General features: G+C 43.9%; 47 protein-coding genes and 1 pseudogene (2 of these 48 cut by a window edge). 7 read left to right on the top strand and 41 right to left on the bottom strand.

All coding sequences use genetic code 11. From position 1 onward, the window contains the following. The 3 genes from nifD to nifB all read right to left on the bottom strand — a co-directional run. Window positions 1-258: the start of a nitrogenase molybdenum-iron protein alpha chain gene (gene nifD / locus MHI15_RS08370; RefSeq protein WP_076129186.1), read on the bottom strand. Its footprint begins 1206 nt before the window's first position; only the first 258 of its 1464 coding nucleotides appear in the window; the start codon lies at window positions 256-258; the stop codon falls past the left edge of the window. Between the two features lie 75 nt (window positions 259-333). Then, window positions 334-1203, bottom strand: coding sequence for a nitrogenase iron protein (gene nifH / locus MHI15_RS08375; RefSeq protein ID WP_235219430.1), 870 nt, complete (start codon window positions 1201-1203; stop codon window positions 334-336). Between the two features lie 3 nt (window positions 1204-1206). Continuing rightward, entirely contained in the window at window positions 1207-2583 is a 1377-nt protein-coding gene (nifB, locus tag MHI15_RS08380) for a nitrogenase cofactor biosynthesis protein NifB (protein WP_341164323.1), read from the bottom strand. Between the two features lie 662 nt (window positions 2584-3245). Here nifB and MHI15_RS08385 point away from each other — a divergent pair. Next, on the top strand, window positions 3246-4073 hold the full coding sequence (locus MHI15_RS08385; protein ID WP_036679597.1) for a TerC family protein: 828 nt from the start codon (window positions 3246-3248) through the stop codon (window positions 4071-4073). A gap of 77 nt (window positions 4074-4150) precedes the next feature. On the opposite strand, the gene MHI15_RS08390 is transcribed toward MHI15_RS08385, so the two are convergent. The 6 genes from MHI15_RS08390 to MHI15_RS08415 all read right to left on the bottom strand — a co-directional run bounded on the left by MHI15_RS08390 (window position 4151) and on the right by MHI15_RS08415 (window position 14454). Beyond that, window positions 4151-5812, bottom strand: coding sequence for a response regulator transcription factor (locus tag MHI15_RS08390; protein WP_076281909.1), 1662 nt, complete (start codon window positions 5810-5812; stop codon window positions 4151-4153). Next, window positions 5790-7553, bottom strand: a complete 1764-nt coding sequence (locus tag MHI15_RS08395) for a sensor histidine kinase (protein WP_076186373.1) — start codon at window positions 7551-7553, stop codon at window positions 5790-5792. Before MHI15_RS08395 ends, MHI15_RS08390 begins: the two co-directional genes overlap by 23 nt. A gap of 83 nt (window positions 7554-7636) precedes the next feature. Further along, window positions 7637-8524 carry a carbohydrate ABC transporter permease gene (locus MHI15_RS08400; protein WP_038573097.1) on the bottom strand — a complete coding sequence of 296 codons (888 nt, stop codon included), beginning with the start codon at window positions 8522-8524 and terminating at the stop codon, window positions 7637-7639. 19 nt (window positions 8525-8543) lie between these two features. Next, on the bottom strand, window positions 8544-9449 hold the full coding sequence (locus tag MHI15_RS08405; protein WP_036679607.1) for an ABC transporter permease: 906 nt from the start codon (window positions 9447-9449) through the stop codon (window positions 8544-8546). A gap of 183 nt (window positions 9450-9632) precedes the next feature. Further along, entirely contained in the window at window positions 9633-11285 is a 1653-nt protein-coding gene (locus MHI15_RS08410; protein ID WP_076194604.1) for an extracellular solute-binding protein, read from the bottom strand. A gap of 796 nt (window positions 11286-12081) precedes the next feature. Next, window positions 12082-14454: a YcdB/YcdC domain-containing protein gene (locus MHI15_RS08415; protein WP_341164324.1), complete on the bottom strand. Its 2373-nt coding sequence runs from the start codon at window positions 14452-14454 to the stop codon at window positions 12082-12084. A 113-nt stretch (window positions 14455-14567) separates the two neighbouring features. On the opposite strand from MHI15_RS08415, the gene MHI15_RS08420 reads away from it, so the two are divergent. Next, a complete protein-coding gene (locus MHI15_RS08420; RefSeq protein ID WP_341164325.1) occupies window positions 14568-15563 on the top strand; it encodes a serine hydrolase domain-containing protein in 996 nt (331 codons plus the stop codon). Window positions 15564-15711: 148 nt separating this feature from the next. Here the strand turns inward: MHI15_RS08420 and MHI15_RS08425 are convergent. From MHI15_RS08425 to MHI15_RS08540, 24 genes and pseudogenes are all read right to left on the bottom strand, one after another. Further along, window positions 15712-16008 (bottom strand): annotated as a pseudogene (locus MHI15_RS08425) (HAD-IIB family hydrolase); the annotation flags it as partial. A 197-nt stretch (window positions 16009-16205) separates the two neighbouring features. Next, complete coding sequence (locus tag MHI15_RS08430; protein ID WP_076194632.1) at window positions 16206-17294, bottom strand: low temperature requirement protein A; 1089 nt, start codon at window positions 17292-17294, stop codon at window positions 16206-16208. Window positions 17295-17493: 199 nt separating this feature from the next. Next, window positions 17494-18486, bottom strand: a complete 993-nt coding sequence (locus tag MHI15_RS08435) for a carbohydrate ABC transporter permease (RefSeq protein WP_051491074.1) — start codon at window positions 18484-18486, stop codon at window positions 17494-17496. Between the two features lie 3 nt (window positions 18487-18489). After that, the gene (locus tag MHI15_RS08440; RefSeq protein ID WP_081382489.1) at window positions 18490-19365 is read right to left on the bottom strand and encodes a carbohydrate ABC transporter permease; all 876 of its coding nucleotides are present in this window, start codon (window positions 19363-19365) and stop codon (window positions 18490-18492) included. 4 nt (window positions 19366-19369) lie between these two features. After that, the gene (locus tag MHI15_RS08445; RefSeq protein ID WP_341164326.1) at window positions 19370-21742 is read right to left on the bottom strand and encodes a DUF5696 domain-containing protein; all 2373 of its coding nucleotides are present in this window, start codon (window positions 21740-21742) and stop codon (window positions 19370-19372) included. Window positions 21743-21760: 18 nt separating this feature from the next. Further along, window positions 21761-22375: a YIP1 family protein gene (locus MHI15_RS08450; RefSeq protein ID WP_076129177.1), complete on the bottom strand. Its 615-nt coding sequence runs from the start codon at window positions 22373-22375 to the stop codon at window positions 21761-21763. Beyond that, entirely contained in the window at window positions 22372-23862 is a 1491-nt protein-coding gene (locus MHI15_RS08455; protein ID WP_076218763.1) for an NHL repeat-containing protein, read from the bottom strand. Before MHI15_RS08455 ends, MHI15_RS08450 begins: the two co-directional genes overlap by 4 nt. A gap of 11 nt (window positions 23863-23873) precedes the next feature. Next, a complete protein-coding gene (locus MHI15_RS08460) occupies window positions 23874-24734 on the bottom strand; it encodes a carbohydrate ABC transporter permease (protein WP_036679629.1) in 861 nt (286 codons plus the stop codon). A 1-nt stretch (window position 24735) separates the two neighbouring features. Then, the gene (locus MHI15_RS08465) at window positions 24736-25701 is read right to left on the bottom strand and encodes a carbohydrate ABC transporter permease (RefSeq protein ID WP_076129175.1); all 966 of its coding nucleotides are present in this window, start codon (window positions 25699-25701) and stop codon (window positions 24736-24738) included. Further along, window positions 25698-28628, bottom strand: coding sequence for an extracellular solute-binding protein (locus MHI15_RS08470; protein ID WP_076194598.1), 2931 nt, complete (start codon window positions 28626-28628; stop codon window positions 25698-25700). The genes MHI15_RS08465 and MHI15_RS08470 overlap by 4 nt, the downstream gene beginning before the upstream one ends. A 167-nt stretch (window positions 28629-28795) precedes the next feature. Beyond that, entirely contained in the window at window positions 28796-30232 is a 1437-nt protein-coding gene (locus tag MHI15_RS08475) for an ABC transporter substrate-binding protein (protein ID WP_076129173.1), read from the bottom strand. A gap of 75 nt (window positions 30233-30307) precedes the next feature. Beyond that, a complete protein-coding gene (locus MHI15_RS08480; RefSeq protein ID WP_175620011.1) occupies window positions 30308-32881 on the bottom strand; it encodes an alpha-L-arabinofuranosidase C-terminal domain-containing protein in 2574 nt (857 codons plus the stop codon). Between the two features lie 470 nt (window positions 32882-33351). Beyond that, a complete protein-coding gene (locus MHI15_RS08485; RefSeq protein WP_341164327.1) occupies window positions 33352-34104 on the bottom strand; it encodes an ABC transporter permease in 753 nt (250 codons plus the stop codon). Then, window positions 34098-34874, bottom strand: a complete 777-nt coding sequence (locus tag MHI15_RS08490) for an ABC transporter ATP-binding protein (RefSeq protein ID WP_341164328.1) — start codon at window positions 34872-34874, stop codon at window positions 34098-34100. Before MHI15_RS08490 ends, MHI15_RS08485 begins: the two co-directional genes overlap by 7 nt. After that, on the bottom strand, window positions 34855-35847 hold the full coding sequence (locus tag MHI15_RS08495; RefSeq protein WP_139329957.1) for an ABC transporter substrate-binding protein: 993 nt from the start codon (window positions 35845-35847) through the stop codon (window positions 34855-34857). Before MHI15_RS08495 ends, MHI15_RS08490 begins: the two co-directional genes overlap by 20 nt. A 236-nt stretch (window positions 35848-36083) precedes the next feature. Beyond that, on the bottom strand, window positions 36084-36557 hold the full coding sequence (locus MHI15_RS08500) for a YhcH/YjgK/YiaL family protein (RefSeq protein ID WP_076281915.1): 474 nt from the start codon (window positions 36555-36557) through the stop codon (window positions 36084-36086). Between the two features lie 30 nt (window positions 36558-36587). Beyond that, complete coding sequence (locus tag MHI15_RS08505) at window positions 36588-37442, bottom strand: MurR/RpiR family transcriptional regulator (RefSeq protein WP_051491079.1); 855 nt, start codon at window positions 37440-37442, stop codon at window positions 36588-36590. A 23-nt stretch (window positions 37443-37465) separates the two neighbouring features. Beyond that, complete coding sequence (locus tag MHI15_RS08510; protein WP_076281916.1) at window positions 37466-38344, bottom strand: ROK family protein; 879 nt, start codon at window positions 38342-38344, stop codon at window positions 37466-37468. A 23-nt stretch (window positions 38345-38367) separates the two neighbouring features. After that, entirely contained in the window at window positions 38368-39057 is a 690-nt protein-coding gene (locus tag MHI15_RS08515; RefSeq protein WP_036679646.1) for an N-acetylmannosamine-6-phosphate 2-epimerase, read from the bottom strand. Between the two features lie 24 nt (window positions 39058-39081). After that, window positions 39082-39924, bottom strand: a complete 843-nt coding sequence (locus tag MHI15_RS08520) for a carbohydrate ABC transporter permease (RefSeq protein WP_081382492.1) — start codon at window positions 39922-39924, stop codon at window positions 39082-39084. A 13-nt stretch (window positions 39925-39937) separates the two neighbouring features. Then, complete coding sequence (locus MHI15_RS08525) at window positions 39938-40813, bottom strand: carbohydrate ABC transporter permease (protein ID WP_076129168.1); 876 nt, start codon at window positions 40811-40813, stop codon at window positions 39938-39940. Window positions 40814-40897: 84 nt separating this feature from the next. Further along, a complete protein-coding gene (locus tag MHI15_RS08530; RefSeq protein WP_076129167.1) occupies window positions 40898-42304 on the bottom strand; it encodes an ABC transporter substrate-binding protein in 1407 nt (468 codons plus the stop codon). A 148-nt stretch (window positions 42305-42452) separates the two neighbouring features. Further along, on the bottom strand, window positions 42453-43094 hold the full coding sequence (locus MHI15_RS08535; protein ID WP_076129213.1) for an SGNH/GDSL hydrolase family protein: 642 nt from the start codon (window positions 43092-43094) through the stop codon (window positions 42453-42455). 5 nt (window positions 43095-43099) lie between these two features. After that, on the bottom strand, window positions 43100-44011 hold the full coding sequence (locus MHI15_RS08540; RefSeq protein ID WP_076129166.1) for a dihydrodipicolinate synthase family protein: 912 nt from the start codon (window positions 44009-44011) through the stop codon (window positions 43100-43102). Between the two features lie 507 nt (window positions 44012-44518). Between MHI15_RS08540 and MHI15_RS08545 the strand changes: the two genes are divergently transcribed. Continuing rightward, complete coding sequence (locus MHI15_RS08545; protein WP_036679656.1) at window positions 44519-44704, top strand: hypothetical protein; 186 nt, start codon at window positions 44519-44521, stop codon at window positions 44702-44704. Between the two features lie 199 nt (window positions 44705-44903). Here the strand turns inward: MHI15_RS08545 and MHI15_RS08550 are convergent, their stop codons facing one another. Beyond that, window positions 44904-45833 carry an aminoglycoside phosphotransferase family protein gene (locus MHI15_RS08550; RefSeq protein ID WP_341164517.1) on the bottom strand — a complete coding sequence of 310 codons (930 nt, stop codon included), beginning with the start codon at window positions 45831-45833 and terminating at the stop codon, window positions 44904-44906. A 248-nt stretch (window positions 45834-46081) separates the two neighbouring features. On the opposite strand from MHI15_RS08550, the gene MHI15_RS08555 reads away from it, so the two are divergent. The 4 genes from MHI15_RS08555 (at window position 46082) to MHI15_RS08570 (ending at window position 49869) form a co-directional block, all read left to right on the top strand. Next, window positions 46082-47293, top strand: a complete 1212-nt coding sequence (locus MHI15_RS08555; protein ID WP_052097297.1) for a sugar efflux transporter — start codon at window positions 46082-46084, stop codon at window positions 47291-47293. Window positions 47294-47380: 87 nt separating this feature from the next. Next, complete coding sequence (locus tag MHI15_RS08560) at window positions 47381-47929, top strand: hypothetical protein (protein ID WP_076129164.1); 549 nt, start codon at window positions 47381-47383, stop codon at window positions 47927-47929. Window positions 47930-48179: 250 nt separating this feature from the next. Next, window positions 48180-48713 carry an RNA polymerase sigma factor gene (locus MHI15_RS08565; protein ID WP_341164329.1) on the top strand — a complete coding sequence of 178 codons (534 nt, stop codon included), beginning with the start codon at window positions 48180-48182 and terminating at the stop codon, window positions 48711-48713. Next, entirely contained in the window at window positions 48700-49869 is a 1170-nt protein-coding gene (locus MHI15_RS08570) for a DUF4179 domain-containing protein (RefSeq protein ID WP_076194583.1), read from the top strand. Before MHI15_RS08565 ends, MHI15_RS08570 begins: the two co-directional genes overlap by 14 nt. Before the next feature lie 98 nt (window positions 49870-49967). Here the strand turns inward: MHI15_RS08570 and MHI15_RS08575 are convergent, their stop codons facing one another. The 7 genes from MHI15_RS08575 to MHI15_RS08605 all read right to left on the bottom strand — a co-directional run. After that, window positions 49968-50120: a hypothetical protein gene (locus tag MHI15_RS08575; protein WP_175619009.1), complete on the bottom strand. Its 153-nt coding sequence runs from the start codon at window positions 50118-50120 to the stop codon at window positions 49968-49970. A 570-nt stretch (window positions 50121-50690) separates the two neighbouring features. Next, a complete protein-coding gene (locus MHI15_RS08580) occupies window positions 50691-51155 on the bottom strand; it encodes a phage tail protein (RefSeq protein ID WP_341164330.1) in 465 nt (154 codons plus the stop codon). A gap of 92 nt (window positions 51156-51247) precedes the next feature. Further along, window positions 51248-52147 (bottom strand): hypothetical protein, encoded by a 900-nt coding sequence (locus tag MHI15_RS08585; protein ID WP_341164331.1) that lies wholly within the window; start codon window positions 52145-52147, stop codon window positions 51248-51250. 621 nt (window positions 52148-52768) lie between these two features. Then, the gene (locus MHI15_RS08590; RefSeq protein WP_081387279.1) at window positions 52769-53185 is read right to left on the bottom strand and encodes a hypothetical protein; all 417 of its coding nucleotides are present in this window, start codon (window positions 53183-53185) and stop codon (window positions 52769-52771) included. Between the two features lie 32 nt (window positions 53186-53217). Further along, window positions 53218-54957 (bottom strand): ABC transporter ATP-binding protein, encoded by a 1740-nt coding sequence (locus tag MHI15_RS08595; protein ID WP_076194572.1) that lies wholly within the window; start codon window positions 54955-54957, stop codon window positions 53218-53220. Next, on the bottom strand, window positions 54954-56735 hold the full coding sequence (locus MHI15_RS08600; protein ID WP_076279983.1) for an ABC transporter ATP-binding protein: 1782 nt from the start codon (window positions 56733-56735) through the stop codon (window positions 54954-54956). Before MHI15_RS08600 ends, MHI15_RS08595 begins: the two co-directional genes overlap by 4 nt. Before the next feature lie 171 nt (window positions 56736-56906). After that, a protein-coding gene (locus MHI15_RS08605; RefSeq protein ID WP_341164332.1) for a helix-turn-helix transcriptional regulator crosses the window boundary here: on the bottom strand, window positions 56907-57671 show its 3' portion. Its footprint extends 255 nt past the window's final position; only the last 765 of its 1020 coding nucleotides appear in the window; its start codon lies off the right edge, out of view; its stop codon occupies window positions 56907-56909.

The following is a 57671-nucleotide window of genomic DNA, read 5'->3' on the forward strand; positions in this document are numbered from 1 at the left end:
TACAGGACCATGGCTGATATGCACCATATCCTTGATCGGGCCCCAGACCACGCCTTTCGAGCCGGCATAAGCACATCCTCTTTGGGTCATAACCCCCGGACGGGACTTCATATTCGATTTGATGGCGCATTTGCCACAGTTTATTAACTCTTCATTATTGATTTCAAAATGCTTCTGACGATCCTTCCGTGCCTTTTCCGGGTAAGCCTCAAGAATCTCTTCGAGCATCTTTTGGTTATCTTCGATATTAAGCCCCATTCTGAACCCTCCTCATCCCTCAGAGTGATCCGGTGAACAGCCGTCTCTCCACTTCTGTTCACCGGACGAACCTAATTATTGGCCAGATGCCTTCAGCTTTTTCAGCGCCGTCTCTTCATCCTCAATCACACCAAATTCCATGAGTAAATCCTCCAGCTCTTCCATAGAAATCGGGGTCGGGATTGTCATCATATTGTTATTCAGAATCTTTTCTGCCAAAATCTCATATTCTCTCGCTTGCTGATGATGAGGATTATATTGGGCTACGGTCATTCTTCGCAGCTCTGCATGCTGAACCACATTATTCCGCGGGACAAAATGGATCATTTGTGTATTCAAACGGCGTGCCAGCTCCATAATGAGCTCATCCTCACGGTCCGTATTACGACTGTTGCAGATCAGACCGCCCAATCTTACGCCACCGCTGTTGGCATACTTTAGAATTCCACGCGCAATGTTATTGGCCGCATACATAGCCATCATTTCCCCGGAGCATACGATATAAATTTCCTGTGCTTTATTCTCACGGATCGGCATTGCAAATCCACCACATACCACATCACCAAGTACGTCATAGGATACAAAATCCAATCCTTCATAAGCCCCTTGCTGCTCCAAAAAATTAATAGCTGTAATAATCCCGCGGCCGGCACAACCCACACCCGGTTCAGGTCCACCACACTCCACATTAAGAATGTCGCCATATCCCAACTGAACTACATCCTCAAGCTCCAAATCCTCAACCGTTCCTCTTTCTGCTGCCAATTGGAGCACTGAATTCTGAGCTTTAGTGTTCAAAATCAGCCGTGTGGAGTCCGCTTTAGGATCACAGCCTACGATCATTGTTTTTTGACCAAATTTAGTGGCGAGCTGCGCCAAAGTGTTCTGCGAAGTTGTGGATTTACCGATACCGCCCTTACCGTAAAAAGCTATTTGTCTCATCATTCATCATCCCTTCGAAATCGATATATTTTCAAAATAAGAGCTGAATTTCACACTTTCTAGAATCGCATCCTGTATTTCACCTTTACGCACCAGAGGCAATACTCCGGCTTTATTTAAGCTGGCGCGAGGGACATCGCCAATACCAGAACAGAGCAATATTTGACAGTCCTGTAATATAGAAATAATTTCTTGTAGCGCGGCATTCTTATCCCCATTACAATCCGCTTTACCGTGGCAATAGGCCTGAATCTTTCTGATACCTAGCAGTTTCACGTTTATTCCATCCGTTTCATAAACCATGAACTCTGTCGCGTGGCCAAAATGTTGATTGACCTTATCCCCACCACGTGTAGCAACAGCGACTTTGGTGGTGTGCTGCCCTTGCTGGAAAGAGTTCTGCCTTAGCTCTTTGGCTTTGACACACTGACGGATTTTGGCATCGAGTTCACGTTGAAAGAGCGCTCTAGCTTGCTCATTAATAACTGGATTTTCATCCATCTTTTCTAATATAAAATCCTGATTACAATCCTGACCTAGCAGCCCAATGGCATCAGCACGGCATTGCCGACAATGGCGCATGACCTTCATCCCTTCGCGCCCAAGCACTTCCTGCAGGTTGTGCAGTTCTTTAGGACGCGGCGCCTTGCGCCCATCCCGTTCATACTGACTTCCCGGTGCGATAATTAAAGGCGTCACATTATGCAGAGTTGCCCCGAGCGTTTTAATTGTTCGCGATACTTCAGGGAGATGATGATCATTGACCCCTGGAATCATAACGGAATTAACTTTAACAAGAACACCTTGCTGCGCCAGCTGCTCCAAACCTTGAAGCTGGCGGCTGATCAGCAGCTCCGCTGCTTCTTGTCCTTCGTACCGGATCCCTTCGTCAACAACCCATGGATAAATTTCACGGCCCACATTGGGATCAACGGCATTGATGGTGATCGTGACATGACGGATACCTAGCGCTAGTATGGCGTCTACATGCCTGTAAAGGGTCAATCCATTAGTACTCAGGCAAAGGGTAACATCAGGGACCTGCCGCTTGACTCGTTCGAACGTGTCAAAGGTTCGTTCTGGATTCGCCAGCGGATCACCCGGACCTGCAATCCCAACTACCGACAGTTGCATCAGCTGTGCGGCTACACCTTTCACTTTGCGTTCAGCTTGCTCTGGAGTTAGCACTTCACTAACTACACCAGGCCTGCTTTCATTCACACAATCGAATTTTCGGTTGCAGTAATTACATTGGATGTTACAGGCGGGAGCAACCGGGATGTGCATCCTAGCAAAAAAACGATGAGCTTCCTCACTGTAGCAGGGATGGCGGCTGAGCTCCTCCTCTGCTTCAATGGATAACCTCGATGACGCCTGCGGCATTTCCCCACCTCCTAAAAATTTTATGCAGCATGAACTACTAGTACTTCTTCGCAGTAAAACTCACTCTGATAGAACAACTGATGTGATTTTAGTTAACACATTTCTCGCTTGATTGCTTTGATTAGTTTCATCATATTTTCATCAACCTACATCGTCAATCGAGTTTTCCCTTTTTAAGTCCTGTTTTTCCTTATGTTTGCAGTTTCGTCATATTAAATGTTAGTTTATATAACCTATATCTATCATGTTTCCGTTTCCATTTTATTCAATCTCTGTTGATTCTCCGTCATCATGTCATGTTTCTGGCCATTTTAAGGATTCTTAAAAGATAGAATCCATTTATTTCTGCAACTTTTATTGACAATGACTTTCATCTCGTATATGATCTCTTTAGGCAAGAACACATTGAATAATCTTAAAAATTTAATATATCCCGTAAAGGGGAGTAGCTGTTAAATAAAGTCGTCAATACGAGAATATGAGGATATTCTCCGGCTTTATTGGCAATTCACATTGTTAGCGAGACCTTTACCAATCAGGTTAGACCTTTATTCCAAAGGCTAATCTGTTTGGTAAAGGTCTTTTTTATATAAATTTGGTTAAAATGGTAGGGTAGATATCTTTTGGTAGATATTTGCATTCAAAAAGGGAGGACAACAGTAATGGATTGGGGATTATTATTAGAGTACGGTTGGGTATTGCTTGTTCTGGTAGCACTAGAGGGACTACTCGCCGCAGATAACGCATTGGTATTGGCAATTATGGTTAAGCACCTTCCTGATGAGGAAAGAAAAAAAGCGTTGTTTTACGGATTAGCAGGAGCCTTCGTGTTCCGATTCGGTTCGCTATTTGTCATCTCCTATCTGGTCGATATCTGGCAAGTACAAGCCATCGGCGCGATTTATTTATTATTTATCGCGGGTAATCATATTTTCCGAAAACTGTTGTTTAAAAAGCCCGTCACAGATGAAGCTGCTGAAAGCGGCACTGACGGTGCGGTCAATAAAAAGAAATCCAGCTTTTGGTTTACTGTTCTGAAGGTAGAAGTTGCTGACATCGCCTTCGCGGTCGATTCCATCCTAGCCGCAGTTGCACTCGCGGTTGCGCTTCCTGCAAGTGGTCTTCCAAAAATCGGAGGCCTTGATGGTGGACAATTCCTCGTCATCTTTGCCGGTGGATTTATCGGTCTGGTCATTATGCGTTTCGCAGCTTCCTTCTTCGTTAAGCTGTTGCATTCCCGTCCAGGACTTGAAATTGCAGCCTTCTTTATCGTAGGTTGGGTGGGTGTTAAGCTGTCAGTCATTACATTGGCGCACCCTTCACTTGGTGTTCTGTCCGAAGATTTCGCTCATAGTACCTGGTGGAAAGCCACCTTCTACGTTGTGCTCGTACTCATCGCTGTAATCGGCTGGTTTATGAGTAGCCACAAGGTTGAAGAGAATGTTGGCGAGAATCCGGTTCGAGAAGTAGACAAACAACTCGGTAAATAATCGTTAAAATACAGCCACAAACCATACCCCGAAAGATGCACCTTCTGAACAGGTGTCCGTCTTTCGGGGTATGCTATTTATCCTCGTTTTTGCTCTCGATATTCCTGCGGCGTACAGCCAACGGTTTTTTTGAAGAATCGAAAAAAATAGTGCTGATCACTAAACCCGAGCTGGCCGGAGATCTCGTGCATTTTTAGAGCAGTTCCAAGCAGCAGCTCCTTACTCAGCTCCACTTTTTTCTCCAGAATATAATCAGAAATCCCCTTCCCTGTCGTTCTTTTATACCAGCGTGACAGATAGGACGGATTAAGTGAGACTTCCTGCGCAATCCGGGTTAAGGACAAATCATCGGCCAGATGGGATTTAATATATTGGTGGATCATGGACAGGATATTCGATTCATCATGTTTATAGGTAGCGCTTCTGTTCGAGATAATCCATTCAAAAAACGTGTGATAAAAAGAGATGACATCCGACCAGTGTGTATTGATATTAAAATATAACATGCGTGATAAATTCATACCGCTATGTGCTTTTTCCGTTAAACCTAATTCTTGTAAAGTCTGCAGCAGGGTGTTGCTGATCCCAGACATTAATCTTAATCTCAAAAAAGGATCCTCCGGCCCACCTTCCCCCGAGAGCTCCACCCATTTGCGAAAAGATGTGCCCCAATCGAGATCACCTTCAAGCAGCCGTTGTTTTAAATAGTCGAGCAGTAGTTCCGCTGTTGCATTTCGATTATGCATAGAACCTGGACTTGGGCTCACTTCCTTGGTATTTATCCTCAGCAGCTTTTCCATCCCAAGTCCGGGGCTATCAAAAATGGCTAATCGTAAACGGTTCAAGGCATAGTTCAGCTCATGCCAATGCACTTCCTGATCACTGGCGATGATAGACACAGATAGTTGCAGACATTTGCCACAGGCTTGCTGAACGGATTCCATTGTTCCGTGGACGAAGCGCAGCGTTTTTAACCAGAGCTCTTCTTCCTTGATTGAGGATACACTTTCACTTTTAGGCTGAACAAAACAAGCTATCGTCCCCGGATCCAGATCCACAGCCTTAACTTCAACCTTGTCGCTGAGCAGCTCCTCCGCAATATTGGCTACCGCATAACGAATTAAACTCCGGTCTGAAGCCGTTTCATAATTTCGCCAAGCCTCCATCCGCAGAATAATAGGCAGGACGGATCCATCCGCTTTGAACGGGAGCTGAATGGCATCGAATTCAACCTGCAAGCTCTGCCGGTCTATCCGTTCGGTGCGTCTTAGAATATCGTGTAATAACTGCTGCTGTAACTGGGGCAGCGCGCGCGGGAGCTTGTCGCGAAGCCACTGGCTTTTATAGAAATAATCCTCTTCTGAAGATATTTTCTCCAAAGTCAGCTCCACAGCGGCACGAATTTTATCCATCCCCTCTGTCTTCAATAAATAGTCAACTACACATGGATTTCGGATCGCCTGATGGGCAAAATCGAATTCATTATGTCCTGTCAGCAGAATTACTTTACAACGTGGCCAGCGGTCGACAATTTCCTGAATTAACGCCATCCCATCCATACCTGGCATACAGATGTCACTAAGCACAATATCTATTTTTACGGTATTAAGCCAGTCTATGGCATGATCCGCTGAATGAACCTTTATGATCTCCAAATCTTTAAAATCTGCCTTTACAAAAAATTCGTACAGCCCATCCAAAATATTAGGCTCATCATCAACTATCATCATTCGTTGCATCCTGCACGTCCCCTTTAAGCGGTAAATTGACTCTTACACAAAGTCCGCCCAAACTGCTTCTCTCTGCCATCAAGCCATAAGGGGAACCAAATTTGATCCTCAATCTCTGATTTACATTTAATAAACCCGTGATCTCCCCCTGAATGGCATTCTGCTCGGAGAACTGGCGCTGCAAGAGATTTAACTTGTCCTCACTAAGTGAGTCACCGTTATCTTCTATTATAATAGTCAGCGTATGCTCAACTTTTTCATAACTCATTTTTAATAGGCCATTGCTGCTTTTTTGCTTAAGCCCATGCTCGAATACATTTTCAATAATGGGCTGCAGGAGAACCCGTGGGACTTTGATGTCCCGGCAATCCGCTGCAATCTCATCTACCTCAGCTCTAATTCTCGCTCCAAAACGAATCCGCTGTATAGCCAGATAGACCAAAGCATGCTCCTGCTCTTGCTGCAAAGTAACCTCCTGGGCGGAATCCCGGGTCATGTACCGAAAATATTGCCCTAAATAATCAGAGAACTCCTTGATCAGCTCTACATTTTCCACCTCAGCCATCTGTTTTATGCTAAATAGACTGTTGTAGAGAAAATGAGGGGTGATCTGCGATTGTAAATGTTTAAGCTCCGCTTCCCCTGTCCGGATACGCTGCACGTAGTTCTCATCGATTAACGTATTCAGATGCTTAAGCATCTCATTGAAACGAGAATATAGATACCCAAACTCATCCCTGCGGGAGTGAGTAATAAAGATCCCCGTCTGCCCCTGCTCCGCTTTCTTAAACCCTCTGATAAGAATAGACATCGGGCGATGAATCATCCTGTACGTCCATAAAGAGAACAAGATAATGATCACTATCGAGACAACGAACAACAGCCACAGCAGCAATGAGTAGACTTGAATCGGCTTCATGAGCACCGTGTTGGGAATATTTGCGGTCAGCCTAAAGTTATTGCTGTGATCGTAGAGCGAATAGTAAAAAGAATTATCAAAACGATACCGCTGCACACTTACAGTCTCTTCACTATTTAGAGGTTTCTCTATGGGAAACAACCTGGGCTTCTGGTCAGAAGTTGATATCACATAATCGTTATTGCCGAAGGCTAACGTAATATCGCTCCCCCCTGATACCGCAAATTCTTTCAAACGCAACTCAAGCTCAGGTGAGGAAAGCTTCACTCCCAGCAAAAAATTAGGTGAAAGATTGCGATCCAGGTTATAAGGATTACTACGCAGTAAATATAAGTCGTCTTCGTATTTAGATAAAGCACCCTTCAGATTACCCATAGTGGCCAGCAGACTTTGCCATTCCTCGTTGGTGACATCCCTAACCCCCACCGCAGCGCTAACCCGCTTATTAATTTCCGGTACATAATACACAACATCACTAATATAAGGACTGGTTTCTTTGATTTGTTTTAGCTTGGTGTATATATTGTTCAGATTAGAATCCACTTCGTACCGGCTCATAATTGGAATACGGGTACTGAAGGTAGCCAGCGTTTCATCCTGAGAGTACTCCGTGACTAAGCCCGTTATCCGTTGCAGCTCAAATTCAAGATGGCTATAGTAAAAATGAACCTTCGATTCGTTCGCCCTCTCCACTTCAGCTTGCATTTGGTTGGAGCTATAGTAGGTAATAGATATACTCAGCGCGCAGAGTGGAAGCATGACCAATAGGAAAGCTCCGATCAGCTTGATCACAATGGAATCGGGGTTCCACCCGATGGAGAATGATTTCATTGGAATGTTCTCCCTCTTCTATCGAATAATAATAAAGAAGGAGCCATGTTCAGGCTCCTTCTTATTTTTAGGTCCAGTCCAGTTTAACCCTTTACACTACCCACGACTAGTCCATGCACAAAATATCTTTGCAGGAACGGATAAATCGCCAGGATCGGAATGATAGACAAGAAGATCTGGGAGGCTTGCGTTGTACGGTCTGAGATTTGGTTTAATAACGCAGCTTGTTCAAAGGTAATATTTTCGGTCTGGATCGATACCTGCTGAAGTATGGATTGTAAATAGGTGGCCAGCGGATAATGTTCCGGGCTTCTCATATAAATCATGCCATCGAACCATGCATTCCAGTGACCCACCAAAGCGAACAACGTAATGGTCGCAATACTTGGCATAGATACCGGCAGATACACACTCCACAACGTACGTAAGTGTCCTGCGCCATCCATCCATGCGGCTTCCTCCAATTCTTTGGGCAAACCTCTGAAGAAATTGAGCATAAGCAGAACATTAAAGATCGGCACCGCGCCCGGTATAACAAGCGACCAGATGCTATCCAGCAGCCCCATTTCTTTTACAATTAAATAGCCAGGAATCAGACCCCCGCTGAAGAGCATCGTGAACACAAAAATCCAGGCATACACGGTCCGTGAGCGGAAGGACTTTGCCTCTTTAGACAGCGGATAAGCTACTAGAATCGTAAACAACAAGTTAACGGATACCCCAAGCACTACCCGGAGCAGACTAGTTCCGAAGGAGTGAATGAACTGGTTGTTCTGAAGGATATATTTATAGGAAGAAAGAGTGAAATCCACAGGCCAGAAGGTTACGCTACCCGCGTTAACAGCTGCGCTGGAGCTGAAAGAGATCGCCAGAATATTCACGATTGGAAAAAGACAAAGCACCGCGAGCAAAGTCAGAAATACATAATTGCAGCGGAGAAACCAACGATAAGCAGTTGAAGTATGGTGCATTTAGTCCACTCCTTTCTCTCTAAAAAATCCGATATTTAGCAAAACGATACGCCAGATAATAACCCAGCCCGATAAATACGAAGGAAACTACCGATTTTATCAATCCTAGTGCGGTCGATACAGAGTACTGAGCATCCTGTAGACCAATTCGGTAAATCATCGTGTCCAAAATATCACCTGATTCATACACTAGCGGATTGTACAGGTTGAACACTTGGTCAAATCCCCCGTTCAGGACGTTGCCAAGGCTGAGTGTAAGCATCAGGATCATAATCGGGCGAATACCCGGAAGCGTAATATGCCAGGTCTGCTTCCATCTTCCGGCACCATCGATTACAGCAGCTTCATAAAGAGAGGAGTCAATGCTGGTTAAAGCCGCCAAATAAATAATCGTCCCGAATCCAAACTCCTTCCATTGATCTGTGATCACTAGTACGTATGGGAACCAGCTATTGTCCGCTAGAAATTGAATAGGCTGCATGCCTAGTGCTTTTAAAAGCATGTTGACAATCCCGCTGCTCGGAGACAGTACATCTACGATAATCCCGCCCAAGATAACCCATGAGAAAAAGTGCGGCATATAAATAATCGTCTGAATCGAACGTTTGAAGCCGTTTACACGAACCTCATTAAGCAATAAAGCCGCTATAACTGGCACGGTCAGGCCAGCAATAATTTTCATGACGGAGATAAATACAGTATTCCATACGACCTGACCAAAACCGGGAAGCTCAAACAAATAACGAAAGTTTTCGAGCCCTGTCCAGTTCATATTCTTAAACCCTGAAATCGGGGAAAAATTCTGGAAGGCAATTACAAGGCCAGCCATTGGAATATAACTAAAAATAATGATCACTATTAAGGCAGGTAAAATCATTAAATGGAGCGGAATATTACGTAGAAATTGCTTAGTATTAAAGTGCATATGCTTTCTCCTCCTTGTATCTCAATTATAGAGCAGCCCCAAATTGCCTTAATAGTGTAGCGTATTGACTTTAAGTATCTTTTGTTGACCTGGCTATCGAACCGAATAGCTGTTCAGCCAAAAAAAGAACTGCCCGTTTGTCATTATCATGACTAGGGGCAGTCCTCTTCTGCGTCGTTTTTACTAGTTTGCTTTTACGATATCATTTACTTCTTTCGTTATTTGATCTCCACCGAGCTTTTTCCAGTTGGCTACGAATTTGTCGAATTCATCGATAGGAAGACTTCCGTAAATGATTTTGACAAAGGTCTCTGCACGCAGTTTATCCAAGGTAGCCGCTTTGCTGTTCATCGTTTTAGTTGGGGCATAAATGAACTCATTCATCAACACCAAGTCATTGTCGCGGTAGTGTTTGATAACCGATTGTGAGCTAAGCGGCCCAAAGATCCGTTCCATATGCCATTTATCAAGATCTCCACCGCGGTAGCTTTGAATATCATCATAGAATAATTTAGCTTCAAGGCCCATGTTTGAGGTATCTCCCGATTCAAGGGCTTTTTCCACTTCATCCTGTGCTTTTACATTTTTGTTCGGTGGCAGGTTGGATACAACCGCATTTTGGAAGCCCAGACCTGTGTCCCCGTTCAAATATTTTGCCCGTTCCGTTTTAGCGGACTCCCCAAACATTTTCTCTGCTTGGAAGTTAAGCAGCTTGATCAATGCCTCCGGATGCTCGTAGCCCTTACGGACCGCGAATACGCCTCCAATCGTAAGATGGTTTTGAGTTTTGGCAGGTTGGTCATCAATAGATTGTACTGGATAAGGCACCCAGTTAACATTTTGATCCTTTTTAATCATGTCCTTTACTTGGAAAGGGGCCCATTGCGGCAAAAATAACATACCGGATTTACCAGCATTCACATCCTCCATCGCTTTGGCAAAGTCTTTTACCCCAAACTCTGGATCAATGACTCCTTCCTTATACAATCTTTGCAGCTCCGCAAGTCCAGCCTTTACCTCCGGTTGAATCGTACCATTCACAACCTCGCCATCGGCGTTTTTGATCCAAGTTTCCAGGTAAGCATGGTACCCGAGTAGAAACGCATTGATTGGCAAGTCCTTGTTCAACGAAATGCCGTAAGTATCCTGTTTGCCATTTCCGTCTGGATCTTTAAATGTAAAGTCTTCTGCAATCTTAATAATATCCTGCATGGATGTTGGCTCTGCCAGATTCAGCTTGTCCATCCAGTCTTTTCGAATCCATATCATATCAGAGGAATCCAGCGAACCCGGGAAGCTTACCATCGCCATCAGTTTTCCATCTTTCGTAACCGGCTTAAGCCCTGCTCCGTCCTCTTCAGCGTAATATTCTTTGACAAGATCCGAAGCATATTTATCAAATACCCCGGTCAAATCCTCCAACATGCCAGCTTCATAAAGCTGCTCGAATTGCACCGTGGACACCTTTAACAAATCAGGTAAATCCCCGCTCGCCAAGGTAACATTCATTTTATCGTTATAGTTAGCATCAGCCACAATCCAGTCATAGGACACTTTAATCCCAAGCTCTTCCTCGTATCCTCTGGTCCAGATGTTATTGGAATGTGTATCGCCCTGCGCCAACGTCTCTTTGCCTGTTTCGTTCATCGTGGAGCGAAGTTTGATCGGCGGATCATATTTGGTTAAAGGGCCGCCTTCCATTTCCGTTTGCGCACTAGTGTTTCCCTCTGCGGTACTACTACTGTTTCCACTATTATTGCTGGAGCAACCACTGAAAACTAATGATAAAACAATGGCCGATGCCATTAAAGGCAAGCCTTTAATCTTTCTTTTCATCTATTGAACCTCCCTTATTTTCTATATCCTAATTGTAAGAAGAAAGCGTTAACACAGCGAGTGTGAACCGTTTACATTCGGTATCTTTTCTTTACCTATTCATGTTCGCCTAACAAAGCTCCGCTTTAGGGTCACTCTGATTATCATAATACTGTGAGTTTGTAAGTGTCTATGTATTGGTAATTAATCACACAAAAAAGAGGCTGATCCTTATGCTATCCCTTAAGAATCTTAGCCATCAAGATTACCTATATAGTGAGCCGGCGGTGCATAGTGTAGGCGGATTGGACTGAGGATTGCGCGGAGGATTACGCTGAGAATTGCGCTGAGGATTACGCTGAGAATTGCGTTGAGAATTGCGTTGAGGATTGCGCTGAGGATTACGCGGAGGATTACGCGGAGGATTACGCGGCATTACGCGGCATTACGCGGCATTACGCGTTTAATTGTATTTAGTACACTTATAATGCATCAAATCACTCGGCCAAAGGATATAAGTGTATTCCGTACACTTATATTCTTGCTTTTCTCGCCAGTAGGTGAATTCTCTAGTTTTTAGTTGCAGAGAATGCAATTAAAGATACACATTCACCTTTTGCATAAGAAATAGCTGTATAGAATGCAGTTATTTTGCGGATTCCAGCAAGAATCGGCGCACAAAAAATGCTGAGAGGATACTGGAAACTGCATCTGCCAGATAGAGATGCTTTATTCAATCCGCCGCGCTGCAAACTAAAAAACCAGGCAGCGATTCTCCAATCGTCGGAGAATCGCTGCCTGGCTGTCTTTTTAACACTTATTGACCTATGATCTGATCGGTCTTTCCTTGCAGCTCCACTAGCTTCATGATCACCGAAGCCGCCAGCGCTTTTGTTACATTCTGCTGCGGATTAAACTTGCCGTTGTCATCCTTTAAGAGTCCCAATTTCACAACAAGAGCCACGGCCCCTTTATTGTTTATAGCTGAGCTATCACTAAACTGACTTACAGTCACATCTTTATCAAGATAAGCTGTGAGTTTATTGTATTTCAAGAAATTAGCCAGATGAACAGCAAGCTGTTCCCGGGTTAACTTACTCTCTACTTGCAGGCTTTCATCCTTATTGATCCATTTACGATCTGCTGCAAAAATAACTGCATCATAATATGAATTCTCTGGCTTCACGCCTGCCACAGTTTTTCGTTCATTATTATTATAATAATTGGTGAAATTTGGACTAGAAGCTTTGGCAAGATAGGATAACCAATCACCGACAGTTATTTCTTGATCCGGGTTCACTTTGCCATCGGCATCCGGTGTAATCACATGGTGGTTTACCAATTCTGATAATTCCCGCTCTGCTGCATGACCTTTGATGTCCGTTGCAGATAGTTGAGCATCCTGCTGACCGAGGTAATCATACACCGCAACCCATTTTCCAGTAGCTGCATCCAAAACCTGATTCAATCCGTTAGATTCATCAAAGGTTGTATCATATACCAGCTTCACCTTCGGTGCGACATAGTTACTATAAGTATTGTATCCACCAACCTGAGTATATTTCAGCTTAGTCTGATATTTAGGCTTATAACTTTCGAGCGCTTCTTTCTTGGAAATTGTTGCATCAGGCGATAATGTGATTCCATCGATACCGCTTATCCGATTCCCCATGTAAGAAGTCAGTCTGCCGTAAAGATCCAAACTTACCGTAATGGTGCTGTCACTCACAGGAATTCCTTGATGATATCTAATAAACTGGTATCCATATCCTGATCCGTCTGAAGTCAAACTCGAATTATCCCCGTATTCTACCAGCTTTAGCTTCTGGCTCGCCTGAGGATATAGACTATTAATTATACTAAGCGCTTTCACCTTCGCTTCAGCCTCACTAAGCTTCTTACCTCCAGCAGGTGCCGGCTCTTCCTTCTTCTTATCCTGAATAGCACCATAAGCTTGAACCTGGTACTGCAATACTTCACCGGTCTTTGCATCGATCTCGGCAGAGGATTGTTCTGGAAAGCCAGCACCAATGTAACGATCATTTCCATTACTGCCCCAGTATAGCTGCCAGATTTTTCGATCTGAATCCTGATAGTCATTTCTCAAGGTTTGCGAGATCAATTTACGATCTGCCGGGATATAAGCAACCTTCTCTACAAGCTGTGCTGCTTCTTTTGCAGAAAGCTCTGTACTAGAACTTCTTGCCTGAAAAACATCCTTGCTCTTCGCTACTTCTGAATACACGACTGAGGTGGATACGGATTCTTTTCCTTCATAATCTATCCGCTTGCCCGTTAATGCATCGATAGGATATAGAGACTGATCTATTGGACGCCAGCCTAGGATCCAGTTGTTAGGTTTTCCGTTCTTATAAATAGGAATGTAAAATAGGCCCACATCAAACTGTTCCGCAAATTGCTTCTGTGCTTGCTCCAAGGTAATCTTGGGCTGTGCAGACGGGTACTCAAGCCCTTGAGAAGACTTAGAGAATTGCGTTACAGTTCCGTTACCATCCACAACTATGTTAATGCTGTCCGATCCAGAAGGAATACCATTTTTCAGAATACTGAAGTTATATCCATATTGAACAGGACCGAATAATGATTCCGAAAAATAACTATAACCAACATTCTCATTTAATTGCAGCTCACTGCTCTTAACCGATGAGGCTGCCTTAGCCACAAAAGTCTTGGCGATCTCCAATGCCTGAGTCTGCGATACTTTCGGTGGATAATAGGATTCGTTCTTCTCCTGGGAGAATGAGAGATAGGTGTTGATGATATCACCATTAATGGCGTCTACCTCACTGCTAAAACCATATCCTATATTCCCTTCTTGAACCTGCCACTGAATATGCCAGATCATTTGATTTGCTGGAGCTGGGTAGCTTTGGTTAGATCCCAGTTGAACATTGTTTACAGTTGCATCTTTTAGAGAAGGGAATAGTTCTTTTAACTTTGCAATGGCTTGCTCCTGCGTGAATTTCACTTTTGCAGGATCAGCCTCAGATTTCGTAGTCGTAGCTGGAGCCGCTGATTGCGTACTAACCTGCGTTACGGAAGTGTTGCTGCTAACAGTTATAGAATCGGCTGCGGCTAAGCCAGGGGGTAAGAGTAACGCGAGTGCAACGGAAGTGATTAATACCGTTTTAGCTGTTTGATGAACAAAAAGAGTACTATTGCTTTTCAAAAGAATTCATCCTCCTCTAACACGTGATTCATATTATTATACAGATATTTTCTTGTATTTTCCATAATTATTTAACGACAGGAAATTACGACATTTTTGTGATGTGAGCTATAATGGTAAACAGTTGCAGCTATAATTCATCTAGAAAGGGGGTCACCGACATTACTGAATGGAACCTTCAGCCGCTTATTGACGGCATTACTAACCTAGACATTCGCAGTTGTCTAATCGTTCAACATGGAGAACCCATACTGGAGCATTACCGCGATCCACAAATCGCTGAAGAGCTTGGCAAAATCAACTCGTGCACCAAAAGCGTACTCTCCGCCTTAGTTTGCATAGCCATAGATAAACAAATGATTCCACCTCCAGACACACCTATTTCTTTATTTTTTCCTTCATTAAAAGAAGATCGTGACCCACGTAAAAGAGAGATCACTATCGAACACTTATTAACGATGACCGGAGGCTTTAACTGGACAGAGTTTGGTGGGCAGAATTCTTTTCCGGCCATGACTAAAACCGCAGACTGGATAAAATTTGTGCTTGCACAGCCATTAGCTCATACACCAGGAACCGTGATGACTTATAACTCAGGCTCCTCTCAGCTCTTGTCCGCAATCCTGCGTAATTGTGCTGGACAGGCGGTTGCAGAATTTGCCGAAGATCAGCTGTTTCAACCACTTGGCATTCAAAGCTATCACTGGGAGAGTGATCCGCAAGGCATACATACCGGTGGGTTCGGACTTCATCTGAAGCCGGAGGATATGCTGAAATTCGGCTTACTTTATTTGCAAGAGGGACGCTGGAAGGATCAGCAGATCCTTTTTTCAGATACAATTCAGCAATCTACTCGCCCTTACGTTGAAGCCAATCATCCGCAAAAAGGATTCTACGGCTGGCATTGGTGGGTATCCCAATTCAATGCAGGTTCAGAGCAACAGCCGAACGAGATCCCTTATTATTTTGCACTCGGCTTTAAAGGGCAGCATATCATTGTAGTTCCTGCTTACGAGCTGGTTGCCGTTATCACCGCGGATAAGTACAAAAAAGGCTCTCCTGCAAATGTTTTCGGCCGATTTATTGTGCCAGCTCTTCTAGGGCAGTAAGAACCAGGAATCACATGCAGTTCTATGTGTGGATACCACACAATCCATAAAGCAGCCGCAGCCATAGACTGATAAAGTCTTGGGCTGTCGCTGTTAGTTTTGTACAAATGATCGCTATTAATTTTTCTTCAACTCGTTTGCTACAAGCTTAAATGACGCCAAATTTCTTTAATGCGTAGGCTATCCCGCCTTCACTTGCTTTTTTTGTAACAAAATCGGCTTTTTGTTTTAACTGTTCCGCACCGTTTCCCATCGCAATGCCCAATCCCACATACTCCAACATGTCGATATCATTCCCACCGTCACCAAACGCGATAGCCTCTGACTTGCAAATATTCAGATAATCCAGCACCTGTTTAATCGCCGTTGATTTAGAAACTTTTGTTTCTTCAAGCACATTCATAACGTATCCGTGAAAACGTTCGAACCATAATTCAGGAAATCTTGGGATACTTCTATCAATTTCACTCACTAGAGTACCGTCCACATCAAAAAATACAATCTTATACATATTATGAAATAAGCCTCCCCGTTCGATCGTAACTAGATAGATTATATTTCATGGGATCTAAAACAAGAAGGAAGCCGATCACACGGATCGGCTTCCTTCTTGTTTTCTTATTCAGCTTCAGCACAACAAGCTTACGTCGTTAATTTTGCATATACCACAAAAAATAACATCATTTCACCAATGATCAGGTAATTAGGTATAAGGAACAACAAATCTACTGCGAAAAAAACACCAAGTAAACCTAATAATAACGTCAAATGGAATATCCCTAACCGTTGCTGTATACGTCTATATTTATGGAAGACCAGTGAGGTAGAGCAGAAGTAGAGCAGGACCGATCCAAAAACAAAACACACCATAAATATATAATTTAATTGATCTAAAAATAACAGTTGGATCGAAGCTGCAATCATACTCAAGGATACATAAATAAATAAATGCCCGTAAATTATGGTTTGCCCGGCAGTCTCTATAGTCTTATCCACTTTCTTTTCAACATTATCAAAATATTGCCACCACATAGCTATAATTAATAGAAAAGTTAATAATGCAAATACAATAGATTGCCATGTCCAGTGGCTAGACTGTAAAACCGCAAGGATACTGACCACTGATTCCCCAAGCAGAATAAGCGTAAACAACGAAAAGCGTTCCAATAAATGATGAGTATTGATCGGACTTTTTACCAAGTATTTCCGGCCTACTAATGGAAGCAGAATGTCTACAGTAATTCCCGCATACAAAACTACATAACGCATCCAAGAGTCAAAGAAAAGTGATAAAGAAGAGATCACTAATCCAATCCAAAATCTGCTTCCCAAATACCGGGCAGTGCCCTTTCTATCAGCCGCTTCATTCTTATTTATCGTAAGATATTGAATGGCTGTCATAGCTCTTAAACCAACATAACCTATTAAGAATGGCATATAATATTGATCAAAGTTAACCGATAGGCTCGCCGTCATTATTAATACAAAAAATAATTGTAGAATCAAGAATATCCGATGTGAAAAGATATCTTGCCCAAACCGATTCACAAAAAGCGATTGCCCTACCCAAGCCCACCAGATCGGAATAAATATTAAGATAAATTTGGATAAGTATTCAAGTGGAATTGTACCCGCCTCTACATGCAATAGGACATGGCTCGCTTTTGAAACTGCTGCTACAAAAAGCAGATCATAAAATAGCTCCAGCCAAGTAACTTTCTTCTCAGCAATGGATACTGTACTGTGCTCAAATCCCGATGTGTGTTTATTCATCGTCTGACTCCCTTGGTTTGGATGTGTATTTCTAATACAGTTTATCGGATACTTATCCATCTTAACCGAATTGATATACTAATTTGAAGACCCTTTACCTAAAAATAAAACCAGCAAGCCTCCACACAGGGAGCTTGCTGGTTTTTAGTAAATAAAGTTATTCCCCGGCAATACCGGAGCGTTCCACACTTTCTACAAAATGACGCTGTACGAACAAATACAGAATCAGAATTGGCAGAATGGTTAGAATACACGCCGCCATAACCTGATTCAGTCCAGTTGGGGCCATCCCAATAGAACCCGAAGTCATTTGCGACATCGTCTCCGCTGCCTGATTATTGGAACCATAAAACATCGCTAATCGCTGCGACAGATTATAGAAATCCGGTGTTGTTAAATACGTATTCGGTTCAAAGCTGTCATTCCAGTGCCATACCACAGAGAACAAGAATACGATCAGCATTGCCGGCTTGGCGATAGGAAACATGATTTTCCAGTACGTTCTGAATGCGCCTGCACCGTCGATACGTGCTGCTTCCTCCAACACTTTAGGCATGCCGCGGTAGAACTGAATAAAGATCAGTACGAATAATGCCCCCTTCAACCCGTGCCCAAACATAGAAGGAACCACAAACGGCAAATGTGTATTAATCCACCCCAAGTCACTAAAGAACAAATACAGTGGCACAACAATCGTCTGCGGTGGAACTAGAAAAGTAAACAGTAGCAGAACGAAACACACTGCGTAGCCTGGAAAACGGTATCTGGCAAAACCATAACCGATTAAGGAACAGCTTAAGATTTGCAGAACCGCACTCCCGAAGGAAATAATCGCACTATTTGCGAACCCGGCCCAGAATTTAAGCGAATCCCATGCCAGAAAATAGTTGCCAAAACTAATCTTTTTCGGAAGCCATTGCACTGTGGCATCGGCCACGTCTGTTACTTGCATCATGGATTTGGATACCATGTATAACAAGGGATATAGGAATACGAACGTTAAGCTGAGAATAACCAAGTAATAAAAAGCGATATTCAGCACCTGAAGCGAACGTTTCACGACCCTGTCCAGCTTGCCGCTTGCTTTTAGACGAGTTGTCAGATGTTCCATGTTCGTTGTCCGAACCTGCTTTACGGATTCCTTCAACATCTTCTACTTCCTCCCTTCGGTGGCACCGAGCGACTTGCTGAATAACAGGAAGACCAAACCCAGAACCAAGAAAATAAACACAAAATAAATCCAGCCCATCGCTGAGCCATATCCAAAATCATTATTCTTAAAGACGACATTCAAAATATGACTCATGATTTGATTATCTGCCTTCGTGAATGAGCTGACGATACTAAACAATGTGTTTACGAGCATCATCGGCATAATCATCGGGAAGGTGATTTTCCAAAAGCTCTCCCACGCGGTTGCTCCATCACATTTGGCCGCTTCATACAGTGAAACAGAAATCGTCTGTAACCCCGCTAGAAAAATCAGAATTTGCACGCCAGAATCCCACATCACCAGCGTTAAAGATTCTGCATATTTCAGCAACGACTTCAAAATGTCGCCGGGGATAAAGTTATGGAGCTTATCATATAAATCCTGGTTATAAAAAATAGGTAAATTTGCGGCACCCTGATCCATCAATTTGCCCAGGATCGCCCCTGAAGCAATGATGACCGGCAAAAAGAATACGCCACGGAAAAAGGTTTTTCCTACGAGTCCGCGATTTAGCAGAATCGCACAAAAGAGCGAAAAGATAAGAATTAACGGAACCTGAGTCACCGTCGACACCATCGTCGATTTAAGCAGAGGCAAGAAATTAACATCTGTAGTAAAAGCGGCGCGATAATGCTCCATCCCAACAAAAGTGGCCAGTAAGCCGCCTTTGCTCACTTGGAGATCCTGAAAGGAATAATACAAGGAACGGCCCAGCGGAACAGCCATAAACACCAGAAATCCGACCAGCCACAGGCCGATGAAGGAATATCCTTCAACGAAATAACGCGCTCGCATCGATAGCTTTGATTTTTTCACTTCATCATCCTCCTGTTACCGCATAGCTGAATGCCTCGACGGTCTGACCAGACACGTCAACGGACTGCTCATTATAGTTGACTATAATGCTCAAACCGTTTGCATAAGTCGTCCGAAAGACCTTACTTTGCAGCTGCTCATGATTCGTCATTTGCTGGTTGCTAATGCTGTCATAGACCTCTTTCAATGTGAGATAATTCTGCACAGAAGGTGCCAGCCAGTTCTCAAGACTAGAGCTGAACAGCCGGTCTGCCATGGTTCTCTGAAGATCGCTAGTCGGAGCATAGGTTAATTCATAACTTGGAAGGGCTCCATATTCCAGCGCCCGTAAGGTTTGGTTACGGGAATCATCGTACAGATTAACCGGGCTTGCTGTATAAGGCACTAAGCCGTGTAACACTAGTTGATAAAAAGGAATCGCCCGATCTGTATAGACAAATTGACTGGAGTCGAGCGGCACCTGATCAATCCGGTTCACATGTCCTAATGTATAGGCAAAACCATAATCTACTGCCGTGTTAAGCTCACCCTTACGGAAGTTATCCAATGCATTAACATAAGTATCTTCTGTAAGCTGGCGGTCCGTATTGGATTTATTATCCTCATCGGAGTATAGCAAGCTTCCAAAGTGTTCAAACTGCACACCCTTCACACCCAGATCCTGAAACTTGCTTAACTCAGCATTACTGCGTTTTGCGATAACACTAGGTTTCATTAAATAAAAATAGTCATCCGTATTCCACCGGGTAGAGAGATAATAGACGTACTGCTTCAAGACTTCACGATTAATACCGCGGACAGCATCTCTGCTTGCCTTCACGCCGTTGCTATCTTGGTAAGGTTTCACGTAGTTAGCTTTCAAATAAAGATTTACGCCCTTGCCTGCGGCATATTCCTGAAGCTCTTTTAGTCCCTTATTGCCTCCCAGCTTCTTCTCAACAGGGAATTGTTCTGGCTGGTTTCCGTATAAACCATTTTTGGACCATCCCTCGATCGTAATCTCTAGCTGAGTAACACCCTCTGCCTGATATTGATCAATCATGTCCTTGATTTGTTTAAACGTAGCTGCTTCTATAAAAGTTGAACCGATGACTTCATCACGTGAAATCCCACCGAGCACTTGAAGATACAATGGCGTGTTCTCAAGAACTACTTCCTTGACCTTTTTCTCCTCCATTAAGTAATTACGGTATTCCTTCGCCATCCCAACGTAGTTGGCTTCCTCACCTTGGAGCAGAACATAACGTACGTTACGATCGGTTTTGATCATCTCACCCTGATAATAAGGAATTTGGCCGGAATTGCCGACAAAAATAACATCATCCTTGCGCAGGGTAAATTCACTTGATGCTCTATAAAGCGAAATAGCGCGAATGCCTGATGGAACACCGTTGATTTTAGCGTCGGTATCTCCCTTAGTAACAATTGCTAAATATCCTGTGTCTCCCTGATAGATCCCAAACACTGGCAAGGCGATAGCTTTTTTAAGAGGTGCCGCCTTTTGCCAAGAGTTATCCGTAATTTCATGATTTTGTTTCACGAAGGTTTCGTCCCCGCCGTAAATGTATTCAGAATAACCTTTCAAATAAGCGGGATGATCTTTCCGAAACTCCAGCAATGCCCCTGAACCATCTGGAAGCATCATTGCCCCCTCTGCATCTTCTCTAGCCGCATGAAAAAATGGCAGCACCTCCAGACTCGTGAATTTCGCATTCCCCTCTTCCTTCAAATACTCCTGTGGAATGGAAGCCTCAAATCCATTAGCAGTCAGTCTGTACTCCAGAGCAAAAGAAAGCTTCAGGCTAATAAAAGCAAACTCCGCGCGGACGACATCTTGCTCAATCGTTACGGTAACCGTGGAGTCTTCATCTTTAAGTGGGTAGACCTGTGTAATGTCAGCCCCCTGTGTGTATCTGGCATAAATTGGCGCGGTCGTATATTTCTTAATATTTGGCATGGCTGTTCGCTCCAGCTGTGGAGATCCAAGCCACTCCTTGTTTGTGATTTTGTCTGTGATGCGAAGATTTCCCGATTTCTCATCTACATATAAAATATAGCGTTCGTTCTCCAATGCTTTTGTTCCAGGCGTGACCGGCTGTAGCTCAACCTTCTGTACAGGTGCTGCTACAGCGGCTGGAGCCTGCTCTTCTGCCGGAGCCGTGGTCTCCTTTTCTTGCACAGCAGTGGCCTGCCCTTCAGCTGGTTCAGTCACCACCGATGTTTGCTCTTGCCCAACCTCTTTGCTTTCTTCAGTCTGAACAGACTGCGCAGCGGTAGACGGATCGGCGGAACTGTGTTCGGGTTGAACATTTATCACTGCGAACAGCATCATCACAACAATACAGAGAATGGCCCGCACTTTAACTTTTTTTCTCATCGTGTTACCTTTCCCTCCTTACGCGCGCAATCTCAATTCTTTGAGCAGATCGACAATAAATGAAACAAATTGATTGGAAATACCAAATAGCAAAATGCCTACAAACCAGATAATGGCGATCCCTATTACACTGATTATGGTGATAAAAATAACCTTGCGAATCTCAAAATCATGCAGGATCTTCACCTTCATTAAAATCAACCAAGCCACCCAAAGAATCACAAACTTGTGCAGCAGATTGAAGGTTGAAGCCTCATCCAGCGAAAGGACCAACGTTAGCAGTGTGACTGGGATGATAAAGAGCATGTATGGAACAAGCGCAAAGGCACTGCCCACAAAAATCTCTTTAAATTTCCCCTCACCATCCATAATCGTACTGACACCCCAGTTCGAGACACACCAGGTCAACCAAGGAACGATAAGCCAAATAAACTCATGAAACATAGAGATTTCATGCGGCTCTCTAGTTTGAAAAGCATACCCTGTAATCAGAATCGAGATCATTCGTGCCACAAAGGTCAGTAGAACGATGGCAATCCCCTGTATCCAGCGGATACGCTGCTTTCCTTGAATATCGTTATAGAACTGATAAGGATGAACTACAACCTGATGAATCATTCGCAAAGTGTTCATCCAATCTCCCCCTTTGCCGGTTCCAAAACTGCCTTGTTTCCTCTATACAGCCAGGCATGGAATCTCCGGTATAATCTCGGCGCACTCCAGAACAGTACTAAGAACAGTCCAATTCCGCCGGCAAAGAAATAAGTAAAGTGCTCCCGGATATACAATTTACGATATTCGCGGAAAGCGGATGAATAGTCAGCTTTGGAATTTGAAAGCTTGAAATAGCTCATAGATTCCTTATATTGCTCTGCTTTATAAAGCGCTTTGCCGATAGCCTGATAAGCCATATCATAATTGGCGTTTAATCGCAGCACCTCTTGCCATAAGGATTGCGCTTCGTCATAGCTGCCATCTACATATAGCAAAGATGCCTGATGAACCAAATCCGCAAACGGCGTGGTCCGGAAGCGATCGATTCTGCCCCGTCCTTTATCCACTACATAGATCAGACCATCAGCGGTTTGATCTACGGCGGAAGGAGTCACGAAGAGTCCATTCTGATCCCCGATCCCGCCGAAGCTGAATAACAAATTCCCCAGCTTGTCATATTGGAAGACTTTACTGGACTGCAAATCCAGCGCGGTTATAAACCCGTTCTTATCAATACTGATGCCCATAAAAGAAGCCATACTGAATGGACCCTCGGAGTAATAATCGCCGTACCAGTGTTTACCAATGTTCAGCGTATCTACGCCTACCGGAGATAACCGTTTGATCTGGTTATACTCTTCGCCCAGGGTCGTGCTGTAGATAAATCCTTCTTCATCCAGATCCACGTTGGAGAACTCAGAAGGTTTAACGGTCGCCAGCTGGTTCTGCTGCTCTTTGGTGGCCACCAGCTTAATTAAGAGTCGTGTCCAGGAGAAGCCTACATGGTTCGCTCCATAGAACCCCTTGAACTTACCGCCCGAGTCAATTTGCAGCAACCCCTGCGTGTTACCATCGCTCACCACATACATATAATCACGCTTATCTACAACTAATTTAGAAGGAGAATAAGAGAAATTAGCACCCAGTAATGGGCTATCCGGTTTTAGAAACTCTTTTACAAACTTGCCATTTTTATCAAAAATAGCAATACGCGCGTTTTTTGTATCTGCTACATATACCGTTCCATCCTCTTTCACGAATACACCCTTCGGCTCCTGCAGCTTGCCGCTGCCTTCCGTATCACCGATCAAATTTAGCAGACGACCGTCCTTATCCATATGAACAATCCGGCTATTGCCCGTGTCTACTACGTAGAGTGAATCGTCATCACTAATAAAGAGAGATTCCGGATTTTTGAAGGACCCCGTATCTGTTCCTGTTGGATCGATAGAAGAATCGTAGAGATAACCATTAATCGAGCGGACCTCATTGCCGGACTGATTCCACGTATACCCCTCATACGGGGCTTCGCCAGCTAGCGCCTGCCCTGGAAGCAGCAGCACTGGCAGTGTCAGCGTCACCAGTAGCCCTGTTAGCAGCATTTTTTTCATATTACGTCCTATCATCATGACTCCCCCTATTCCTTCAGCCCCGAATGGGCCATTGTCTGAAGCACCATCCGCTGCGTTAATATAAAGACAAGAATAGTCGGGAGAATCATCAAGAAGCTTGCTGCTGCCAAAGTGCCTACCCTAGCAACGACTCCGGCTCCACCACTGATGGTTTGGATGGCAAGCGGCAATGTCTTCATTTCCTGAACAGTCGTATAGACCATTGAAGGATACGGATCATTCCAAGCAGAAATGAAGCTAAATAAAGCAAAAGTCGAAATCGCCGGCTTAAGCATTGGCATCACAACCACCCAGAATACCTTCCATTCTGAAGCCCCGTCTATGCGGGCCGCCTCTAATAAAGCATCTGGAAGCTGCCGCAGGAACTGGGTCATAAGAAACATTCCCATTGGTGCAGCCAGATAAGGTAAGATCATTGCAAAATACGAATTCATTAATCCGCTGCGGCTAATCAGCAGATATTGCGGTATTTGCAATACTAGGGGTGAGAACATCAGCGCCGCCACAATCATACTAAAGATAGCGCTTTTAAATGGCATATTGTGCTTGGCAAGCGGATAAGCCGCCATTGCTGAAATTAAGACACCCCCGACCACAATCCCCGATGTAACGACCACGCTATTGAAAATAAACCGTGAGAACGGCACCGCCGAAGTTCCGGTAATTAACAGCAAATCACGAAAGTTCACCAACGTCGGATTCACTACGAAAAACCGCGGTGGGAACAGGAATAGTTCGCTTGTTGGTTTTAAAGCAGTCACTGCCATATAGACAAGTGGCAGCAGCATAATTAGGCCAAACACCGTTAAGAACAGATATAAAAAGATGCCGCCATAGTCAATACGCCGTAAATTTATTTTGTGCATCTTAATCCCTCCCCAGCACTTTGAAGATGAGACGGTTGAGCCCAAGCATCAAAGCGAACAGTAATACAGCAATCGCTGACGCATATCCCATCTCAAAGCGGATAAATGCGTAGTCGAACAGATGCGCCATAATCGTATGGCCTGCATAAAGGGGACTCGGAAATCCAACAAGCCGCATACTGACGTCAAATACGGTAAGCGAACCGACCACCTGCATCACCGCACCGAATAACAGCTGCGGTTTGACGCATGGAATCGTAATGTACCAAAGCTCCTGCCAGCGGTACTTGACCCCATCAATTGAGCCAGCTTCATATAAATCTGTCGGTACATTTTGAAGTCCGGCCAGAAAAGCAAGGAAACCTACCCCCATACTCATCCATAAGGAAACTATGATGATCACCGGTACGATCGAATCTACATTTTGTAGAAATAAATAAGGTTCATTGATAATCCCCAGCTGAATGAGCCAGTGATTGAGCAACCCCTTGCGGTCGCCGGCGAACAAATACAACCAAACCACGGACATTGCTACTGCACTTGTAATCGATGGCACATAGTAGCATAGGGTATAGAAAAAGCGGAACTTCTGCGGAATCTGGCTAATCAGCCAGGCCAGCAAGAAGGCCATAATATAACCTATCGGACCTGTAATAATGGCAAATTTTAGCGTAATCCCAACAGCTTTAAGAAAGATATCATCGTCTACAAACAACAGCTTATAGTTAGAGAAGCCAATGAATCTCGGTGTCTCAATAATGTTGTAATAGCTGAAGCTTAAAACGACGGACATGATAATAGGAACAATAGTAAAAACGGTGAATAGAATCAGGAAAGGGGCCAAGAAATAATAGGAAACTTTATTTTTCTTGATATCCAACCAAAGCTGCGCCCATTTCCCGGGAGTTTTCGTCGGCTGCATCTGTACGGCTTCGTTCTGTGCCGGTGTGATTATTTCACTACTCATTTCTGACCTCCTTCCTCTTTAGCGCTTGAAGTCTGGGAAGTTTCAATTCCAAACTCTTCGCGTTTCTTACTAAGCTCTTTATTGATTTCACGCACACCTTGCTCCATCGCCTCCCGCGGGAATTTACCGTTGAGCACAATTTCATTCCAGATGTTGGCGATATGCCGGGTCGTGTAATATCCTCCAAGCACCACTTCGCGCTCTTTAAACCACTCCCACTGTTCCATAATGGCGTCGATATCATCTTGCTGCCACGGCAGACGTTTGAGCGCTTCAACATTGGCTGTATTCCAACGAGCTTCAACACCCAGCAAAGACTCAAGCTCTGAGCCGAAGTTCTCCTGTGCATCCGCACTGGTCCACCATTTCAAGAACTCCCAAGACTCTTCTTTCATATCCGTATCCTTAAAAATAATTCCTGTCTGTGCAAGCCCGCCTGTAGAACGGTTAATCTGTCCATCGGCTTGTTCAATACCCGGCATTGGTTTCATGCCCCACCAGCCTGTCAATTCAGGTGCGGCAGTAGATAACAGGATGTATGTGGAATAATCAGCAACGCCGATTGGCATCTCTCCAGAACGGAAACGGTTATAGAAATCCGCTTGTTTCTGCAGCTTGTAGTTCGTAAAGAGTCCCGTCCACATTTTCATAGCTGTCAGAGCTTCTGGTGAATCCAGATCAGACAACATCCCATTATTCTTATAGAAATCTCCACCATACTGGAATAAGAACGGCGCAAACTCATTAATGGCTAGACTCGGATTGTTCGGGGCATGTGGATAATAGAAGTCCATCCCGTTTTGTTGCAGCACAGGAATCAGTTCCATAACCTCTTGCCACGTATTCGGAATATCCTTCTCGCTAATGCCCAGCTGTGCCATAATATCTTTCCGGTAAAAGAGCATCGTGAAGTTCTGATTCTCCGGCAATGCGAAGTCTCCGTTATCATACTTATAAGGAATCAGTGCGCCCGCTCTGAAACGTTCAGCAACCTCTTGATAATCCGAGAATTCATTCAGATTCACGAGTGAATTCCGCACCGCGAAGTCAATCGGCACTTCACCCTCAACCCCCAGTGCCACATCGGGAGCAAGTCCGGCAGTATTGGCTAATAACAGAATCTGCTTCTGATCCGCTGCAAGCGTAGGAATAATATTGACGTTCACCTTGATGCCCGTGTTTGGTGTAAAGTCCTCATCCACCATTTGCTTAATGATCTCCGCCCAATCACGTCCACGAGAGATCCAGACATCCAGCACCTTTTCATTTTTGTACGTATTTCCTATGCCGCTGTAATCCTTTGTAAAAGAACTAAAGAAGTCATACGTCATCGTCCCTACACGGGTATACCAAGGAGCCGCGTCTTTAGGCCATGGCTGATCTTCCGACTTCACTTCAATATAGTCCATTACAATACTCTGCTTCATTAATCCGTTGACCCATAAGCCAAGCGATGACTGCAGATCCGTAAATTGCTGAAGACGACCTGGAATACTTGAGGTATCCTTCGCCATTTCCAGGAACCGATCACGTGCTTCATAAAGCGTACTCAGCTCAGAGCTTCCATCCGCAACGCCAAAAGCATACATATCCTGCACGGCATCATCCAACGTCCGCGCCATCAAATGTAAACGTGGCACAAGATTAGGAATGTTCTGCTCCAGCTGCCAATCCCCGTTTGGATCGGGGTTCGTTCCCGTTACCTGCGTGATTTCACGTCCCAAAAGAGACATTTTATGTGTAGTGTTCAGCACAGCTTCAATCATTCCGCCTACACCCGATACTTGAACTTCCATCCGCAACGTATGCTTGCCTTGTTCGAGATAAAAGAAGTATTCTCCGTCCTCATTCCCCAGCTTGTTTACTTGCCATTCCGCTTTGTAAGGGAATTTCAAGGCATTCAGCTCTTGGAACGGTACCTCGCCATCAATCATAATCCGGCGTTCCACCGGTATCCCGTTTAGGAACCACTGGCCGTAACGAATTGCGATATTGTAGAGCCCTGACTCAGGAATCTCGAAATTCCATTCCGCCCATTGTCCACCCGTACGCCACCCGACACCCCCAAAACTATTAAGCACAATAGCATCTTTGTTAAAAGGTTCGGTGAGTGGCTCCCGGTCCTCGATCCGCTTCAGCGTTGGATCTGAACGAAGGGAGGATTCTTCTGCCTGAATTTTGATCACTTGATTCTGAACAGGCTTGTAACCCTTATTCTCATACTCCTGCTTCACTTCCGCATAAGTCGGGAGCGGTTCTGGAGAAAATATTCTCAGTTCACTAAGTGCAGCCGGTTCCCGGATGGCTTCCAGCTTCACCGTATGCTCCCCTTTGGTCAGATAAAAGCGAAAGGGATCCGCAGTTCTGGCCTCGGCATCTCGAAACTCCCGATATTGCCAGCCTGTTACCTCTTCCCGCTTGGGATTAAATTCATTCCCTTGATTGTCCAGCCATGGCTCTGCACTTTCCTTCCACATCCGCTGGAATTCCATTTTTTTTACTTGAGAGAATAAATACTCCCCATCAATCTTTACGCTTCGAATGATCGAGGATCGTTTACCAGGAAGGGCATAATACTCCATCCCCATCTGATATAACCCATCTGCCGGAACCGTAAATGTATATTCCACCCAGCTATCCTCTGCTTTAAGCGCTAGTACCTTGCCGGGTTTTCCACCAAGATCCGTCATTACCTCTGTACCTTCAGCACTAATGGCCGTATAATCCGCCGAAGGAATAGCAAGCGTAAAATCCGATGAGTCCTTTGCTCCATCCTGCTGTTTTTCCTCGTAATAGCTTAAGTAAGAGGCTTCGAGTTTTGAATTCACACTATCGCTTTCTAAAATAGAGCTTTCATCAACATCCGCATAAACGGGGATGCCCTCCATCGCTGAATTATCAAACCCTCGTGATTGATTCCACCACACTAGGGAGACTCCTAAAAGTACCAGTAACAACAAACTAATCTTATATTTTCGCAGTATGCGTAACACGCATCGGTCTCCTCCCATCTTTACGGGCCTCTCGGACTTAAGTGAATACAAGCAGGGCAGCTCTGGCAATTGCAGGCTGCCCCTCCTGTTATTAGATTTCCTTACGGCTGCATTCCCATTGCCTTTTTAAAGGCAGCAATTTCTTTGGAAGCTTGCTTCAAGACATCATCACCAATTTTTTGAATAGCCGTCTTGGAATCTGTGTTCTTAGCCAGTGCATCACCGATCGCCGCTATAAAGATTTCCCAGCCCTTGTTATCTACTGGTGTAAGGTGTTTGACTGGAATATCGTTGCTTAATTGCTCATATAGTTTAAATTCCTCTTGCCCACCCAGATATTCATTTTTAGTGTTTGCGTACCAATCAAGACTGGAAATATCCTTGTAACCCGGCTGAATGGAATGTTTTGTCCAAATTTTCCAAGCATTTTCACTTCTCATGCTCCACTGAATGTAAGCCCATGCCGCTTCTTTATTTTTGCTTTGCGAAGGAATAACAAAGCTTGAGCCGCCCATTCCCACGTTAATTCCTATTGGCAAACGGGTTACCTTCCATTTTCCGGCAAGCTCAGGGAATGTTTCCTGAAGTCCGCGCGCTCCAAATGAACCCGATACGACACCAACTAAATCACCTTTCAGAACTAGCTGTTTACCTTCGTCTGAGCCATAACCGATATGAGGTGCCCAGCCCAGCTGTTGTCCACGTTTTGTAATATCAAGAACTTTCACCATTTTGTCCGTATTACGTGTCCAGTTCATATCCTTATCAAAGTAGCCGACTTCATCTCCTGCCCATACGATCGGGCCATCGCTCCACTCCATGAAATATTTACCGTTAGCTTTCAAAATTTGAGCCAGGTTCAAGAGATTCTCTTCATCTTGCATGTATTCACCAAGCTCAGCAGGATCACTTGGCAATCCAAGCTCTTCAAAAATGTCTGCACGGTAGTAATAAACCCCCGGTGTCATATCCCAAGGCATACCAAGCAGCTGTGAGCTGTCTGGTGTCATCCAACGTTCCCAGTTATATGGAGCAACCAGATCTTTATATTTTCCAGCGTTATAAGGCTCTTCCAAAAGATTCTCCAGCACATTGCCCGCCATATAACGGTTCAACTGGTACATTTCTACTTCAGCTACATCCGGCGCTCCACTACCTGCGGCGATTGTCGTTTGCAGCTTGTCATGCAGGTCGCCAAAGGGCATAACTACCGTCTTCAGCTTGATTCCAGGATATTCAGCCATAAATGCAGCGCCGACTTCCTCGAACACTTTTTCATTAAAGGCCCAAACGGTAACCTCACCTTGAATATCTTTGCTTGGCAGGTCGTTGGCAGGATCTGCTGCTTCCGTGCCCTCAGTAGCTGTTGCATTGGTTGGCTCACTAGCATTATTAGTTTTTTCAGTGTTCGTTTTACCGTTGTTAGCTGCATTTTGATTCGTCGTTGAGCTTCCAGCGCTGCTACAGGCTGACAGAATAAGCACAAAAACCATTACCATACATACGACTAAACTGCTCGTTTTTCTTTGCGAAATCATAACCTAACCTCCCTCTTAAATTGAACAAATAAATGCTTGTTTATAGTGAAGGAGTGAACCTCCCTCCGTGACCGGCTATTTCCCCCCTTCCTTTAGTCTTAACACGGTCACGGAATATTTCGGGAATTCAAACTCCAGACTACCTTTGTCTACACTTACCTTTTGAGTTACAGGTGCCACCTTGTCAGGTTCAGCGAAGCTATTCTCAGCATTTAAATCGTCCGACTGAAGTACGGTAGCTGTTCCTTCCAGACTTGATGTGGCAAGTCCGGCAAAAGAAACATCCGTGCGCTGAGCAGTGTCACCCGCATTAACGACTTTAACGATCAGCTCACCTGTGGCAAGATCACGGCTCGCAGTTTGGAACAGCGGCCCTGCTGGACTTTCATCGTTCACCTCTTGTATAAGCTCATCGTCGAGATAGAGCCGGATATTAGCACCTGATAATTCAATGCGAATATCGTACAATTTCCCAGTCTCAATCCTTACAGGAACCGTTCTTCCGATGACTGCTCTTGTTCCACCTACTGATTTTTCAATCGCGCTCTGCGTATTTCCCCAGCCGCCAAGATTCCACCAATAGAAGTTACCTTCATCTTTAGAGCCGAACATAATGAGCATGCCTTCTGCTCCGCCAGTCTTTTTCGCCTTAAGAGAAAGTGTATAATCACTCCATGAAGTCTCACCGGCAACTGCACGAATATCAATATCATTAGAAGTCTGCTTAAAAGTACCCTTGGATTGTTCCCAGTCCCCATTGTTTAGAGTCCAGGCTCCGGAATCCTTCTTGAAATGATCTTCAAAAAGAACGTCATCACCTTTCGCTACTCGTACATCGCTGTACTCTACCTGGGTGGCCCAAGTCCCCAAACCAATTCCACCTTGAATGGATTGCTTACCGGAGGTTTCTTCTTGACCTAGAGCCACAAGTGAGGTTGGAAGAACTACATCCCCCTTATTGCTTCCGAACATCTGCTGCACATGATAAGAAGGTGTTCCGTAGCTAGTCGATGAATCAAACACAATAGCGTCCGGGTTCCAAGTACGATCCTTCGTATTCACAAACAACGGGGCATAAGAGGACATTTTTACGATATCAGAATTCCGTTCCATGCCCATCATAAAAGCGGCCTCGCCGATTGCAGCGTTCAGATTGCCTTCTCCGGCACCCTTGGTTACCGCATACTCACCAACATAAATCTCAGGACCACTCCGGTCATAAGTATCGTATCTGTTCGAGTTGCTGAGGAACCATTCAGTGGTTTCATAGTAATGCTCATCAACCATCTCGATAGGCTCACCTTCAACTGCCGCATTGGCAATGAGATGAATCTCTGGATACTTCTCTTTAATTGCTTTATAAAACAAGCCATAACGCTTAATATATTCACTCATCTGGAAATTGTTTTCGTTACCAATCTCTACATATTTCATATTAAAAGGCTCCGGATGACCATTAGCGGCTCTTTGTGCCCCCCATTTGCTAGTAACCGGTCCGTTTGCATATTCAATGGCGTCCAGCGCATCTTGTATCCATGGCTGAATTTCACTGACTGGAACGGTATTCTGCTTGGCTATAGGATCTCCGTTATGTGAAATCCCGATATAAGCTACATATAATGGTTCCGCTTTCAGATCTTCGGCCCATTGCAGATATTCGTGGAAGCCCAGCCCATCTGAGGAGCGGTAATCCCAATATCCCTTATGACCGGGACGCGTTTCAATCGGACCAATGGTGTTCTTCCATTGATAAGCATCAGTTGGCGTTTTCCCTTCCACAAAACATCCCCCCGGAAAACGAACGAATGCGGGTTTCATCGCAGCTACCTTTTCAGCCAAATCGATGCGAAGCCCATTCTCCCTGTTGTTCCAAGTCTCAGGAAACAAAGACACCATATCGAGATAAACAGTCCCTACATTGGCAGCAGAGATTACAATTCGTGCGTTTGCTACAGTACCTGTAGAAGTCAGTGTGTATGTATATGGATGCCATCCTTCTTTTAACTTATCAACGGTCTGTTCTGCATATAGCTCATTGCCATCTGGGCTCTCTAACGTTATACGCAGTGGCATATTGTCCCCTGGCTCTGGCCGCGCATAGAAAGACAACTTGTAACTGGCCTCCTTCGTCAAAGCAATCCCCCAGTAACCATTATTCACAGCAGATACCGAACCACCCTCGGCAGCTGATGATACTGTTAAAGCCATTGCCTGGGTCTGAGCATCGTTCAAAAGCTTAGTGCTGGTCAGAGCAAGCTTCCCTTTACTCCCTCCTTTTTCATCCATCCACCAATTGAACAGTGTGACCGAACTATCCTCAAAGGAACGATTGGAAATCAGCTCTGCATATAGCCCTCCATCTCCCGCATGATTAATCTCTTCGAAAAAGGCTCCGTACAACATCGGGCTGATCTTAGCTCCCGGATTCCCCGTATCCACAGTCAACGTATATGCGGTTCCACTACTTGTGTTAGCTGCTGTCGCCGTTGGAAGAGTTTCCTTTCCCGCTTCACCCGTTGCTTCTTTGGCAGACTCCTGAGACAGTGTTGCTGGGTTTTCGCCCTTAGAAGCCCAATAATACGTCAGCCCGCCAATCACAATCACGAAAATCAGCACCGTAAGCCATAGCTTCCGTCCATATTTATTCAAAGATAATTCCCTCCAACCTTTTATTAGCGTTTTCATTTTTATGAAGTGAACAGATCCTTCCATTCGTAAAAACTTAAAATCATTTCACAAAACCTAAATGAATACGTTTCCATTGATAAAATACCATACTAAAATCTGGTTGTAAATAAATTAAACTAAACCTTTTTATACTTTTATGAATATAATTTCCAATAGATTTGCAAGAAATCAAGAGATTTATTAGTTTTTTTAAAACAAATTCCCTCTTTTCATCTCACCATTTTTATATTTTTCTAAAATAAACGGGGGTTTACAGCCCTAAGTAAGTTTAATTTTCATTTTTTTCTTCATTTATTTTACTGTTTTATTTTTCCATTCAAATAATAATGAAACTAAAATTAATTGTATTGCCCCCAAAAAATCATATAAAAAAAGCTCCCCCTTGCCTAAACTCAGGCAAAGGAAAGCTATAGTTCAATCTCCAACTAAATTTAGTTCCGCCACTTCATAAACTTGTAATCAAGAAAATCAACAAGCAAGAAGAGAATAAAACCGACCAAGCTGAACAACATAATTCCAGCATACATCTCCGGATAATCTAATCTTAACCACGCATCCATGATGAAAAAGCCCATACCATGCTCTGTTCCATAGATCTCCGTAAAAAACAGTACAGATATCGCCGTTCCAAGCGAAATACGAATCGTACTCAGAATTACTGACAATGCACCCGGCAGTGTCACATGCCAGAACTTCTGCACAGCGCTGGCACCTATACTAGTTAAGACATCATAGGTATTGTCCGGAATAGCCTTAACCCCATCCCTTACCGAAATGATGATCTGAAACAATAAAATCAGCATGATCATTAGGATTTTGGACGTCTCCCCAAGCCCGAAGAACAGCATCACTACTGGAAGCAGGGCAATTTTGGGAACAGGATAGGTCAAGTAAACCACAGGGTCCAGCAGTTTGTTCCAGGTCAATGAACGTCCCATTAGAAGACCTATAAGCAGTCCAATAATTAACGCCAGTACCACACCTGCAAAAATTCTGAACAAGCTATACCCTACATTTATAGCAATATCCTGCGCCCCTAACTGAAACATCGCCTTATATACAGCAAAGGGACTTGGCAGAATCGAATAGTTCATAAGTAAAAATGCGATATACCAGACTACATTCATACAGACAAATACAAATAGAAGCCTTACTAGATGATGAAGTCGACGTTTGTTTACCATATCTCCTGCATTACCTTTCTAATCCGCTTAGTCTGCTCAAAGAAATCCACACTGTCCCGCTTATCCTCATGCCTCATATGAAACACCAAATGATTATCAATAATTTCAGGCGTAGTTTCTTTGTTGGACGGCATGACGATAATCTTTTGCCCCAGCAGAATCGCTTCTTCCACATCATGAGTGACAAATAACGTAGTCGTTGGGTTAGCCAGCCAGTTCTCTAAAAAGAGGACCTGCAGTGTTTCCCTTGTTATCGCATCGAGTGCAGAGAATGGCTCGTCCAGCAACAGAATAGTAGGCAAAATGGCAAAAGCTCTGGCAATCGCTACTCTTTGCTGCTGGCCTCCACTGAGGGATAAGGGATAACGTTCTGCTAAATCAGAGATCCCCATCGACGAAAGCCACTGCTTAATCTGCGTCTCCCGTTCTTGCTTGGATGAACTTGCCGTATGCGTAATCTTCATCGCTATCTGAATATTATCATGTACAGTCTTCCAAGGAAGAAGCCCGTAGTTCTGCGGCACCAGCCCGATTAACGTTTCTTTCTCATGTACAGATTTCTCATTAAAAAGAATTTGTCCCTGATAGCTAGGCAGCAAGCCCGCAATCGCCCGTAATAAGGTTGATTTCCCGCTGCCAGAGGGTCCGATAATGGTGTAGATCCCATGTTCCGGCAAAGATAAATCCACCTGACCTAAGGCTAATTGTCCGCTCTTATATTCTACTTTCAGATCCTTTATGACGAGTCCTTTATTTCTTGAATTGGACATCAGAAATCACATCTTCAGCCGAGATATTTTTGCTGAGCAAACCTTTTTCCCGTGCCCAAGCAAATGCAGCCTCTACTTCCTTCACATCCACTTGATAAGCTGGTACATAATCCGGTACTTTGATCTCATCTTTTAATGTCTCTGGATATCCTACTTCTTTGATTACAAGATCGATATATTCAGATTGCTCATGGGATTTCATATAAGCTACTGCTTCATCATATGCAGCATACATACTGCGGATAGCTTCTGCTTTGGCATCAATTGCAGTTTGCGGGAAAGCTAATACGAACGGATTTACTCCCGCAGTTAGCGTTGAGCTCAGTACACGCAGGCCTGAGGTTTTGCCCATCGTTACAAAAGGTTCTGGCAAAATTGCCGCATCCGCCTTATTATTCTTAAGCAATTCTAAACGGGTCGGAATCTGTGGAACCTCTGTCACTGTAATATCAGCTTCGGTCAGACCTGCTTGTTTCAGCATCATGGCCACTGTATATTGTGTGGAGGTATTTTTGGACAAAATCACGGTTTTCCCCTTCAAACCCTTCACATCCTGGATCGATTCATTTCCAGTCAGCAAATCAAATTCCCCAAAAGTTGTACTGGTGATCTTCACATCCAGTCCAGCCTCATTGTAAATGGAGATCGCAACCAGGTCAGCACTTAGACCATCCAGCTTGCCTGCTTGAAAAGCTACATCCCGATCTTTGGCGCTTTTAAACGTCTGGATGTCCAGATCCACACCGTGGTTTTTATCGAAACCTTGTTCATGTGCGATGATAAAAGGAATAGCATCAATCGAGGGTAATAAACCGAGCGACAAGGAGGTAACTTCTTTTGCAGCCTCTGGAGCAGCTCCCTCTGACGATTCTGTATTTGTATTATTTTTCGAACCACAACCGACTGCAAGTGCAGCGATGACAACAACCATCATAGATAACAACAACATTCTCTTTAGACCTTTATTCTTCATTTAACTCTCCTGCCTCCATTATTCTTTCTATAGTGTAATTCTCTGTAATATTCTTTGCTCACTCATAAATGTGCATGCAAAAAAATCCTTAAGCTCTACAAAAAAAGCTTTAGGCATGTTAAGTTTACCACCAATCTTTATATTTTGTATATTTATAAATTTAGATATAAGTAAATAGAAGCGACGCAAAAAAAGCTGACAGCGGAATGGTTCCACTACCAGCCTCAATCTCTATGTTATGGAGTTAGTAGATTTGTGTGGATTTTAATGACAGCTTTTTTAATCTGCTGCCCCGGTTGACCCATACCCGGTCTGTGAACATCATGAGGGAAAAAGACCGCGAACATTCCAGGCTTCAAAGATAACAATATTTCATCTGCTGATGGGGGATAAAGCGCATATTCTCCTTCGGCATCGTAAGGCTTAATGGGCTCGATCCCTTCTTGCAGGGGTGCCCAGCCAATCGTTTCTTCACCTTCGATCAGATAATGCACATCAATATAAGTCTCATGCTTCTCTGCGGCTTGTTCCTCCAGCGATTTTGCCTCCAAAGCCATAATCGAAGCATACATTTCGTTCCCGCGGATTTCGATTCGCCCAAGATCAGGATCATGTTGTAAGATTACTTTCAATTCCTCAATAGCCTCAACAATGACAGGATTCTCATACTTGATATGCTCTTCCCAAGATGACAAAGAACCTAAGATCATAACTTCCCATTCCCCTCACATCTTAATGTGCTAAACCAGTTTCTCACTGACTGCTGAAGCTGTAGTTTCTTTATTGATTATGGATTGCTCACTAGTCTTCTTGAAATATTCTACATATAAAATATCAAGCAGATAGAGCTGCGATATCTTTGCAGATAATGAACCCCCTTGCAGCGGTCCTTCATTAGCACCACATAGCAGGGTCAGATCGGAGTACGAGGTTAACGGTGACTTTTCAAACCTGGTAATGGATATTACTTTGGCTCCTCGTTCCTTTGCTTTTCTCGCAACCTCAATGCTATCCTTGGTCGAGCCGGAATAAGAAATCACAACAGCGACATCCCGGTTAGACATCAACGCTGCCGACATCATCTGCAGATGTGAATCCATTAAACATTCCGTTTTGTTCGTAATGCGCATAAATTTAATCTTGGCTTCCATAGCTGTGACTAGAGAAGAGCCCACACCGAAAAACAATACACGTTCTGCATTAATCAAATACTCAATGGCCTCACTGATCTTCTGTATATCAATTAAATTATAGGTCTCGTTGAGTGCACTTACATTCGTGGTCAGCACTTTAGAAGCAACAGCTTCAATCGTATCATCCATCAGAATTTGATCGGTAAGCTGCGGGATCTCATTCTCCACAGTGATGCTATGTGCCAATGCGATCTTGAACTCTTGATACCCTTTATAACTTAAAGATTTGCAAAATCGAAATATACTTGATTCCCCAACATCACATGCATCTGCAAGATCAGTAATCGACATGTAGACTACACTTCTCGTATTCTCCAGTACGTAGTCCGCTACCTTCTTCTCCGTATTCGTCAAATTATTGTATTTAGAATGAATTGAAGAAAAAATACTGATTGTCCGCAAAAAAGCCCCTCCTTTTCAATAAATTAATGTACGAATAAGGAGGAAGCTCCCAGCAGACCTGCCTTATTCCCTAATGAGGCTTTAACAATTCTCACTCCCGCAAAGCTTTCCATAATCAAAGACTTCGTGCGTTCTTCTACCCTTCGAACCAAATCTTCTTGTTCCATTACGCCGCCACCAATAATAATCGCGGATGGATTGAAGATATGTGTGATAGAGGCTAAACCCACAGCCACTTCAGTAATCCATAGATCTAAAATACGTTCAAGCTGCTCATTTCCGCTCTGTATTTTATCAAATAAAGCTTTTCCGTCCGTGCATTCGGGATCTGCCAGCTGAGCCATCTTCACTAAAGCTGTAGTTGAAGCGTATTTCTCATAATACGGCAGTCCTTCTACTCCGGATGGGGCCGACAATGGGTGAGTAAAGATATGGCCAAATTCAGCCGCTACCCCATTAGCCCCTTTATAGATTTGACGATTAATGACGATCGCACCGCCAATGCCTGTGCCAAAGGTTAGACATAAGAAATTGTTAAAGCTCTGAGCAGCTCCATAATAAGCTTCGCCTAATGCTGCTGAATTCACATCGTTCTCTACCATAACAGGTTTATGAAAATGATGGGTGACAATATCCTTAATTTTCATTCCAGTATATCTAGGTATATTTTCGTTAGCATAGACAATAAATCCTTCTTCTGCATTAACTTGGCCCGCGGTGCTTATGGCAATGGCATCAAAATGATCGTATTCTGCAATCTTTTCCAGCATTCTCGAGATTACATGGGGTCCCCCCAAGTAGCTTTCTGTTGTATACTCCTTGAAGTCATGTACATTCCCCTGTTTATCGCATATACACATCTTGGTATTGGTACCGCCAATATCTACGGCTACAATTCTCATTCCCATCTACCCTCTCTGGTGTTCTACTGAATAGCGTTCACAAACCGTTTCGTAATCTCCATCGGTCTCGTGATCGCAGAGCCAACCACTGCTGAATACACACCTAAATCAAACATGGTCTTTAATTCTTCAGGAGTGGAAACCCCACCTTCAGCTATAACGGGAACAGAGAAGTTGTTGACGATTTGCTGAACCAATTCAAAATCTGGCAAGTTGCGGCCTTTAGTGGCCTCGGTATAACCGCTCAAGGTAGTTCCTATCAGATCAAATCCCAGCTCAACAGCCTTCGCAGCTTCCGCAAATGTAGAACAATCCGCCATAAACAGTTGATCTTTATAGGTCTCTTTTAAAAGTGGAAAAAGTTCAGAAATAGTAGATCCGTCCGGGCGAATACGGTCTGTAGCATCCATAGCAATGATATCTACCCCTTCGCGGTACAGCTCATCGACTTCCTTTTGAGTGGGTGTAATAAAGACTTCAGAGCCTTCATACACCTTTTTGATTATCCCAATGATCGGCAGATTCACTTGCTTTTTGATTTCTTGAATATCCGCTACGCTGTTTGCCCGAATTCCAGAAGCCCCGCCTAAGTAAGCAGCATAAGCCATTCTCCCCATAATAAACGGGCTATGCAGCGGTTCTTCTGGTAAGGCTTGACTGGAGACGACTAGTTTATGTTTTATTTTTTTAAGTACATTATTTTCAGTATTCATCAGTAACCCACTCCACATTTTTATTTATTCTTTAACTGCTCCTGCCGTAATCCCATTGGTGAAGAACCGTTGGAATAACATGAACACTAGCAACATCGGAATTGCAGCGATGGTAGCTCCGGCCATTTTATAAGCGAAATTAGGATTCAAATCCTGCATTAAGGTCGCAGTACCAACCATTAATGTTTTCATTTTGTTCTCTTGGCCTATAACCAGCTGCCACAAATAATCATTCCAGACTTGCACGAAATTCAGAATAAATAAGGCTCCAATACCAGGTTTGACAATAGGCAACATGATGCGCGTGAAGATTCTCCATTCATTTGCACCATCTATTCTCCCGGCTTCTCTTAAGGCATTAGGGGTTAAATCGAAGAATCCCTTTAATAGGAACACTCCAAATGCACCCGCCACGTTCGGCCAAATCATACCGTTATAACTATTTACCATTCCAAATTGTTGGGTGATCCGGAATAAGGGTACTATCATAATTTCTTTAGGAATCATCAAACTTGATATAAAGATAATGAAGATTATATTTTTACCTTTAAAATTAATCTTTGAGAACGCATAGGCGGCCATAGAGCCTACAACAATAACCAAAATAGTAGAAATACCAGATACATAAATACTATTAAACGTCCATCTTAAAGCCGGCTGGTTCTGAAATACATCCACATAGTTGGAGAATGTAATCGATTTGGGCCACCAGTCTGGAGGCATCTTCACAACATCCGAGCTGTTTTTAAGTGAACTTGTGAATAACCAATATAGTGGAAAAAGATTAAGGAGTGCGAAGAGGATAATGATCACATTCGATATCACATCAAACTTCTCTCTCTTTTTCTTGTTTTTAATCTTCGACATGTTGTATTCCCCCTCACTTCACCTTAATCATGCTTCGTAGCTGTGGCACAGACAATATCAATGTAATCACGAACATGATAACCCCTACCGCAGAAGCTACACCGAGTTGGTTATATTTAAAGGCATTATTATAAAGGTAGTACATCAGCGTTACGGAGGAATTGTTCGGTCCGCCACCGGTCAATAACTGAATAACTACAAAGATTTTTAATACGGCAATAATATTGATAATCGTAATATAAGTTGTTGTAGGTCCTACCGAAGGAATCAGGATCTTTGTAATCACTTGCCATCTGCTAGCACCATCGATTTCTGCTGCTTCAAAAAGCTCTTTCGAGACACCAATCATCGCAGCTATATACAGAATAATTGCCTGGCCCACGTTAGTTGCGAAGGTTACAAATATCACGACTGGCAGAACCGTCTTTGGATTTCCCAGCAGATTAATCGTCCCTAGTCCCATGTCTTTATATAGATAAGAGATAAGTCCGTTAGCCGGATTCAGCAAAAAGCTCCAGACCATACTCATAACCACCATGGACACCATTACCGGGATATAATAACTTCCTCTAATAAAGGAAACGTACTTAGCATTCTTATCAAATACCGCAGAGGCTACGAACAATGCAAACCCCACTGTAAGTAGAACGATAAATATTACGAACACAACGGTGTTGATGGTAGCCTTAAAAAATACCGGATCATTAAACAATGTGGTGTAATTGGCAAAACCCACAAACTTCTCGCTGTCATAATTAATCTGGTATAGACTCAGCCGCATCCCTTCTAAGATCGGATAGACAAGAAAGGCTAAGAATACTATCATCTGAGGTAAAATAAACAGATAACCTGTAATATTCTCTTTTAGGTAATTACTACGTAGTTTCATATCGTTTACCTTTCTAATTAACAGCCCTAGAGTCTCTTCAGACCCTAAAGGCTGTCAATCGTGTATTGTTTATCTGGTCTTAGATTATTGGAAAATTACAGAGCCAGCTTTATTGGTCTCAATCACCTTGTTGCCACTTGCCTGATAATCTTGCACAAACTGTTCCGGTGTCTTAGCTCCCATGTAAAGTGCTTGTAGCTCTGGATATAAGACCTCTCTTAATTGGCTGTATCCTGGAACGTTGCCTGTGAAGTTGAACAAATATTTAGAGTTGGCATCGTAAGCTGCAAACAGTGGATTCTCCGCTTTAAGCGCTTCGGCTACAGAACTTCTTACAGGAATACCATTCTTAGAGGATTTAACTAACTCAGGATCGCTTGAGAAGAACTTCACGAAATCCTTAGCTACTTCAGTCTTCTTAGCATCTTTGGACTTGAATACACTAGCGCCTACTACATAAGTAAAGGATAGAGGATCTCCGCTTTCCGACGGAATATTAGCAAGTCTCATATCGAATTTCGCTGCCGTACCGTCCGCCATATTTGCTTTCGTACCATTAAACAGAATTGGGTTAGTGAAACTGATCGCTAATTGCTGATTTTGGAACATAGCATTGGCATCATTAGAAGAAACAGATTCTGCGCCTGGATTTGTATATCCGCCGTCATATAGGTTTTTCAGCCAAGTTGCAGCTTTAACTCCGTTCTCATCATTCAGGACAATGTTGCCTTGATCATCAAAGAACTTATTGCCGAACATTCTCATATAGGCAAGGTTCCATGTATCGCCCTGATTATTTACAGCGAATAATGCCATTGGATATGCATTGGAATACTTATCCTTCGGCAGATTGTTTTTGAGACCCTCAAGAATTTGTTGATATTCATCCAAGTTCCAAGTTTTGATTTCGGATTCTTCACCCACAAACTTTTCCAAGCCTGCTGCTTTAAACATGTCCGCGTTGTAAACCAAGGTGCCTGGGTTGTGCTGGAATGGATAGAAATAAATATCTTCTCCGAACGTTACAGCGTCCCAGTAGTTTTGAGCAATATCGCTTTTCGCGTCTTCATCAATGATGTCGGTCAAAGGAACCAATGCTCCACGGTGAACGTAATCCCCCATCGGGAATACACTCTCAAAGAACACATCTGGAGGTGTTCCTCCGCTTAAGTTAACGTTAAGCAATTGATCGCGCTGATCTCCAGCAATGACCTCTATTTGAATATCTGCATCGTATTTATCATATTGTGCTTTGAATTTCTCAGCGGCGTGCTTTAGGAAGCTATCATAGTCCGCACCTGCCTCCGTGGCATCCACAACACCCTTCCACTGTGGAGTCAGCCATACTCTGATCGCCACTTTTTCCTTCCCAGACGCAGAAGAATTATCGGATGTATTAGAGCTCGCAGCATTGTTACCTGAGCAACCTGAAATTAAAGAAATAATCACCATTAGCGCAAGCATTGCCGAGAGTAAACGTTTTTTCTTCATTTATAAACCTCCCTAAAAGTTTTGTGAGCATTACCTTCTCTGAATCGCTACGTACAAAACTCGCATCGAAAGCATACGCTTAAAGTTTTGTGAGCATTACCTTCTCTGAATCGCTACGTACAAAACTCGCTTCGAAAGCATAGAACCTTTAATTTAAAATCCGTTTGGCATGGTATTGCACTAAATCGGCCATGCTGCGATGTCCTTGCGGATCAAGATGCATATAATCAATTTCATTCATCGATACATGGTCTCTGGAATCTACAAAGTGGATACCAGTTCCCGTTAGCAAAGCTGCAAGATGCTCAGCGAGCTCCATAGACTTCTCACTACATCCGCTACCCATTGGTTTGCCAATAGGGGTATGAATATACTCTGCTCCAATCGGAGGGGGCGCGATTACTAGAACCTCTGGAGCCTTCCCCTCAGGTCCTGCACCGCTACCTTTAGCTTTAAGAGCCAGCCTAACAATACCTTGTGCGATGTTATAAGAAGTTAATCCAAACCTTTCTTTGGTATCATTGGTCCCAAGCATGATCACAACCAAGTCTAATGGCGAATGTGACATCAGGCAGGGATAGATATAGGAAATTCCAGAAAGTCCTTCAAATAGAGGGTCCTCACTGACACTTGTTCTGCCCGGAAGCCCTTCTTCGATCATACGGTAGGCGTCACCCAATTCTGTATGAAGAATTCCCGTCCAACGAATATCATCCTTAAATCTGCGGTCTGTCTCTGCGTCGTAGCCCCAAGTATTAGAATCGCCAAAGCATACGATGGATTTCTTCATTTGTCTTAACCGCAATATCTTTCAATAGCTTGATCAATCAATTTCATAATGTCTGCGATCGGACCAGCATCTTCAGCGGCTACTGCCTCAAGCGGTGCTCTTACGCTACCAATATTTACGCCTCTTAATTTTAGAATCTCTTTTATTCCGGCATACATGGCACCTTTCAGCGAACAAAGGGCGATGATAATATCGTTGATATCGCTTTGAATTTGTCCAGCTTCTTCGAACTTACCAGCCTTAACAAATTCATTTGCTTGCAGGAACAGCTCAGGCATAACCGCATAGGTTCCACCGATTCCCGCATCCGCTCCCATGATTCTTCCCGCAACATATTGTTCATCCGGTCCATTAAATACCACTACATCTTTTCCACCCACTCTTTTGAATCTTTCAATATCCATAGTCGGCATGGAGGAGTTCTTCACACCAATCACCTTTTTGTTCGCAAGCAGCTTCTCAAATAGGGACGGAGTCAGTGTATATCCAGTAGTCTGAGGAATGTTGTAGATGATGAAGCTTAGAGGGGTTGCCTCCATAATCTCGCTCCAATATTTATAGACTGCACTATCAGGTAACTTGAAATATATAGGCGGGATTGCGGATAATGCATCGTATCCTAAGGTTGCAGCATGTTTCGCTAACTCAATACTATCTCTAGTGGAAGGGGCACCCACGTGGGCAATCAGTGTCATTTTACCTTTCAGGTTACTAGCTACGTAGCTTAGTACCGCTTTGCGTTCGTCGAGACTCTGGTAAATACATTCTCCTGAGCTGCCTCCCACATATACACCTTGAACTCCTTTTTCAAATAAATAATCACATAAAGCATGCGTCCGGGATTCCGAAATATTTCCTTGATTGTCATAGCAGGCATAAAAGGCAGGTATAATTCCGTGGAACTTTGTGAGTGTCATTGTTAATCCCCCTTAAGTTGTGAGCGGTTTCTTTTCTACATAAACAAAATATCATTATATTTTGCTTTTGTAAATTATTTTCTCTATTTTTTGAAAAATAAAATTTATTTCCACCAATCTTATTTATGATTAGCAAAATAATGGTTTTCAGTGCAACTCGCAGCTAATAATCATTTATTTTTCCATATTCATTAGAAAATAATCCTGTAAATTCTCCACCCTAAATTTATTTCTTCAGGGCAGTATTTGTTGGATATACGGATGTAAAATAATTTAAAAAAGTGGTACTAATGAGTATCCTTTCAGCTTCGTTAAAAATGTCTCCTACAGGGAGACACTTCTCTCCAGATGAAGCACAAAACCTAAATAACACACAATGTTCACTGAATAATCTGTGTTTTTCAGACGGACACACCTTTTAAAAAATGGAGTTTAGGATTATAATGAAAGCGTAAACAAAGAACAACAAAATCTATTTTGTTTCTTCGCCAAAGGAGGCTGGAGGAAATGCTAGCAGGACTTAAGGAACTTAAAAATTGGGTGACAGAAAACTGGAATCCAACATTGAATACAGGTAATGAGGACTACCGGAAAATGGAGTACTCCGTGGAGCGCCATCTGCACACTCCGCAATCTCCGAAACCACTTAGCTATGAAGAAGAGGCTCGCATCAAGACCGTTAAATTTCATTAACTAACCCTTCAGATAAAGATTGATTCATAACGAAGACATCAGACCGCCAGTTCTGGAAGCAATTTCAGTGGATGCGGTCTTTTATTATGCCTTGTAGTTGTATACCGAAAAAACCTCCTCCACCCTTAAGGGTGAAGAAGGCTAATAGGTTACTTTCGAGGACATGCAGTAGGTTATCAATCCAAACGTCTTGTTTAGTTCATCCTTCGATAAACCTCAGCGCGCGTTCCGATTGATAATCAGCTAGGCCTTGGGCGAATTGTTGATCAGGAAATCCTCTATGCAGCAGCTTTAATCCACCTGAAGTTAAGGAGACATGATGGTGGAATTGATAAAATAACAGCCTATCATAATCCAGAGCATCGTTCTTTAAGTACCGATAGAAATCCCCAAATCTCATCTGCAAAAAACTATGTTCATGCTCAATATCATAAAACATTGCCCCTTCGATATCGATCAAAAAGGGCTCCAGTTTATCATTAACCATAACATGGTCAGGACCCAGTTCCCCGTGAATAAACCCATATTGCTGTCTGGGTTGAATTTTTGATTCAAGCTCGTACAACTTATCGAGCAGTTTGCTTTGATTAGACCTGATCTTCTCAATATGTTGGGAGGCATAGGCTAGCTGTACTTTCGCATTTTCCATTTGTAATAAATGACATTGCCCCATGCTGCTCTCGTTAGCATTTGCTTTCCCAAAAACATGCCTCTCGTGGGTATGCATAGCAGTAAGCATCTCCCCCACACGCTTAAAAACTTTATCTTGAACACGTAACTCGGGATGATGAAAATAGGTTTCTGCCATTCTTCCATCTATATATTCAACCAGAGCATAATCGAAAGAGTAACGATCTCTTGCCTTATTCAGATCATAAAGAGCAGGGGTCTGAATTCCATGTTGTGTTAAGTACCTGTTATTTAATTCGAATAAATGACTTCCATAGGATTGTTCATTTATATCTTCATTGGCTTTTTCTTCTTTAAAATAATTCATGGAAAGATCCCACACATACAAAACGCAGGAAAATCCATTACTGCACTCAATCTTGTAGACCACCTTTTGTGCGCCGCCATGCATGCGCGAAACACGAGCAACGAAATAACTGCTGCCAAAAACCCTACTAATATAATCCTGTAAGTCAGCCTTATCGAGATGACAAGTAACGTCCATTAACAACACTCCATTGATTAGGTTTTGCCGGCTTCACAATAGTAAATAAAATCCAGCCGAAAGTATAGACTTATTCTTTCTGATCAATTATGATGTTGAATAAGGTCTTGAAAAAAACAAGCATACAAAAAGCCGTTGGAATTCATTTCAACGGCTTTTTTTTATGAAATATCTAAACAAATATAGAGGAGTACTTTCACAACATGTTCAAACGACTAACTGCACTATTTTCGATTCCCTCTTATGGCTTACTCTTTTTATGTATGTTACTGCAGGGGATGGGGATTTCACTCAGCGCACCCTTTTTATCCATTTATTTTACGGAACAGCTTGGAGTATCTGTCGGGTTGTTTGGTGTTTTTCTGGCCACCACGTTAATTGCCGGGATATGGATCAGTACACTAATCGGAAGACGCTCTGACCTCGGCTTAAATCGAAGAAACATTTACCTTGTCTCCACGCTCTGTAATGCTCTGGCTTATAGCGGATACTTGCTCATTGGGGATTTTACGATCTTATTCATCTACATGATTGTGTTCACCGCCCTCGGTGCACCAGGGATGCCTCAATTGTTCGCCATAGCTAGAGAAGCAGTGAATAAGAGCGATTTTACGGATACTGCGTTTGCAAATTCTACCTTGCGTTCTGCTTTCTCTCTCGGCTTTATTACAGGTCCTTTAATCGGTACTCTGCTAATTGCTGCTGTTGGGTTTAAGGGGATCTTCTCGGGCACCATCGGAGTATTCCTGCTGGTTGCCTTACTTATTTCGCTATTCCTGAAATCAAATACAGAAGTGAAAAGCAGTACTGCAGAAGTAAAAGTAAAAAGTTTCCGGTTGGGTCAGAACCGTAATGTTCTGCTTCCTTTTCTGATTATGATACTCATGTATGTAGCCCACTGGACGAGTAGCATCAATACTGCCCTCTTTATTACCAACAATCTAGGGGGAACAACAAGCGATGTCGGTTTAGTCAGCAGTATTTGTGCTGCGCTGGAAATTCCTTTTATGATCATGCTGGGACTACTTAGTGCAAAATACAGTAACCGAATCCTGATGATGTGCGGAGCCATTTTCGGAGGAGCTTATTATCTCGTCGTCATTACTTCAGGCGCGATGTGGCAAATGCTTGCAGCCCAAATTTTGCTTGCCTTTTTTGTTGCCGTTATTTCAGCGATTGGCATTAGCTACATTCAGGATCTGCTTCCAAACATGCCTGGGTATGCATCCACGCTCTACTCTAATTCATCCACGATCGGCAGACTGATTGGCAGTCTTGTTGGCGGGTTATTAGCTAGTGTTGTTGGGTACCGGTATTCATTTGTGCTCTGTTTCATACTCGTCATTATTTCTACAATCATGCTTGCGGTAAGCGGACGTTACTCTGTAGATGATCCACAAAAACTAGCGATTTAATCCGCTTTTTCGGGCTTCATTCAGCCCTTGAAACTTCTCCATATTTTCTCGCGACTAACTAACATATCCTTAAAAAGGTGGGGTTAGATGTTAAAAACTATTGCAAGAATGCTCATCTTGATGTCTTTAATCTTTCTGGCAGCATGTGCAGGGGATGTTAAACCCATCGAGGAGCCGAGCACAGGAGCAAATACGCCAACTCATAGTCCAGCGATGAATACGCAAAAGCCGCAAAACACAGAACCCAAGCAGCCAAATGAAACCAGCTTTAAAGCAGAATTGTCAATAAATCTGAAATCATATTCAGATCAATTGACAGAGTATGATCTCCCCGCGCTTGAAGTGCTGGAAAAAAACCTAACCGCTTTGGTTGAGCATGACCACACACTTTTCCAATCCGGGTTCGTAAACAAAAAACTAGCAGATGCTATGGAACCTTATTATGACGAACAATATCAGTACAAATTCACAGACATCGAAAGCATCGATTCCATGTTACCCAACGAACATCAGGTGAATATAACGGTAATCGGACAACGCTTGGATATGGCCGCAAAGACCGTTGAAAATGTAAAAATGCTATACGCTATTCGGCCAACCGATCAAGGGGAATGGGTCATTTATATCATTGATTGATTGACTGATTGATTGACTGATTGATTGACTAACTGACTGACTAGCTTTTGAAAATCGTCGTCCGATTCCTGACAGGGAATTTGAACGACGATTTTTTTGTGAAAAAAAACCAATTTCTCCCCTTGCTAGCATTGCGAGATGCGGAGAATGGAATCATGTTTGTGGTAACCTTCTAGCTACCTACCCGATCTAATATTTAAGTAACGTTACGAACATCCTAAGACTTCTAGTCAAGAAAGCAGGTAAATCTTTGCATATAGATCCTATTGTCGTCAAAGCCAAAGCTGGAGACCCTGAAGCATTCGTGCAGTTGATGCAGGAGATAGAGTTACCTTTATACAGAACTGCAAGGTCCATCGTCAACAAAGAAGAAGATTGTGCAGATGCCCTGCAGGAGACGATGCTTAAAGCCTTTAAGAACATCCATACACTCAGAGAGCCCGCTTTTTTCAAAACGTGGATCTTCCGGATTCTGATTAATGAATGCAATAAAATGCTCAAAAACAACTCAAGAGCCCTCCCTTATGGAGAGCTTCCCGAAGTCCCTTCCACTTCCAAGGATTATGAGAAAATCGAATTATGGGATGCCATTCAACATCTTGAGGAGAACCTCCGGATTGTCATTCACCTTCATTACCTACAGGACATGCCGATCCGTCAAATTTCCGACATTCTCGAAATTTCTACGGTTGCCGTGAAGACCCGGCTGCATCGCGCCCGCAAAAAGCTAAAGCATTCATCTCAATTCAATCAAGAAATGGAGTTGCGACATGGTAAACACTAAGTTAGAAGAACAGTTAAAGAACTGCCAAAGCCTACTTCCCGCTCAGTTATCGGATATTGCCCGCTCCAAACTGAATGAGACTTACCAAATCATCAGGGAGACCGATAATTCCACTTCCCCCATTCAGAGAAAGATGGATACATCAAGAACTTTTAATAAGTGGTTGATTTCCACTGCAGCCGCTGCAATTCTTGGAGTTACAGTCCTTGCTTCCGGCTTTGTATCGCCCGCAATGGCTGGTGCACTCAAGCAAATTCCGGTTTTGGGACAAATCTATTCATTATGGGGCGAAAAAAACTTAGATCCCGGTGTTCAACAAGCCGGGGATTTCATCACAAACGTAAACCAAAGCGTGACCCATAGCGAGGTGACCATGAATATCCCAACGTTGTTATTTGACGGAACCCGAATTCTTATGAACCTAACCACTCCTGGAAACCGTTTGGCTTCGGAGCCCAATTCGCCGCCTTCAGATGCCAATAAAGGCGCGGTGGATAAGTTTGAGGTTCTCTATAAAGGTCAACCTCTGCTCTGGAGTTACGAACACATGGATGGTGAGACTGCTTCCAGCATAATGGTTCAGGTTTTGAACACTTATTATGATCCGAGCACAACAACACAGACTGTCCAGTTCCCTGATCAGTTTGACTTGACTGTAAATGTAACGTTAAAGGGTTACGATGTCCCGTTCGAATTCGTTCTGCCTGTTACCAAATCAACGCCTGTTACCGCACTAACTTCAGAGGAGACCAAGCATCACGATAACATTAACTTGCAGATCAGTAAGGTAGAAATCACCCCAATCACAACGCAGGTATCCATTGAGTACAAAACCAAACCGGGCCAGAGCGTAGAAGAAATGCTCGCTTCTATCCCTTCGAAATATAAGGGTGCTAACGGGGGCGTCATCGCTCTTCAATTTGACATTGTGGATGAACGTGGCGTTCAACTGAAGCCCATCGGTGCTCACCCCTTAAGCGAATCTTATAATGTTCGTTTTGAACCCTTCAAGACTATACCGAATACCGTAACCATCAAACCGTACTTAGTCGTTTCCGAAGGTCAAGCCCCAGCTGGGACTAAAGGACTGTGGGAAGACAACAATATGGTCAAGGAATATATCCCTGAGCTGGAGACTGTACTTTCGGTCCAATAGTTCATTTGTAAAAGGGTATGCAAGACTACAAAAGACGAAGCCATAATAGGCTTCGTCTTTATATTTAGATGGCTTCAGGTAGGTTCAATCCAATAAGGTTATTTTGATGAAGCCAGCTTCGATAATTTGTCGGCAATATCTTCGGCTTGTAATAAGGAGGAGTATGAATCTGCTGCAAAATATTTTTCCATATCAATCTCAATCATTCGATTGTTTTTGACCGCATCCAACATCTTCCATGTCGCTGGCAACTTAGGCGGTTCTTTGTCCTTTACGGTAAGGACAATAACGTAGTCACTGAAGCTAGAATAAAAAGTGGACAGTAGTTAACAGACTGGCGATAATGAGTCCACGGAGGTGTGTTCACATGGGAGAACATCGACAACGGCATAACGAAGAATTTAAAAACAGACAGTGCAGTTCATTCAAGAGCAAACAAAGACAGTGGGCGACTTGGCGGAAGAGCTTAACATCCCAAAAAGTACCCTGCATCAATGGAGTATATGTTGCTGTTTACTCTGTCTACGTATCACATGTTGGCGAATATCCACCAGTTGAACCGTACATTTCACCGTTCCAGCCACTTCAGCTCTTTTCTACGGGATTTATACCGTACATTCTACCGTTTCAGCTATTCATGCAAAATAATTATGAAGTACGCTCGCAACTCCAGTTTTCGTTGCCCTATATAATAAATTCGGCCTCTTGAATGAGAGTCCATTCCCATAGATAACCTACGCAAATTATCTATATCGGCAAGATTTAGGGCCATCCTTTTACAGGATGGCCCTCTCATTGATTAAGTTGCAATTTTGCTAACCTTAATACTCTCCTTTAATTACAAAAAACGAACCCCGAATTGTTCCGGCTAGCTTGGACTTCTGCCTAGCAAACTTAAACTTCTCTTCTAGCTCCTTTGGGATCTCCATCCCCTCAGAAAGCTTAAAACCAACAGCCCGCTTCTTAGGGTCATCCACCGTATACATAACGTTCACCGCAAGACCATCCTCATAAAAGACATAAGCGAATTTAATATTTTCCACTTGAAAACGCGATGTTTCTAAAGGCTTGGCCGCAAACTCAATATCGCGTTCTTCTTCTAAAATTCGGTTCACATAATCAAGGGTCTCCTGACTTTCGCTGGCTCGTACAACCGTAAACTCATGTTTGTATTTGTTCATAAAGTAACGGGCCTCATTAGCACGCAGACCAGCAAGTGCATCTACTACAGGTGAAGATTCTAACCCAACCGTAGACACATTTTTAAAATCAACGATATAGGACATTTCCATCTCTCCTTTTCTCTCATTATTACCAAAAAAACTTATCGTTACTTAGGATACGGTTCGCGTGTTGTCTGTAACAGCAAGTTTCTGTGTTAACTGCTGTGCTCTTTTTCTATTAAAGTGACCATCTCACGCTTCCACTTTTCTCGCTCCTCTGGCGGGATCGGCTCCCCTTTGTCATACAGAAATCTAATCATATAGAACCCATCCTTCGTAAGCAGGCTGGTAACAAGTTCATGTTCTAATACATTATTGTTCATCAACTGCGTCTCCACTATAGAGCTATTATCAGTCTGATGCAGTACTTGAGCGGTCAACAAGGTCTCTTGGGAGATATAATCCGCTGTATGCTTCTCTACAGAAGATGCCTCTATCTTATCAAAATAATTAATCGTGAACGTATGCGAAGGTTCGTACCGATGGTATTCTCCTAACGGGTAATATCCGATAAATTGACTGTTACTGTAGATATGGAAGGTTGCAGGTACATAGCTATCAAGCTGAAAATACGGGATGAATCGCGCAATGCCTGAATTGATCTCTTCTCCAGGAGGAATGACCGCATCCACACCACTAAGGAAATCACCCTTCTTATCTACAAAAATCGTGCTATAAGGGCTGTACCTCGTAATCCAAATTGAACCATTCTCCTTCACAGCCTCAACGTAATAACTGATAATTTGATTTCTTTTTTCCTCACGTTCATCGGCGGGGTTGATACAGGTATGAATGTGCTTCCGAGTGTATGTAAAGACTGCTTTAGTGGCATCCATTGACAGCAATTCAAATTCGAGAATTTCAGATTTTATATTATAGATTTGAAATGTCATCATTAATTGAAAGTGATTTAAAAAGGACATTCCCCTTTTATCTGGATGAAATCTTTTGCTCAAACCTTCTTCATCCTTATCCATATAAGCCTGCTCCAAGCCTTCAACCAAGGCCTGTAGCTCCTCTTTTGTGATGCCTTTATTTTTTTTAAAGAAAAACATGTCTTCTCTCCCCTCATCATCAATCTACTTCCAATTACTTGCTCCTATTTATTATACGGGCATACCTGTGTACTTTTCTAGTTATGAAGAAACCATCCCTGACAAAGAAATGGTTTCTTTGAGTAGGTATACCTTTCGGTCATCCCTACATTTTAAAATGTTCACGAACTAACCTAAATTGTTCTTCTACGCTCATGTTTGGTGTTCTATCTATGGTTTTGATGCCCAGCTTAGTGCATTCTCTCTTCCGGGATAAACGGTAATATAAATTCAGGCATTATTCCTAAATCTATTAGGATTGGTTGGTCATCAGGTAACTTCAGCAAGTCAATAATAAGAATTCCATCATCTCTTCGACCACTTGAAATAACCATTGGCTAGAGATCGTCCTGTAATGTTTGAAAACCTAATTCCTCTACAAACTTCTTGGTTTAATTCTTCTTTCAAATAATTATTATTTATCTTCATCCAACACACCCCATTTATATTTCAAAAAGCTTACTCTGACACGTTGGTTGTGAGGGGTTGGCGGATTCTTATCTTTCTAGATAAAAAAAGCCTTCCCCACCCAAAAGGGTGAAGAAAGCTTAAATGTGTATCCCCAAAATATGGGCAGCTATATTAGGTTTTCGTACCCGAGGGTGTCTTAGTCAATTGCTCCTCCAGCCACCTTATCGCCTCAGACTCTCCAGAGAAGGCGCCTCCGGGGCAGCCGTAGGTTCTTTTAGTGGACAACGCTGTAACTGGCTTGTAGACAGCAAGCAACTTTGCATTCTGCATTACGACCGCGATGCCTGAACAATATTGGGCGATTTCCCGCTTGTTCATCTTGCACCAGTTCATATACAGCTGTGTGACCGCACGCTCTGGACGTGTGTTTTTCTCAGCAGAATGCACCATCAGCAGGCCGAAGGCAGATCGGCGCGCGAGCAGTTCTTCCCAATAAGCGATATATTCTTCTACTGTCTCCTGATCAAACGCCTCCCCCAAACTAAGGCTTATGATCGGCCAAGCGGATTCATCCTTTGTTATAGCCATACGTTTCCCTCCTAAAATGTGCCGAGCATTGCCTAAGATGTGATGCGGAATCCAACGGATTGCTGTTGCAGCTTCCAGAGCCGGTCGTACAGTCCGCCGCGCAACAGTAAGGCTTCATGTCGTCCCTGCTCGACCAGCCGACCGTCTTCCAATACGATAATGTTGTCCGCACCGCGTATGGTTTTCAACCGGTGGGCGATAACAATGACGGTTCTGCCCGTAATCAACGCATCAATTCCTTTCTGGATTTCGGCCTCATTCTGCGGGTCAAGCGATGCAGTAGCTTCATCCAACAGCACAATTGGAGCGTTCTTGAGAATCGCACGGGCAATGGAAATTCGCTGCTTCTCCCCTCCGGACAGCGTACTGCCGCCTTCGCCTACCGGCGTGTCATAACCAAGCGGTAATTTCATGATGAAATCATGGCAGTGAGCCATTTGCGCTGCCTGCTGAATATCCCGCTGCGACGCCCCCGGCCGCCCAAAAGCAATGTTGTTCCCGATGGTATCTTGGAATAGATACACATCCTGAAACACCACCGATACAGATCCTAGCAGATGTTCTGGATCAATATCCTTGATGTTGCGCCCACCTAGCAGAACGCTCCCTTCTTCAGGATCATAGAAACGTGAGATCAGGCGCAGCACTGTACTCTTGCCGCTGCCTGACGGGCCCACAATTGCAGTCAGTGAACCTTGCGGCATTTCCAGACTTAAATTTTTGAGAACAGGCTCTCCTCCATAGCTAAAGGTTACATTGTCAAACCGAATGGTGCTGCTTTTAGGAAGAGGACTCGTATTACCTGTCATTACCGGCTGGCGTAGCAGGTCTACTATACGTTCACCCGCTTGTTCGTTATAGCGGAATTCGGCATAATTGGCTAGCGCTGTGGTCAATGGATCATAGATACGTGTGCCGACAATAAGGAATACTGCCAACTGCAAAATACCGAGCTCCCCCCCTAATAATAGATGAACACCTACGTATACCATTAAGGTCAGTCCCGCACGAAGAAGAGCCATAGCGGTTAGAATAACCGGACCGAACATTCCTTCCAGCTTCACACTTTCCTTCATCAAAGTTTTAAAAGAGTTATCCAGACGGACAAATCGTTCTCCCGTCAGGTTATAGGCCTTCATCACCCGTATACCGTTCAAGTATTCTTGCAAGCGGTTCGCAGCGTTCAGCTTGGCCTTCATATGATCCGCTCCGAGTCTCCGCCGCAGCTTGCCCGATATATACATGATCAGGAGAGCAACCGGCAGCGCTACGAACATAGAAAGCGCCATCCGCCAGTCCAGAAACAGTAAACCAGCAAGTGCAAATATCGGCAGTACAAAAGCTCCCGCAAGCTGTGGCAGCAGATGTGAAATGCCCGTCTCAACGAGCGTGAAATCGCCCATCATCATATTGGCTAAATCACCTGGGTCCCGGCGAGTCAGGTAACCCAGCGGAAGCTTCCGCAGATGTTCTGCTAATTCCGCACGTCCCTGTGCAGCAACATTGTATGCCCCGCGGTAAGCGGTGCGATAGGCGGGAATCTCACTCAGGAACATCAGCACCATGACGGCGACAAGCCCTGCGCAGATCCACCAAAGGCGTTCTGTCTGAAGTTCTGCGCCTACAGTAATATAAGGAGCAAAAATCAACCGCACCGCCTCAATTACAAGCGCGAACGGCAGCACACTAACTAGATTAGCCAGCAAAGAAAAAAGTACAGGCTTCAGCAACTGCTGCGGTTTACCGGCAGTAATATTATGCAATACCTTCATAGCTGATCCCCTCCTTTTTCCATATGCCAATCTCCGGCGTCACTGTAGGCATGCCACATTTTTGCGTAAAGCCCCTTCGCCTCAATCAAACCTGCGTGCTCTCCACGTTCCACGATTTCTCCATCCCGCAGCACCAGAATTTGTGCAGCTTCACGTATAGAGGAGAGTCGGTGAGCAATGACAATAACCGTCTTGCCGCGCATAAGCTCCGTAAGTGCTAACTGCATATGAAACTCATTTTCTGGGTCGGCAAAAGCAGTCGCTTCGTCGAGCACGAGCACTGGTGCATTTTTGAGAATAGCCCGAGCTACTGCAATGCGCTGCTCCTCACCACCCGAGAGATAGACACCGCCTTCACCAATTAACGTATCGTATCCCTGCGGCAGCCGAGTAATGAACTCGTCGCATTGTGCCGCTCTGGCTGCAGCCTGGACTTCCTCCAAAGTCGCTCCCGGTTTGCCGACAGCAATATTCTCATACAAAGTGTCATAGAATAGGAAGGTTTCTTGAAATACAAAAGCAACTGTATTCATTAATTCATGGATCGCCATATGGCGAATATCGACTCCACCGATGCGGATTGCACCCACTTGCGGGTCCCAGAACCGCGGCACCAAGCTGGCCACCGTCGATTTTCCCGAACCTGACGGGCCTACCAGTGCTGTAACCTTCCCTTGTTCCGCACGGAATGAGACTTCGCTGAGCGCCGCTGCAGTCCCTGCATCTTCACTGTAGGAGAAGGTTACATCGACAAATTCAACGTCAAAAGTATGCGGAGATAGCGGTTCTGCTATTTCCGGTACAGGCTGCTGTGCCAAGAGACGGTCCATCCGCTCCACGCCTTCGCCAATATCCCGAGTGCTTGAAGCCAGCAGAAGTAGCTTGTAGAGCGGAGATGAAACACCGGGTGCCATAATCAGAAAGAACAACAGCACAAGCGCAAAGGACATGGAATCCGGCCGACCGCTTAGCATGAAGACGCCCACCGGCAAAATAAAGGTAAATGGTGACGCCAGCAATGTTTTGAATAAGATATAACCTGTTTGATAACGGTCCGTATACTCCAGACAATAATCGCGGTAGCTGGTCATATCACTGTAGAACTTTCTGAAAGAATGCACTGTCTGCCCGAACACCTTAACCGCGGGCATCCCCCGTACATACTGCACCGCCGAAGTATTAATCTGCTCCAACGAATCATGATACTGCTTCACACTGGCCTTGCCTCTGCTGCTCATCATAAGTGCTGACTGCACACCTAATCCTATAATTATCGGTAGCAGGCAAGCTACCGCCAACGGCGGACTAAGCCAAAACATCGCCACGATCATCAGCACCGTAGAAGCCAGTACGCTGACTAAATCGGGAAGCTGATGCGCTACGAAATTTTCCACTTTGTCGACATTCTGCTCTAGCGTCTTCTTGACCACGCCTGTTGAAGTCCCGTTCAGGAAACCAAGCGGCAATCTGCCCAAATGCTCGGTCATTCGCACACGCAAATTATATTGAATACGAAAAGCCGCAATATGCGAGCACATAATACCACAATACGAAGTCACCAGCCCTCCGATTAACCCTCCAAGTGCAATCCACCCCCAGCGGATCATATACGCACCGTCGACCTGTCCAGGCGATGAAGCATGGCGCAGCAGCTCTGCCAAAATGAAATAAACAGACAAAAACGGAATCAGCATTAATACAGCGCTGACAGATGACAATATTCCGGACAAGAGCAGCAAACCTCGCTTCTCTCCGGCGATCTCCAGCAGCCTTGGCATGCCGGTTTTGGTTTTACTCACAGCCGTTCCCCCACTCTTGGTAATTACGCGCAAAAAAAGTGCACTGAGAATGATTCTCTGTGCACTAGTGTATAGGAACGTTGTTCACGATTGCTACCGTTTAAGGGATTATAATTAACCAAATCAGGAGCATCTGTGCAGGATACGGACTTACAACTTAATACCGAAGAGACGCTGCCTGCCGCTGATCAGATATTCTCCTGGACGCACACCGAACTTTTTGCGGAAGGCTGCCGAGAAATGACTCACATTACCGTATCCAACTCTGGAGGCTGCTTCACTTACAGTCATACTCCCTTGTTCCAGCAGCTGCTGCGCTCTCTGCATCCGTTGTTCGATAACGTAGGCATGCACGGTATAACCAAACATTTCCTTAAAGCCCTTTTTCAGCTTGAACTCATTGAGGCATATAATGCGAGAAAGGCCTGCAAGCGTCGGCGGGTGCAAATAATCACGCTGTAAAATCTCCTTAGCGAGCCGCAGGCTCTCCATATCCTCTCTGGACAGCTTGACCGAGCGTGGAATCCGGTCTGCTTCATATAAAGATTCATTGAGATAGACCGCCATAAGCTCCAGCATTTTGCCCTCCAGATAAAGTTCACGCATGCCATGGTTATAGGAACAATCCGCAATCTGCGATAGAATGAAGCGGATGGATGGTGTGATGTTATTTTTTCCAAAAAACAAACCCGCACCAGCTCCGATGCGAAGCCGTGTATCCTCAGTCAGACCACTGGTCATCCGCTCAAATTGTGCAGGGCTCATATCTATGCTGATGAATCGGTACCCCGCTCCACTCAGGTATGTGCAGTTTTCACTTCTTACTCCGCCATGAAACAGCGCAATTTCTCCTGTATCTATAACAAAATAGTCCGATTTCAGCGAGGTCCCCCACTCAATGCCATGCCCCATGCA

This window comes from Paenibacillus sp. FSL H7-0918 (assembly GCF_038007025.1).
Taxonomy (GTDB): domain Bacteria; phylum Bacillota; class Bacilli; order Paenibacillales; family Paenibacillaceae; genus Paenibacillus_AQ; species Paenibacillus_AQ odorifer.

What these genes read in the sequence shown, in the direction of transcription:
- nifH (WP_235219430.1), bottom strand. Translation starts at nt 1,203, where the DNA reads ATGATGAGACAAATAGCTTTTTACGGTAAGGGCGGTATCGGTAAATCC.
- nifB (WP_341164323.1), bottom strand. Translation starts at nt 2,583, where the DNA reads ATGCCGCAGGCGTCATCGAGGTTATCCATTGAAGCAGAGGAGGAGCTC.
- MHI15_RS08385 (WP_036679597.1), top strand. Translation starts at nt 3,246, where the DNA reads ATGGATTGGGGATTATTATTAGAGTACGGTTGGGTATTGCTTGTTCTG.
- MHI15_RS08390 (WP_076281909.1), bottom strand. Translation starts at nt 5,812, where the DNA reads ATGCAACGAATGATGATAGTTGATGATGAGCCTAATATTTTGGATGGG.
- MHI15_RS08395 (WP_076186373.1), bottom strand. Translation starts at nt 7,553, where the DNA reads ATGAAATCATTCTCCATCGGGTGGAACCCCGATTCCATTGTGATCAAG.
- MHI15_RS08400 (WP_038573097.1), bottom strand. Translation starts at nt 8,524, where the DNA reads ATGCACCATACTTCAACTGCTTATCGTTGGTTTCTCCGCTGCAATTAT.
- MHI15_RS08405 (WP_036679607.1), bottom strand. Translation starts at nt 9,449, where the DNA reads ATGCACTTTAATACTAAGCAATTTCTACGTAATATTCCGCTCCATTTA.
- MHI15_RS08410 (WP_076194604.1), bottom strand. Translation starts at nt 11,285, where the DNA reads ATGAAAAGAAAGATTAAAGGCTTGCCTTTAATGGCATCGGCCATTGTT.
- MHI15_RS08420 (WP_341164325.1), top strand. Translation starts at nt 14,568, where the DNA reads ATGGTAAACAGTTGCAGCTATAATTCATCTAGAAAGGGGGTCACCGAC.
- MHI15_RS08435 (WP_051491074.1), bottom strand. Translation starts at nt 18,486, where the DNA reads ATGTTGAAGGAATCCGTAAAGCAGGTTCGGACAACGAACATGGAACAT.
- MHI15_RS08445 (WP_341164326.1), bottom strand. Translation starts at nt 21,742, where the DNA reads ATGAGAAAAAAAGTTAAAGTGCGGGCCATTCTCTGTATTGTTGTGATG.
- MHI15_RS08450 (WP_076129177.1), bottom strand. Translation starts at nt 22,375, where the DNA reads ATGAACACTTTGCGAATGATTCATCAGGTTGTAGTTCATCCTTATCAG.
- MHI15_RS08455 (WP_076218763.1), bottom strand. Translation starts at nt 23,862, where the DNA reads ATGATAGGACGTAATATGAAAAAAATGCTGCTAACAGGGCTACTGGTG.
- MHI15_RS08460 (WP_036679629.1), bottom strand. Translation starts at nt 24,734, where the DNA reads ATGCACAAAATAAATTTACGGCGTATTGACTATGGCGGCATCTTTTTA.
- MHI15_RS08465 (WP_076129175.1), bottom strand. Translation starts at nt 25,701, where the DNA reads ATGAGTAGTGAAATAATCACACCGGCACAGAACGAAGCCGTACAGATG.
- MHI15_RS08475 (WP_076129173.1), bottom strand. Translation starts at nt 30,232, where the DNA reads ATGATTTCGCAAAGAAAAACGAGCAGTTTAGTCGTATGTATGGTAATG.
- MHI15_RS08485 (WP_341164327.1), bottom strand. Translation starts at nt 34,104, where the DNA reads ATGGTAAACAAACGTCGACTTCATCATCTAGTAAGGCTTCTATTTGTA.
- MHI15_RS08490 (WP_341164328.1), bottom strand. Translation starts at nt 34,874, where the DNA reads ATGTCCAATTCAAGAAATAAAGGACTCGTCATAAAGGATCTGAAAGTA.
- MHI15_RS08495 (WP_139329957.1), bottom strand. Translation starts at nt 35,847, where the DNA reads ATGAAGAATAAAGGTCTAAAGAGAATGTTGTTGTTATCTATGATGGTT.
- MHI15_RS08500 (WP_076281915.1), bottom strand. Translation starts at nt 36,557, where the DNA reads ATGATCTTAGGTTCTTTGTCATCTTGGGAAGAGCATATCAAGTATGAG.
- MHI15_RS08510 (WP_076281916.1), bottom strand. Translation starts at nt 38,344, where the DNA reads ATGAGAATTGTAGCCGTAGATATTGGCGGTACCAATACCAAGATGTGT.
- MHI15_RS08515 (WP_036679646.1), bottom strand. Translation starts at nt 39,057, where the DNA reads ATGAATACTGAAAATAATGTACTTAAAAAAATAAAACATAAACTAGTC.
- MHI15_RS08520 (WP_081382492.1), bottom strand. Translation starts at nt 39,924, where the DNA reads ATGTCGAAGATTAAAAACAAGAAAAAGAGAGAGAAGTTTGATGTGATA.
- MHI15_RS08525 (WP_076129168.1), bottom strand. Translation starts at nt 40,813, where the DNA reads ATGAAACTACGTAGTAATTACCTAAAAGAGAATATTACAGGTTATCTG.
- MHI15_RS08530 (WP_076129167.1), bottom strand. Translation starts at nt 42,304, where the DNA reads ATGAAGAAAAAACGTTTACTCTCGGCAATGCTTGCGCTAATGGTGATT.
- MHI15_RS08535 (WP_076129213.1), bottom strand. Translation starts at nt 43,094, where the DNA reads ATGAAGAAATCCATCGTATGCTTTGGCGATTCTAATACTTGGGGCTAC.
- MHI15_RS08540 (WP_076129166.1), bottom strand. Translation starts at nt 44,011, where the DNA reads ATGACACTCACAAAGTTCCACGGAATTATACCTGCCTTTTATGCCTGC.
- MHI15_RS08545 (WP_036679656.1), top strand. Translation starts at nt 44,519, where the DNA reads ATGCTAGCAGGACTTAAGGAACTTAAAAATTGGGTGACAGAAAACTGG.
- MHI15_RS08555 (WP_052097297.1), top strand. Translation starts at nt 46,082, where the DNA reads ATGTTCAAACGACTAACTGCACTATTTTCGATTCCCTCTTATGGCTTA.
- MHI15_RS08560 (WP_076129164.1), top strand. Translation starts at nt 47,381, where the DNA reads ATGTTAAAAACTATTGCAAGAATGCTCATCTTGATGTCTTTAATCTTT.
- MHI15_RS08570 (WP_076194583.1), top strand. Translation starts at nt 48,700, where the DNA reads ATGGTAAACACTAAGTTAGAAGAACAGTTAAAGAACTGCCAAAGCCTA.
- MHI15_RS08580 (WP_341164330.1), bottom strand. Translation starts at nt 51,155, where the DNA reads ATGTCCTATATCGTTGATTTTAAAAATGTGTCTACGGTTGGGTTAGAA.
- MHI15_RS08585 (WP_341164331.1), bottom strand. Translation starts at nt 52,147, where the DNA reads ATGTTTTTCTTTAAAAAAAATAAAGGCATCACAAAAGAGGAGCTACAG.
- MHI15_RS08590 (WP_081387279.1), bottom strand. Translation starts at nt 53,185, where the DNA reads ATGGCTATAACAAAGGATGAATCCGCTTGGCCGATCATAAGCCTTAGT.
- MHI15_RS08595 (WP_076194572.1), bottom strand. Translation starts at nt 54,957, where the DNA reads ATGAAGGTATTGCATAATATTACTGCCGGTAAACCGCAGCAGTTGCTG.
- MHI15_RS08600 (WP_076279983.1), bottom strand. Translation starts at nt 56,735, where the DNA reads ATGCCAAGGCTGCTGGAGATCGCCGGAGAGAAGCGAGGTTTGCTGCTC.